Genomic DNA, 57,671 nt, shown 5'->3' on the forward strand with positions numbered 1-57,671 from the left:
GTCGACTGTCTCGACCCCGGGCAGCTCGAACCCGGGACGACCTCGCGTCAGCAGACAGCGGGCCCCGGAGTCGATGCACACGTAACGATTGCGCTCATCGGGATGCCCGGGATCGATCGAGACGAAGGCCGCACCGGTCTTGGCAACCGCCCACACCGCCGACACCCAGTCCGCCGAGCGTGGCAGCCCGATCGCCACCACCGACTCGGGACCGACCCCATATCCGATCAGCAAGCGTGCCAACCGATTCGACTGTGCGTCCAGCTCCCGATAGTTGATCCGCCGGTCCCCGTCGATGATGGCGTCCGAGTCCGGATCGATGGCTGCCGCGGCGGCCAGCAGCTCGGGCAGCAGCATCGTGCGAGGCATCGCCGCGTCCGCACTTCCCAGCAGACCCGTGGTCCGTGGCTCCCGGCCGATCTCCCGCACGGGCAGCGACGGATCAGAGGCGATCGTGCGCAGCAGGTTTCGCAGTCGCTCGCCGAGGCGCGCGATGGTGGCGGCATCGAACAGTTCGGCCCGGTACTGCAACCGGATGCCGAGCGTCTCGCGCAGCATCGCGGTGCACGACAGCGGGTAGTGCGTGCCGTCGGCGGCGTCCACCCCGGTGAGGGCGAGCTTCCCGTCGCCGACGGTGTGCTCGATATCGCGCAGGTCGACGGGATAGGACTCCAGCACCATCAGGGTGTCGAAGAGCGTGTCGATGCCGGTGTGCGCGTGGATGTCCCGCAATCCGAGGTGATGGTGGTCGAGCAGTGCCGCCTGCTCGTGGTGCAGGCGGGTCCACAGCCCGGACACCGATTCGGCCGGGTACAGCCTGACCCGGGTGGGGATCGTATTGATGAACAGGCCGATGGTGCGCTCGGCGGCGGGGAGTTCAGCGGGCCGCCCGGAGACGGTCGCGCCGAAGACCACATCGGTGTGACCGGTGAGCTGTGCCATCAGCATCGCCCACGCGGATTGCAGGACGGTGTTGACCGTGACCCCGGCCGTGGCGGCCGCAGACGTCAGTGCCCGGGTGTCGGCTTCGTCCAGAGCGGTGGACAGCTCCGCCACAACGCCGGTGGGTGCGGCGTCACCGGCGATCAGTGTCGGTTCGACGCCGTCGAGGGCGGTGGCCCAGGCGGTCAGGGCCGCCGCACGATCTCGGGTTGCCAACCACGCCAGGTAGTCCCGGTAGGACCCGGCCGCCTGTCCCGGCTGCCGGCCGGCATAGTCGGCGAACAGTTCGGCGACCAGCAACGGGTACGACCAGCCGTCGAGGATGACGTGGTGGTTGGTCAGGATCAGCGCCCATCGATCGGCCGCGAGCCGGGCGACGGTGCAGCGCAGCAGGGGTGCCGCGGCGAGGTCGAACGGCCGTGCCTTCTCCGTGGCGGCGAGCTCGTCGAGTCCGCGCTGCGGATCAGGGTGACCGGTCAGATCGACGACCTGCCAAGGCAGTTCGAGATCGTCACCGACAACGGCTACACCGACGCCGCTGCCGGTCGTGACGAACGCGGTCCGCAATCCGTCGTGCCGCTCGATCAGGGTGGTCGCGGCGCTCCGCAGCCTGGCCGGGTCCAGCTCTCCGGACAGACGCAGAATCAGTTGGGCGACATAGGTATCCGTCTCGGCTTCGGCGTCGGCCAGCTGGGCGTGGAACAGCAGTCCGGCCTGCAGCGGGGTCACCGGCCACACCTCGGTCAGGGCCGGGTAGGCGCGGTCGAGTTCGGCGACGTCGGCTCGAGTCAGTGACACCAGGTCGAAGTCCGACGGGGAATGCCCACCCGCACCGGCGATTTCGGTGTGCTCGGCGATGGCAGTCAGCGCCTGGGACCACAGGTCGGCCAGCTCCCGGACCTCGGCCGCGTCGAGCAGGGTGCGCGGGAAACGGAATCCGGCTCGCAGCCGGTCCTCGATCACGATCGCGCTGATGTCGACCGCGACCGTCACCGGCATATCCGGGTCGGGTACGGCGGTCAGTTCGCCCAGGCCGCCGTGTGGCCCGTCGGCACCGACGTCGGTGCCGGTCACCCGGCCCAGGTAGTTGAACCCGATCCGGCCCGGCATCCGATCCGGCAGCGCCGCAGCGGTTTCGGCATTCAGATACCGCAGCAGACCGTAACCGATGCCCTTGTCCGGGATCGACCGCAGCGTCTCCTTCACCGCGAATACCGCCGCCGACACCGAATCGCCCGTCAACGCACCGGTGGGATCAATACCGGTCAGGTCGAACCGCACCGGGAACATCGAGGTGAACCAGCCGACCGTCCGCGACAGATCCGCGCCGGGAACCACCTGCTCCTCGCGCCCGTGCCCTTCCAGCCGCACCAGCACCGAGGGTTCGTCGATGCCGCGGCGGGCCCGCCAGATCCGCACCGCCACGGCCAATCCCGCCAGCAGTCCGTCGTTCACGCTGCCGTGGAAGGCCGTCGGCACCCGGGTGAGCAGCGCCCGAGTCACCGGTTCCGGCAGCGACAGCTCGATCTGGTCGAGGGTGGCCGCGGTATCGATCGCGGGATCCAGCTCACGCCCACCGAGCACCGGATCCGCACCGGCGACCATCGCCTGCCACAAACCCAACTCGCGCAACCGGATCGGGTCGGCCGCGGCCTCCGCCAGGCCGTGCGCCCACCGCCGCATCGAGGTTCCCACCGGTTCCAGCACCGGCTCCTCCCCGGCAGCCGCCTGCGCGAACGCGGACATGAGATCCGGGACCAGCACCCGCCACGACACCCCGTCCACCACCAGGTGGTGTGCCACGACCAACAGCCACCCCGGCGTCTCGTCCGCGGGGTCGAGCCACACGAACTGCACCATCGCCCCGCCGTGCGGGTCGAGCCACTCCAGCGCCGAATCCAGTTCCGCGGCAGCGATATCGGCCACCGCCCGGCGTCCGGCTTCGGTGTCGACGGCGATACCCGGTTCGAGGGCACGGCGGTGCAGGGTCCACGCCCCCTCGGTGCCGCCCGCCGGTGGGACCTCCATTCCCCAGGCGCCGGTCTCGGTGCGCCGCAGCCGGGCACGCAGCATGTCGTGGCGATCCAGCAGCGCGGTCACGGCCGCGACCATGCCGGTCTCGTCCACCCCGCCGGGCACCCGCAACACCACGTGCTGGTCGAAGCGGTCGAATCCCTTGCCCCACTCCACCATCCACTGCGCCACCGGCAGCAACGGCACCTCACCGACTCCGCCGCCGGGCAGTTCCGCCAGCCCGGTGCCGACGGTGACGGTCTGCGCGCAGGCCGCCAATCGGGCCGGGGTGCGCTGCTCGAACACGTCACGCGGCCCGAAGGCCACACCGCGGGCGCGAGCCTTGGACACCACCTGGATGGAGACGATCGAATCGCCGCCCAGTGCGAAGAAGTCGTCGTCCGCGCCGACGCGTTCCAGCCCGAGCACCTCGGCGAACACCGCCGCCACCAGTGCCTCGACGGCGTCGGTGGGTGCACGGAATTCCGTTGTCGCGAAGACGGGTTCGGGCAGTGCCCGGCGATCCACCTTCCCGGTGGCCGTCAACGGCAGGTCGGCGAGCACCAGCACCGCATCCGGCACCATGTAGCCCGGCAGGCGTTCGCCGACCGTCGCCCGGATCGCGGCCGGGTCGAGCGCACGCCCGTCCCGCGCGACGACATAGCCGACCAGCCTCGCCCGCTCCGCCTCGTTGCGCACGACCACGACGGCCTGCGCGATGTCGTCCAGCTCGCACAGCGCGGCCTCGACCTCGCCGAATTCCAGCCGCTGGCCGCGCACCTTCACCTGGAAGTCGGCGCGGCCGACGAATGTCAGCGTGCCGGTCCCGGAATCGGTTCGGTGTGTCCAGCGGACGAGGTCCCCGGTCCGGTACAACCGCTCCCCCGGAGCACCGGACGGATGCGCGAGGAACCGGGCGGCCGTCAGGTCCGGACGGCCCCGGTAGCCCCGGGCCAGTCCGGCACCGGACAGATACAGTTCGCCGACCGCGCCCACCGGCACCGGCCGCAACCCTGGATCCAGGACCAGGACACCGATGCCCGGGATACCCGCGCCCAGTTCGAGCCGATCCCCGGCCCGAAGTTCGCGGCTGATCGCCGTGATGATCGAAGTCTCGGCCGGGCCGTAGGTATTGAAGAATCGGCGCGCGTGCGCCACGTCGGTGCGTGACCAGCGTTCCACCAGCCGCGCGGAATAGCCCTCGCCGCCGACGGTCAGCACCCGCAGATCGTCGAGGCCCTCGGGATCGAGCGAGGCCAGCACCGACGGGGTCAGGAAGGCGTGTGTGATGCGGCGTTCGCGCAGCAGCGCGGTCAGTGCGGGCCCGGCGTAGGCGTCGTGCGCGGCCACGATGAGGGTCGCTCCGGTCGGGACGGCGAGCAGCAGTTCCAGCAGGGCGGCGTCGAAGGTGCGTGCGGCGACGGCCAATACCCGGGAGTCAGCGGTGATCTCGTAGTCGCGGCGTTGTGCGGCGGCGACCGCGGCCAACCCGGCGTGGGTGACCTCGACGCCCTTGGGTTGCCCGGTCGACCCGGAGGTGTAGATGACGTAGGCGGTGTTGTCGGGTCGCAGCGGGCGCCGCCGGTCCTGCTCGGCGATTCCGGTCGGCGGGCACTGCCGGATGCGTGTCGCCACGGCCGGGTCGTCGATCACGAGCCAGGTCATGTCATCGGCCGGCAGTCCGGTGGCGTGCGCGCCGACTGTGATGCCCAGGCGCACAGTGGAATCCGTGCACATGAACCGGTTGCGGTCGAGCGGATGCGTGGGATCCAGGGACAGGAAGCCGGCCCCGGTCTTGGTGATCGCCCAGACCACGACGAACCAGTGCAGCGAGCGCGGCAGCGCGATGGCGATCACCGATTCCGGGCCGATGCCCTGGCCGATCAGCAAGTGCGCCAGCCGATTCGAGTGTTCGTCGAGCTGCCGGTAGGAGAGCATGCGGTTGCCTGCGACGAGAGCTTTGCGGTCGGGCTGCGCTGCCACCGCGGCGGCGAGCAGTACCGGCAGCGTCACTTCTCCCGCTACATCGGCGAGGCCCTCGAGGTCGGGAGTTCCCGTGCGGCCCCACGTTTCGAGTTGCCGTGCCTCGGCGGGCGACAGCAGGTCGATGTCGCGCACCGCGCGCCCGGGATCGGCGACGACCGTGCGCAGCACCCGGTCCAGCCGCTCGAGGAACGCGAGTGCGGTGGCGGGATCGAAAAGGTCGGTGGCGTAGCTCAGATCGACGGGCATCGCACCGCGCGCATCGGGGGTGTCCGCCAGGGTCAGGGTCAGATCGAAGCGTTCGATGCCGGTGTCGGCGGGCGACGGGGTGACGGCGACGCCGGGCAGCCGCACGGCGGCCGGGTCGAGGTTGTGGAACGCCAGCATGACCTGGAACAGCGGGTGCTGGGCCTGACTGCGCGGCGGCTGCACCGCCTCGACCACCTGCTCGAACGGGATCTCCGCCTGCGCGAACGCATCCAGATCCACGCCCCGCACCCGATCCAGCAATGCGGTGAAGGATTCGGCCGCGTCGACCCAGGTGCGCAGCACGACGGTATTGACGAACATGCCGACCAGGTCGTCCAGCAGTGCCGAGCCACGCCCGGAAACCGGTGTGCCGATGGCGATATCGGTGCTGCCCGACAGCTTCGACGCGACCACGGTGACCGCCGCGTGGAACATCATGAACAGGGTGACGCCGGCGGAGGCGGCCAGCTCGCGCAGACCGGCGACGACGTCGGGTTCGATGATGAAGCGGTGGGTCGCGCCCCGGTGCGAGGCGACCGCCGGGCGCGGCCGATCCGACGGGAGTTCCAGCACCTCGGGCAGGTCACGCAACTGTCCGGTCCAGTACCGGATCTGTTGCGCGAGTATCGAATCGGGGTCGTCGGCCGACCCCAGCAGTTCCCGCTGCCACAGCGCGTAGTCCGCGTATTGCAGCGGGAGTGGCTTCCAATCCGGTTGCCGGGCAGCGCACCTGGCGGCGTAGGCGGTCGCCAGGTCACGTGCCAGCGGGGCCATCGAGAAGCCGTCGGCATTGATGTGATGGATCGCCATGACCAGTACGAACTGTTCCGGCCCCGGGGTCAGCAGCCGGGCGCGCAGCGGAATATGTTCGGCCACATCGAAGCCCGTGGCGATGACGGCCGAGACCGCGCTCGCCAGGTCGGTGCCGGTCACCGGCTGCGGGGTCAGGTCGAGGTCGACGGCGTCCGCCAGTGCGGTCACCGGCACCACCGCCTGGTAGGGTACGCCGTCCGCGTCGGGGTAGCGGGTCCGCAGTACCTCGTGCCTGGCCAGCATATCCAGGATCGCCGCGGAGAGGGCGGCGACATCCAGTGCGCCCGACAGGCGCAACACCAGCGGAATGCTGTAGGACGCCGATTCGGGGGCGAACCGGTTGACGAACCACATGCGCTGCTGCGCGAACGACAGCGGCACCCGCTGTGGGCGGGTCCACGGCCGCAGGCGGGGTGCCCGTGCCGGATCGGCCTCGGCCACCCGTCGTGACACCAGCGCGGCCAGTTCCGAGGCCACCGGATGCCCGAAGACGTGCCGCACTCCCACCGGCACCCGGGCGCTGTCGGTCAGCCGCGCCGACACCTGGGTCGCGGAGAGGGAATTGCCGCCGAGTGCGAAGAAGTCGTCCTCGGCACCGACCCGGGCCACCCCGAGCACCTCGGCGAAGACGGCCGTCACGAGTTCCTCGGCCGGTGTCGCGGGTGCCCGGTAGCGGGCGTGGGCCGAAATGGGTTCGGGCAGCGCGGCCTTGTCCAGCTTGCCGTTGACCGTCACCGGCAGGGCGTCCACGGCCATGACCACTTCCGGGACCATGAAGCCGGGCAGTCGCCGTCCCAGCGCGCGCCGGACCCGCGCCGCGTCCAGCATGAGGCCGGGCGCGGTGACCACGTAGGCGACCAGCCGGTCACCCTGCGCCGAACCGTGCAGCAGGACCACGGCGTGCGTGACACCCTCCTGCTCGCACAGGGCGGATTCGATCTCGCCGAGTTCCAGGCGCTGCCCGCGCAGCTTCACCTGCAGGTCGGCCCGGCCCACGAACTCCAGAACGCCACTGCCCGTGTCGGATTCGTCCCGCGTCCAGCGCACCAGGTCACCGGTGCGATAGAGCCGCTCGCCCGGCGCGCCGAACGGATCGGCCACGAACCGGCTCGCCGTCAGTCCCGACCGGCCCCGATATCCCCGTGCCACACCGGCACCCGACACATACAACTCGCCCACGACGCCCACCGGCACCGGGCGCAACCAGGCGTCCAGCACCAGCGCGGACATACCGCCGATGACCGAACCCATGGTGACCGGATCGCCCGCCCGCAACTCGTCGGTGCCCGTCACCCAGATGGTCGCCTCGGCGGGACCGTAGAGGTTGTGCACGCGGCGACGCGCACCGAGATCGGTAGCGGCCCAACGGGACAGGAGGGCGGGCGGGCAGGCTTCGCCCGCCACGGTCAGCAGCTCGAGATCGTCGAGTCCGGCCGGATCCGTCGCAGCGGCCACCGTCGGGGTGAGCACGGCATGGGTGACCCGCTGTGCGCGCATGAAGTCCGAGAGCTGTTGCCCGCCATAGACCTCCGGCGGCGACATCACCAGGGTCGCGCCACCGCAGACCGCCATCAGCAGTTCGAAGATGGCGGCGTCGAAGGTGCGCGCCGCCACACTGAGCACCCGCGAATCCGCGGTGATGCCGAAACGTCCACGCTGCGCGGCGCATACGCCCGCCAGTCCGGCGTGCGTGACCTCGACACCCTTGGGGCGTCCCGTCGAGCCGGAGGTGTAGACGACGTAGGCCGTGCTGTCCGGTACCGGGTTGCCCAGGCGTTCGGCTGAGGTGAGCGGGGTGCGTGGCAGTCGCGTCACCGCCGCCGTGGTGTCGGGGGCGTCGAGGATCAGCCACGACAGGTCCGCTCCCGGCAGTGCGGCCGCGTGACGGGCGGTCGTCATGCCCACGCGCACAGCGGAATCGGTGCACAGGAAGGTGTTGCGGTCCAACGGGTGCCCGGGATCCAGGGACAGGAATCCAGCCCCGGTCTTGGCGACCGCCCAGACCGCCGTCACCCATTCCAGCGAGCGCGGCACACCCACGGCCACCACGGATTCGGGGCCGACCGCACGCTGGATCAGGAACCGCGCCAGCTGATTCGAGCGTTCGTCGAGTTCTCGGTACGAGACGGATCGTTCGCCGTCGACCACCGCGCATCCGTCCGGTCGGGCGGCTACGGCGGCGGCCAGTAGTTCCGGCAGCGTCACCACATCGGTTGGCGCGGTGCGGCTATCGCCCAGGCCGAGGCGCAGCAGTCGCTGACGCTCCGGGTCCGGCAGCGCCTCGATCGCGCGGACGGGTACGGCCGGGTCGCGGGTGACCGCCCGCAACACCCGGTGCAGCCGCCGGGTCAGCGCGGCGACGGTCGCCGCGTCGAAGGTGTCGGGCCGGTATTGCAGTCGCACGCGCAGCCCGTCGTGCACGGTGACGCTGCAGGTCAGCGGGTAGTGCGTGGCATCGCTCGCGTTGATCCCGGTGATGTCCAGGTCACTGCGGCCGGTGAGCTGCCGAATGCGTTGCGCGTCGAGCGGATACGACTCGAGCACCATCACGGTGTCGAAGAGGCGGTCGGTGCCGGTGAGTGCGTGGATCTCGGCCAGACCGAGGTGGTGATGGTCGAGCAGTGCCGCCTGCTCGCGCTGAATGCGCGCCCACAGGCGGGCGACCGTCTCGGCGGGATCCAGCCGCACCCGGGTCGGCACGGTATTGATGAACAGTCCGAGCGTGCGGTCGGCGTCGGGCAGCTCGCCGGGACGGCCGGAGATCGTGCCGCCGAACACCACATCGGTGCGACCGCTCAACTGCGCCACCAGGATCGCCCACACCGATTGCAGCACGGTGTGCAGGGTCACCCCGGCAGTGGCCGCCACCGCCGCCAGGTCGCGGGCGGCGGATTCGTCGAGGGTCAGCCATTCCTCGGCCACCTCGCCACCGGCGGGGCGCGCGTCGGGTCCGGCGATCACGGTGGGTTCGGCACCGTCGAGGGCCGACGCCCAGGCCGCCACGGCCGCGTCCCGGTCGCGAATCGCCGACCAGGCCAGGAAGTCCCGATACGAGTCGGCGGCGATGCCCGCGCCGGTGGCGTAACGGGTGAACAGGTCGGTGATCAGCAGCGGGTAGGACCAGCCGTCGAGAATCAGGTGGTGGTTGGTGAGGATCAGCGCCCACTGATCGCCGCCCAGCTCGGCCACCGTGAACCGCAGCAGCGGCGCTTGTGCCGGATCGAATCGGCGGGTCTTGGCCGCTGCGGCCAGTTCGGCCAACCCGGCCTGCGGGTCGGGATGAGCGGTGAGATCGACGACCTGCCAGGGCAGTTCGACTTCCTCGCAGACCACCGCGACGCGAGCGCCGCCTCGGGTGGCGGTGAACGCGGTGCGCAGACTCTGATTCGCGTCCAGTTGTGCCTGCGCGGCGGCGCGCAGCCGGGTCACGTCCAGACGGCCGGTCAGGCGCAGCATCAGCTGTGCCACATACGCATCCACGTCCGTGGCGAGATCGGCGTGGAACAGCAGACCGGTCTGCAGGCCGGTCAGCGGCCACGCGTCGCTCAGCGACGGGTAGGCCCGATCGAGTGCGGCGACCTCCGCGCGGGTCAGCGTCACCAGGTCGAAGTCGGACGGGGAATGCGCGACCGCAGCGGCGGTTTCGGCATGCTCGACGATTCCGGTTAGTGCCTCGGTCCACAGGGTGGCGAGTTCCTCGACGTCGGTGGCGTCGAGCAAGGTGCGGGGGAAGCGGAAGCTCGCCCGCAGGCGGTCCTGGACCACGATGGCGTTCACGTCGATCGCCAAGGTGACCGGCATATCGGGATCGGGGGCGATACGCACCTCGCCGTCGCCGATGCCGCCGGTACCCGCTTCGGCGCCCGTCACGCGGCCCAGATAGTTGAACCCGATCCGTCCGGGCATCCGATCCGGCAGTGCCGCAGCGGTTTCGGTGTTCAGGTAGCGCAGCAATCCGTAGCCGACGCCCTTGTCCGGGATCGACCGCAGGGTCTCCTTCACCGCGAACACCGCGTCCGCCACCGCATTCCCACCGGCGGTGACGTCCGCGAGATCGACCTGGGTCAGGTCGAATCGCACCGGGAACATGGAGGTGAACCAGCCGACCGTCCGCGACAGGTCCGCACCGGGAACGATCTGCTGTTCGCGACCGTGTCCCTCCAGCCGCAGCAGTACCGACGATTCCTCGATACCCTTGCGCGCCCGCCACATTCGCACCGCGACCGCGAATCCGGCCAGCAGACCGTCCTCGACGCCGCCGTGGAAGGCCGCGGGGACCTCGGCCAGTAGTCCGCGCGTGAGTTGCTCCGGCAGTTCGACGGACACCTCGTCGAGGGTGGCGGCGGTGTCGCGTGCCGGATCCAGCTCACGCCCGCCCGGCACCGGGTCCGGACCGGCCACCATCGCCTGCCACAGACCCAACTCCCGCACGCGAATCGGATCGCTAGCGGCCTCGACCAGACCGTGCGCCCAGCGGCGCATCGACGTCCCCACCGGCTCGAGCACCGGCACCTCACCGGCGGCCACCTGAGCGAACGCCGACATCAGATCCGGGACCAGCACCCGCCACGACACCCCGTCGACGGCCAGGTGATGCACGATCACCAGCATGCGGCCCGGTTCGGCGGCAGCCGGCTGCCATACGCAACGGATCATCACGCCGTCGAGCGGATTCAACTGCGCGGCGGCACCGTCCGCCTCGGCGGCCAGATCGGCGCCGGGTGCGCACCGCACGACCACGGCCTGCGCGTCGACCGCGCCCGGCGGGTCGACAACCAGCGTCCACTCCCCGGATTCGTCGCGCCGCACTCGCGATCGCAGCATGTCGTGCCGATCCAGCAGCGCGGCCATTGCGGCGACCATGCCGGCCTCGGTCACGCCCTCCGGTACCAGCACTACCAAATGCTGTTCGAAACGCTGGGACCCCTTGCCCCACTCCAACATCCAGCGAGCCACCGGCGACAACGGCAGCTCTCCCACGCCACCGCCCGGCAGCTCCGCGAGTTCCGCCCCGGTCGTCTCCCCCACCCGTGCCCGGCTCGCCAGCCGCGCCGGGGTCCGCTGCTCGAAGACGTCGCGGGGACCGAACACCACGCCCCGCGCCCGTGCCTTCGACACCACCCGGATCGAGACGATCGAATCGCCACCCAGCGTGAAGAAGTCGTCATCGGCACCGACCTGCGCGAGCCCGAGCACCTCGGCGAACACACCGGCCACGATCTCCTCGACTGGTGTCGAGGGCGCGCGGAACTCGCGAACCGCGAAGACGGGATCGGGCAGGGCGCGACGGTCGATCTTGCCGGTCGCGGTCAACGGCAGTTCATCGAGCGCCATCACCACGTCCGGCACCATGTACGCGGGCAGCCGGTTCGCCACGAACAGCCGGATCTGCTCCGCGTCGAGCGCCAGGCCGGGGGCGGCCGCCACGTAGCCGACCAGGCGCGCGGTGCCGGTGGAGGTGTGGATGGCCGCCACGGCCTGTTCGACACCCGGCACGGCCGCGAGCGCGGATTCGATCTCCCCCAGCTCGAGGCGCTGCCCGCGCACCTTGACCTGGAAGTCGCTGCGGCCCACGAACTCCAGCAGCCCGGTGCCGGGCTCGGATCCGGCCGTCCACCGCACCAGGTCGCCGGTGCGGTACAGCCGCTGCCCCGGCGCACCGAACGGATCGGCGACGAAACGCTCCGCGGTCAAGCCCGGCCGACCCCGATACCCGCGCGCCACCCCGGCACCCGATACATACAGCTCACCCACGACACCCACCGGCACCGGACGCAACCAGGCGTCCAGCACGACCACGTGCGTCCCCGGGATCGGGGTGCCGATGCCGATCACGTGCTCCGGCAACAGTTCCGAACCGGTCACCCAGATGGTCGCCTCGGCCGGACCGTACAGGTTGTGCATCCGGCGGGTACCCGCCGTATCGGTGCCCGCCCACCGTGCCACCAGCTGCTCCGAGCAGCGGTCACCGCCGGTCAGCAGCACCTGCAGCTCGTCGAGCCCAGCCGGGTCCAGCGACATCGCCACCGCCGGGGTCACAAACGCGTGGCTGACCCGCTTGTCGCACAACAGTTCCCGCAGCGGCTCGCCGCCGTACACCTCCGACGGCGCGACCACCAGCGCCGCGCTCCCGGCCACCGCGAGCAGCAGTTCCAGGATCGCCGCGTCGAAGGTGCGGGCCGCGACCGCGAGCACCCGCGATTCGGCGTCGACCTCGCAGCGCCGGACATGGTCGGCCACCGCGGCCGCGAGCCCGGCGTGGGTGACCTCGACACCCTTCGGGATGCCCGTCGAACCGGAGGTGTAGACGACATAGGCGGTGTTGTTCACGTGCACAGCCGGATTCGGGTGGACCGTCGTGCCGGTAGCGGACCGGTCGAGTTCGTCGAGGTCGATCACCGGCGGCCCGAACTCCACGAGGCCGCCCCGCGCAATCACTCCGCAGGCCCGGGAATCCATGCACACGAAGCGATTCCGCTCGTCCGGATGCGCCGGATCCAGCGACAGGAAGGCCGCGCCGGTCTTGGCGATGGCCCAGACCGCCGTCACCCAGTCCCGTGACCGGGGCAGTGCCAGCGCGACCACCGATTCCGGGCCGATGCCCCGCCCGATCAGGCTGTGCGCCAGTCGATTCGACCGCTCGTCGAGCTCGCGATAGGAGATCCGTGCGTCCCCGTCCATGACCGCGTCACCGTCGGGATTGCCCGCCACCGCGGCAGCCAGCAATGCGGGCAGCGTCACCGGCTCCGGACCGTCCGCATCGTCGTAACCACCCCAGGCACCGACCAGCAGGTCACGCTCGGGCGCGGTCAGGACCTCGAGCTCACGCACCCGGACGGTCGGCTCGGCGGTCACGGCCCGTAGCACCCGCACCAGGCGGGTGGCCAGCGCCGCCACCGTGGACGGGTCGAAAAGGTCGGTGGCGTAACCGAGTTCGACCGGGATGACACCGTCGCGATCCGGGCTGTCGGTCAGGGTGAAAGTCAGGTCGAAGCGCTCGATACCGGTGTCCGCGCCCGCGGCGCTCACCACCACGTCGGGCAGTTCGAGGCGGGCCTGATCGAGGTTGTGGAAGGCCAGCATCACCTGGAACAGCGGGTGATGCGCCTGACTGCGTGGGGGATCCAGGGCCTCGACGACCTGTTCGAACGGCACGTCCGCGTGCGCGAAGGCATCCAGGTCCACCGCCCGGATGTGGCCGAGCAGGTCGGTGAACGGCGCGGACTCGTCGACCCGGGCGCGCAGCACCACGGTATTGACGAACATGCCGATGAGCCCGTCCAATTCGGCCGCACCGCGCCCGGCCACCGGCGAGCCGACCGCGATATCGCCGCCACCGGACAGCCGCGCCAGCACCACCGCCAGCGCGGCGTGGAAGACCATGAACAGTGTCGCGCCGCGAGTGTGCGCGAGCGCCTGCATGCCCGCCACCACGGCGGGTTCGAGGGCGAAGGCGTGGGTCGCGCCGCGCTGCGAGGCCACCGGCGGGCGCGGCCGATCGGTCGGCAACGCCACCACTTCCGGCAGGTCGTTCAACTGCGCCGACCAGTACCGAAGCTGTTGCGCGAGCGGTGATTGCGGATCGTCGCCGGTTCCCGACCACTCCCGCTGCCACAGCGCGTAGTCGGCGTACTGCACCGGCAGCGGCTGCCAGTCCGGCTGCCGCCCATCGTGGCGGGCCGTGTACGCCGCCGCGAGGTCACGCGCCAGTGGGGCCATCGAGAAGCCATCGGCATTGATGTGGTGGACCACCAGCACCAGCACGAATTCGGTATCGCCGGTGGACAACAGGCTCGCTCGCAGCGGAACCTGCTCGGCTACATCGAATCCCGTCGAGACGGCCTCGGAGATGGCGGACGCCAGTCCGGACTCGCTCACCGCGACCGGTGTCAGATCCAGCTGTGCCGCATCGAGTTCCACGACGGGCACCACGACCTGGTACGGCACCCCGTCGACATCCGGATACCGGGTGCGGAGCACCTCGTGTCGTGCCAGCACATCCCACACCGCCGCGCCCAGGGCCGCCACGTCCAGCGCACCGGACAGGCGGATCACCATCGGAATGTTGTAGGCGAGCGATTCCGGGTCGAAACGGTTCACGAACCACATCCGCTGCTGCGCGAACGACAGCGGTACCCGCTCCGGGCGCGGGCGCGCACCCAGACGCGGTCCCTCCGGCACCACCGGGGCCTGCGCGACCCGGGCGGCCAGCAGACCGGCCAGGGACGCCACCGCCGAGGCCTCGAAGACATCGCGGACCGCGACGGGCACACCCACGCCATCGGACAGTCGCGCCGAAAGCCTTGTCGCCGACAGCGAATTGCCGCCGAGTACGAAGAAGTCGTCGTCCACCCCGACCCGCTCGAGGCCGAGCACCTCGGCGAACACGGTGGCCACGATCTCCTCCACCGGGGTGGCGGGGGCCCGATAGGTCGCGCGCGCCACCACCGGCGTGGGCAGTGCGGCCTTGTCCACCTTGCCGTTCACGGTCAACGGCAGGGCATCGAGCACCATCACCACATCGGGCACCATGTAGCCGGGCAGCCGCGCGCTCAACTGTTCGCGCACCAGTGCGCCCAAGGCTGCAGGGGCGCTCCAGGTCTCGTGCGGGCGCAGCAGTGCCGCGCGCCGATCGTCGACGACGGCGGGGGTGGCGGCCAGGGTGGCGCGCAGCGCGTAGACGATGTGCAGGTCGGTGCCGATCACATTCGGGGAGATTCGGGCCTCGACCTCGAATCCCCGTTGCGCCAGCAGTTTCTCGATGTGGGCCAGCCGGTCCTCGACATCGTGGACCTCGATCACCATGCGATCCACCAGCGGCCAGTGCCGTTCCTCGATGCCGTGCAGCGCATCGAGTTCGCTGCCCTCCACATCGAGCTTGAGCAGGTCGATGTGCTCGATCCCGTACTCGTCCATGATGTGCGAGAGCGTGCGGATGGGGACCTCGACCTGCACGCAGTCCAGGCGGTCGGCGATCAGCTGATCGAGCAGGCTGTCACCGAGTTCCTGTGTCTCCGCCCGATATTCGTTGTGAATGAACGATTCCAGAATGTCGTGCTGGACCGTGCTGTCGGCGCCGCGACCCGACAGCACCGACATCTCCGGGTAGTAGGTGAAGGTGTCGGTGGTGGCCTCCGCGCCGATGGCGTACGGGATCAGGGTGGCGTTCAGGTCGTGCAGGGCGGCGTTGGCCTGGTACATGCGCCGCAGTTCGGGCATCGGTTCGACCGCGAAGATCTTGACGCCGGGCGACTTCCGCTTGGCGAAGACGGAGAACAGGCCGACGTGCGCGCCGATGTCGACGACGGTGCCGCGCTCGGGAATCGTGACGCCGCCGTGGCAGTATTCCTCGGTCTCGAAGATCTCGTCGTAGAGAAATTCGATATTCGAGCGGTTGCGGCCCACCACCGGCATGCCGTTGGGCAGCTCGTGCAGTTCCTCGGGGGCGATCACGCCGTCGCGTTGCAGCCGCAGGCAGGCGGCCGCCGCGGTGGCGAAGCGGGGATCGGGGACCAGGTAGGCGACCAACTGGGTGTCACCCGGCGCCTCGGCGCCGACGCTATGCGTGGCGACCACCGCCTGCGCGACGCAATCCTGTGCGGCGAGCAGGGATTCGATCTCGCCGAGTTCGATGCGGTAGCCGCGGATCTTCACCTGCTCGTCGGCGCGGCCGAGGTATTCCAGCACCCCGGGCTCGGTCCAGCGGACCACATCACCACTGCGGTAGAGACGACCACCGGCGGGATCGAACGGGTCTGCCACGAACCTGGACGCGGTCAGCCCCGGGCGGGCGAGATATCCGCGCGCCACCTGCGCACCCGCGACATACAGTTCACCGGCGACGCCCACCGGCACCGGGCGCAGCCACGAATCCAGCACGTAGGTACGCAGATTCGCCAGCGGCACACCGATCGGGCTCACACCCGAAGCTCCGCGCCAATGCTGTTGTCCCAGTGGCTGTTCGGTGACGTGCACCGTGGTCTCGGTGATGCCGTACATATTGACCAGCCGGGGCGCGTCCGGACGATCGAGGACCGGCCAGCGCTGTAACCGGGTGGGGTCCAACGCCTCACCACCGAAGATCACCAGCCGCAGCGCCGAGTGGTCATCCACCGCGCCACGCCGCGATTCGATCAGGGCGTAGAACGCCGACGGGGTCTGGTTGAGCACGGTCACGCCCTGCTCGACGATCAGCTCCCACAGCTCGAGCGGCGAGTACGCCACCTCGCGCGGCACCACCACGACGCGTCCGCCATACAGCAGCGCGCCCCAGATCTCCCACACCGAGAAATCGAAAGCCTGTGAGTGGCACCAGGTCCAGACATCGTCGGCGCCGAATCCGCACCACGACTCCGTACTACGGAACAGCGAGACGGCATTCGCGTGGGTTACCGCCACGCCCTTGGGTTTTCCGGTGGTGCCGGAGGTGTAGATGACGTACGCGACATTGCCGGGCCGGGCCACCGCACCGAACACGGCGGGGCCGTCGGCGTCCACGGCATCGATGTGCAGTCGGGGAGTTTCCCCGGTAGCGACCAGATCCGCAGTGCTGTCGTCGAACAGGACCAGCGCGGGGGCCGCGTCACCCAGGATGTAGGCGATCCGCTCCGGCGGGGAGGTCGGATCCAACGGCACATACGCGGCACCGGTCTCGAGAATCGCCAGCAGGGCGGTGATCAGCGCACTGCCCTTGGGAAGCGCCACGGCCACCAGGGTTTCCGGCCCCGCTCCACGCGCCGCCAGGACCGCCGCCAACCGCCGTGCCCGCTGTTCGAGCTGCGCGTAGGTAATCTGCCGCCGACCATCGACCACGGCCACAGCGGCTGGTGTCGCGGCCGCCCGCTCCCGGAAGATCTCGACGAGAGTAGCGGCGGAGTCGATCGGTACCGAGGTAGCGATCCACTCCCGCAGCACCCGGTCGCGCTCATGCGGGGCGAGCAACTCGACATCGCGAACCAGCGTCGCGGGCTCGGCGATCGCCCGCAGGAACACCGGCAGGAAACGCAGGAACCGATCGTGGTGGCGCGCAATCTCTTCGGGCGTGTACAGCGCGTGATTGGCCACGAAATCCAGCCGGGTGGCGGTCGAGTCGGGAGTCTCGCCCGCACCCGCGTAAACGCTCACCGACAGGTCCGACACCAGTCCCGGTGTCAGCACCCGCAGCCGTCCGGTGATCGGTCCCAGCACCACCTTGGTGTCGAACATCATCAGATCCACGTACGGCCCGAACACCTGGGTCTGCGGGGTGAGCCGCCCGATATCGCGGAACATGTCCTCCTGGCGGTACCGCTGCCGGCGCATCACCTCGATCAGCTGGCGCTGGGTCGCCTCGAGCAGTTCGCCGACGGTGCCGCGCGGACCCGTCGTGATCCGGAAGGGCACGGTATTGGCCAGCATGCCGCCCGAGCGCAGGGCCGCGGTGGTGACGCGCGCGGACACCGGCAGGCTGAGCACGATGTCGTCGCTGTCGGTCATGCGGCCCAGGAACAGCCCGAACGCGGCCAGGATCGGTACGGCCGGATTGACCGAGGTCGCCTTGACCACGGCGGCAAGGAGTTCGGCGGTCTCGGCGGTGAGCACCCCGCTCACCGAGATCGGGTGCGCGTCGGCCTGCGCACTGCGCCCGGCCAGGCTGACCGGCGCGGGCAGCCCGGCCAGCTGCCGCTGCCAGAACTCGCGGTCGGTCGTGAAACGGTCGGAGGCCCGGTACTTTTCGTCGGCGGCCACCAGATCGGCGAGACCCTGCACGCGCGCCGCCGGGGGCTGCGTGCCCTGCACGGCGGCGGTGTAGAGCTCGCCGACCCGGGCCAGCAAGGTCATGGCGGCCAAACCGTCCATCGCGATGTGGTGAGCGCGCAGGTACCACAGCCAGTGCCGCTCGCCGACCCGCAGCACGGCGGTCGCGATCAGCCGATCTCGGTGCAGGTCCACCGGCGCGCTGTACTCGGCGCGCATCCAATCCTCGGCCGCCGCAATCGGATCCGGTTCGGCACGCAGATCCAGCAGCCGGGTCGGCTCGTCGAGCGGGCGGTCGGTCGTCTGCATCGGCCCGTGGTCGGTCTCGACCACCCGCAGCCGCGCGGCTCCGAACTCACCGGCCACCTGCCACAGCGAGGCCATCAGCAGTTCGACGTCGAGGTCGCCGTGCAGATCGATACACAGGGCATTGGTGATCGGGGTCGGCCCCGTCAGCTGTTGCGCGTACCAGATGCCCTGTTGCGCAGCCGACAACGGGAAAACGACAGAACTGTGCCCGGTCAAATACGGCTCCTGCGTCTCGAAACGGGTGAACGATTCCCTACACGGACTGTGCCGCTCCCCAGACGGACAGACCGCTTTCCTACACGGACAGCGCCGCGGACTTCAGTCGTGCGAGCGCCTCGAGACCGGACAGCACCTCGGCATCCGGGATGCCGAAATCGATGAGGCAGGCGATCTCGTCGACGCCGATCTCGTGCAGCCGGGTGACCATCGCGGCCGTGGATTCCGGCGTGCCGAACAGGCCGTTATTGCGGTAGTAGCGTTCGAAGGCGAAATCCAGCACCTTGGAACGGGTCTTGGCGTCGAGGCTGTCGAGCGCCTCCGAGCCGCGCCGCCACAGGTCCACGGAATCCTCGAGATAGCGCTTGAACGGTCCCTCCACGGTGGCGCGCACCTTCGCCTCGTCGGAACCCACGAAGGTGTGCAGCATGACGGTGACGGTGCCCGCGTCGGGATCGTGGCCGTGGCTCGCCCGCGCGGCACGGTAGGCGGCCAGCTTCGCCGCCAGCTCGTCGACCTCCTGGAACAGCAACGCGGTCAGCACATTCGCGCCCAGCGCCCCGGCCATCTCGAAACGTTCGATGCCGCCGCTACAGGTCAGCCAGGTCGGCAGGGACGGCTGCACCGCCGCCGGGAAGATCCGCACCTCGCGCGGCTCCCCGGTCCCGGTGGGCCGGGTAACCGATTCGCCGCGCCACAGCCGCTGCACGGTATCCATTCCGGCGCGGGTGATCTCGACCCGATCGGCGTAGTTGTCCGGTGCGAGCAGGAAGTCGTCGGCGTTCCATCCGGTGGCGAAGGCCACGTCGACGCGGCCGCCCGAGAGGTTGTCCACGACCGACCAGTCCTCGGCGACGCGGATCGGATTGTGCAGCGGCAGCACCACACTGCCCGCGCGAATGCGCACCCGCTCGGTCGCGGTCGCCAGCGCCGCACCCAGCACCGCCGGGTTCGGATACAGGCCGCCGAAGCTGTGGAAGTGCCGCTCCGGGATCCAGATCGCCCGGAATCCGTGCGCGTCGGCGAAGCGGGCGCTGTCGAGCAGCAGGCGGTAGCGCCCGGCCGTGTGCTGTTGCGCATCGCTGGCGAAGAACAGCAGGCTGAAGTCCATTTCGCGGCGTCGCGGTTGCTGCCCGGGCCGAGACCCGTTGTGCGGCTCCCCCGGTCCGTGCCCGTTGCCACGGCCGTCGACCATGGCCGCGACATCGGCCAGACTCAGGCCGTCGAAGATGTCCTCGGCGGTGATCTCGGTGTCGTAGCGGTCCTCGAGAATCGTCATCAGTTCGGCGGCCTTGACCGAATCCAATCCCAGCGAGGTGAGCGGCGAATGTGGGTCCACCTGCTCGCGTTCGAGCCGATCGGCCGCCCAGCCCACGAAGAACTCCAGCACGGTCGCGCTGTCGGACGGTGTTGTGGTCATCGCACGCTCCCCTGGAATTCCGTGGCCGTGGAGAAGGTTTCGCTCAGCCGCTGCCGTTGGATCTTGCCGCTGGTGGTCTTGGGCACCTCGCCCTTGCCGACGAACACCACCCGGTGCACGCTCACCGCGTACTCGCGGCTGACCGCGTCGCGAATCGAATCCTCCAGTGCCGCGATCTGATCGGCGGGGAGGCCGTCGGCGAGCTCGCCGACCACCAGCACCCGGTCCTGGTTGTCGACCTGGGCGGCGAAGACCGCGCAGCCGCCCGGCCGGATGTGCGGATGGCCGGACAGGATGGTGCGCTCGACATCCTGCGGGAAGATATTGCGGCCGTGCACGATCATCAGTTCCTTGCTGCGGCCGGAGATGTAGAGCTCGCCGTCGCAGACGAATCCGAGATCACCGGTGCGCAGGTACCGGGTGTCGTCCTCGCCCGCGATGGTGGCCGCGAAGGTCTCGGCGGTCTGCTCGGGCTTGTCCCAGTAGCCGGCGGTAATGCTCGGGCCGCGTAACCAGATCTCACCGATCCGGTCGGCCGCGCAGCGCGCACCGGTCTCCCGATCGACCACGGCGATCTGCGGGCCCACCGGCCCGACGCTGATCAGCTCCCGCCCATCGGGTTTCGCGATCGCGTGCCCGCCCTCCAGATCGGCCGCCGAGAAGCCGCGCGAACGCGCACCCGCGCCACGGTCCCCGCCATTGACGTACAGGGTGGACTCGGCCAGCCCGTACATGGGCGCGAAACTGCTCGCCCGGAAACCGCTGACGGCGAACGCATCGACGAACGCCCGCAAGGTATTCGGATCCACCGGCTCCGCGCCGACGAAGGCGATATCCCAGCCGGTCAGATCCAGCTCCGCCGCCGTCTCCGGGGTGACCCGCTTCGCGCACAGCCCGTAGGCGAGATTGGGGCCGCCCGCGACCACCCGCTCCCCCGCGGCGATCTCCCGCAACCAGCTCAGCGGATCACGCAGGAAGGTCATGGGCGACATGAGCGTGGCGGGGAAGCCGGCGAACATCGGCAGCAACGCGCCCTGGATCAACCCCATATCGTGATAGGGCGGCAGCCAGGAGACGATCGAATGATCCGGCGTGAGTTGATATTTCGTGCGCAGCAGACCGAGATTGGCCATCAGGTTCGCATGCCGGACCATGACGCCCTTGGGCGTCCCGGTCGATCCGGAGGTGTACTGCAGGAAGGCGATATCGTCGGGCCCCGGCGCATCGGCCGGCTCGTAGCCCAGGCCACGGCCCGCCTGCTCGCTGTCGATGACCCGGATGCCGCCGAGCCGCTCGCTGTCGACGGGCACCACCGACAGCGGTGCGATCGCCGCCGCCGCGCCACTGTCGCGCAGGATCGCGGCCAGCGTCGCGAGTTGCTGCGCCGACATCGGAAGGTGAACCGGCACTGCGATTCTGCGCGTCGTCAGACAGGCGAAGAAGCCGCACACGAAATCGGGTCCGGGCGGGCACAACAACGCGACCCGGTCGCCGGTCGCGGTTTCGGCGATGATGCGTTCGGCCAGCCCGGCGATCCGCTCCCAGAGGTCGCGATGGTCGAGGACCTCCCGATCCTCGCGACGGTTGGCGAAAACATAGGCCGATCGATGCGGGGTATCGAGCACTCGCGCGGACAGAATGTCCACCAGGGTGCCGGGGTCGGTAGCCGGGCGGCCCTGCGAGTTCCTTCTCGATCTCTGCATACGCCTGGCTCCTCCTGGATCCTCGACCGTCACACCACAACCGGCAATCAAAAGAAGTGAAACGGCTACTAGCGGAAAGAGCAGCTGACAGAACAGTCCAGGCCCCATCTTGGCCGCCGGAAGGGGACACGGCAACGATAGGGCCAACCGTCGCGTGTCGGCGACCTGGAGTGTTGCATTCGGATGGATTTAATTGGCTGAGTGGCCGCGATAAAGGACCGACCGGTCGTTGAATTTCTTAAATGGAATTCCACTACTTTTAAATCCTTGACCGATCCAGCTGCGAAAATCTATCGTCTAGGTAACACTTGAAGGTAGAAGTAATCACCTTTTCATTACAAATACATCTCGGGGCTTCCCCGATGCGCTCTCCCGATGGATAACCGACACCGCCTAAGGAGACTCTCCATGCCCAAGCGCTATTCAGCAGAAATCCGCCGCAAAGTACTCGAGTTGATCTCCACTGGCCGCACCGTCTCGCGCGTCGCCTCGGACCTGGGAATCGCCGAGCAGACGATCTACAACTGGCGACGCCAGGAGTTGATCGCGACCGGACAGGCTCCCCTGACCCGGGGCGGATTACTGGAACTCGCTGCCGCACAACGCCGTATCGAGGACCTCGAACGAGAGGTCATCCAGCTGCGGCAAGGTCGGGCGGAACTCGAGGACGCTGTCGCGGCACTACCCTAGTCCCGGAGCCACCGGTACCGGCTCCGGGACTTGCCGCGCCCGCCGTCACGGCGGGCGCTTTCGGCTTTCCGGGCACCTTGATCAGCGTCCGGGCACCCTGATCGCGCGGCGGTGTCAGCCCGCCAGCACCGACCAGTCACCGGCATACAGCGCATTGCGTGCGGTCACGGAAATCGGTGCGCGCGTGCGGATCGCGTGCTGGGCGGCGGCGACATCGGCCGGATGATGCCCCAGGACAGTCGCTCCCACCACCGTCCCCCGCTCCAGCACCACTCGGCGATACGAGCCCGGCCGATCGACCACGATCACCTCGCCACCCGGCTGCGGATGCACCACGCCCAGCGCGAACAGCTCCAGTCCGACATCCTTCAGGATCGCGGCCGGCGCCACCTCGGCCAGCGAACGGTTCCCGCCGAGCGCGTTGACCGCCGCGACCTGCCCCTGCTCGGCCGCGATCGGCCACAGCCCGACCACCTGCCCGCGATGTTCGGCGACATCGCCGGCGGCGTACACATCCGGCACACCCGTGCACATCCGATCGTCGACCAGGATCCCCCGCCCGACCGGAATGCCTGCGGCACAGGCCAGATCGGTGTTCGGCCGAATCCCGGTGGCGGTCAGGAACAGGTCGCACGGCAGCCGCCCCGCACCGGCCAGCTCGACACCGTGTACCGCCGGATCACCGGTCACCCGCTCGCATTCGGCGCGGCACAACACCCGGATGCCCAGGCTCGACAGGTGATTCAGCAGCAGATCCGCGCACCGGGCGTCGATGTGGCGCGACAGCAGATGGTCGCCGCGTTCGAGGACGGTGACCGCGAGCCCGAGCCGATTCAGCGCGGCGGCGATCTCCACACCGAGCAGACCCGCACCCGCGATGACGGCGTCGGCGCAGCCGAACTGCTGCACATAGGAGCGGATGCGCATGGCGTCGTCGGCCTCGTGCAGCGCGAAACAGCCCGGGCGCCAGAGCCCGTCGATGGGCGGCGTCGAGCTGCGCGCGCCCGTCGCGAGGATCAGCCGGTCGTAGGGCAGGGACTGTCCGGTGGCCAGCCGTACCTGCCGGGTTCGCACATCCACGTCCGTGACCAGTGTGTTGAGCCAGGCTGTCACGCGATTGCGCTCGTACCAGCCCTCCGGCAGCAGGGCCAATCCCCGCATGGCGGAACGGCCGTACACCAGCCGCGAGATGCCCATCCGGTTGTAGGGGCCGTGCGATTCCTGGCCGACGAGGTGGATTTCGCAGTCGGGATGGCCGCGGCGGATGAAGTCGGCGGCCGTCACGCCCGCGATGCCGCTGCCGATCACCACCACGCTGACGATCGACCGGTCGAAACGTGCCGGGGCACTGGGCGGTACGTGACCCGGCTGCGGCGTCAGCGCGACCCGCACGGTGCCGCGGTCGAGGCGCGCGCAGCACGCCATTCTCGTGTTATCGGCGAAACCCAGGCGGCGCAGGGTGTTCAGCTCGTCGGGGCCCGGCACCGACAGTGCGTCGGCTCCCTCGAGCACGGCCACCGGATCGGCCCCGCAGACGCCCATGCGGCAGCCGGATTCGATGCGCCGACCCGCGCGCTCGGCGATCTCGAGTAGGCTCGCGCCCGGCTCGATACCGCCCTCGACCGGCGTCGAATCGAAAAACACCGACAGCGCGGGTGTTTCGGCCGTCCGTGTGCCGCGCGGGCGCGGGAGCGGCAACAGCACGGGTTCGGCGCGAACCCCGGTGTGCACCGCGTACTGCAGCTCGACGACGCGGGTGCGCGCGACCCAGCAGAGGGTGACCAGCAGCATCGTGCCCCGAATCTGCCAGCGCAGCCAGGACAGATCGACGCCGAACAGCATCGATGCCGAATGCGCCAGCGACGCGCCCGTGAACCAGTAGAAGACGTTCAGGGCGATCGCGGCCGCGCCCACGCTGAGCATGGCCGGGCTCAGCCGGGTCAAGGTATCGATGGTGAAGTAGGCGGCGACGGCGACGGTCATGAACAGCGCCAGCAGCACAAGCCGTTGCACCACAGCGAGTCCGTCGTAGCGCGACAGCACGAAGAAGCCGAGGACGAACCCCGGCAGCGCGGCCGCGAACAGGCGACGCGGGCCGTTCCACAGCGCGGCCGGATCGGCCAGGTCGGCCTGGTACGCGCTGCGCGGCCGCAGATCGAAACAGTTCTTGGCGCAACCCACACAGGGCCGGCAATGCGCGTTGCGCACGGTCACGAACGGCGTCTGCCCGTAGGCGCGCTGCAGGGCGAACAGTGGGCAGATGGTGCTGCACCAACCGCTCTTGCCCTGATACAGCAGCCCACCGGCGAAGGCGGCCGCCAGCACCGCGGCCAGCACGATCCCGGCGGCGACCCCGCTGCGGTCCAGGCCCGCCAGGCGCGCACCCGCGATCGCGAAGAAGGACGTCACCGACACCAGGTAGCCACGTGAGCGCAGCCAGGCCGGCGGTGGCTTGCCACGACCGAAACCGCGAACGCGCGCAAGCTGATTCACCGCCGCCAGCGGGCAGGCATTGCGCCACGCTCCCGGGGCGAGCAGGAACAGCGCGGGCAGCACGGGGACAACGATGCCGAAGAAGACGAAGAGTCCGAGCGCGGGCGCGAGGAACATGGCGACGATATCGCCGATATAGATTGCGACACTGGCGATTCGGACGTACCGCCAGAGCCGGTCGGGGATTCGGGCAGGAAGCTCGGTGACGGTCGGGAACGGCGGTCGCCGCCCGGCCGGGTCGATGCCCAGCAGGCGATTCGCCATCGTGAGCCAGGCGCCCGGTGGGCGTGCGGAGACATGTTGTGTCCGGGCCGGTTTCGTGTTCGACGCAGTGTCGGTCGGCCCATCGGGATCGGCCGATGGCGCGTACAGCACCGCGATCAGCGTGCCGCCGATTTCGATCACGTCACCGGCGTCGAGCGTCACCCGCCCGGTCAGCCGCGCACCGTTGACGCAGGTGCCGTTGCGACTGCCCAGATCGACCAGCGACAGTCCCGTCGGGCTGGGCACCAGGCGCAGATGTTCGCGCGAGACACCGGGATCCGTCACTCGGATGCCGTGATGTGACCGGCCGATCGTGGTCGGGCCACCGAGGCGTTGCAGGCGGGGCGGCCGCCCGGGCTCCCGAATCTCGAGCAACGGCGGCCCGCCCGCGACCCCGAGCCGACGGCTGAACCGCCGTAATTCCTTGTGCCCGGCGGATACTCGCGGTGAAGGCAGCGTCGGCATGCCGTCGCCGTCGTAGGAATCGGGGAGCTCGATCACGGGTTCTCATTTCGGAATCGAATCGGCGGATATCGAAGACCAGGGTTCGGCGGACAGCGAAATGCGTTCGAGGGCGACATTTTTCGGCGCGATGTGGAGGCCGCCCCCGACGCTCGTGGCGAGTCTGTGTCGATCACCTCCCCAGGAACGGTTGCGTGATGGTCGAGAAATACTGCACGGCCGCGAGCACGGCCACCGGCGCGGTCACCAGCAATTGGCCCGCGAGCGTGCCCAGCGCGCCGAAGCCCGCGATGCCGCCCAGGCAGCCCAGCAGCGCGGCGGGCAGGATCGGCCCGAACAGTCCGATGATCGTCGCGCCCGCCACGGTCGCGCCCGCGATGCCGCCGAGCAGGCAGCCCACGGCCGCGCCACCCATACCGCCAGCCAGGGTGCCGCCGCTGGCACCGAGCATGATGGTGTCCTTCATGCGGTTGAAGGCGGCCTGCTCCCGATCGAACGGCGTCTTGAACTGGTTGCTGTCCTCGAAGGGCAGTGCCACCGGGCGATAGACGGCACGGTCGATGTCCAATTGCGGCGTGAGGGTCGCGGTGTGATCGGCGACATCGGCCGCGATGGGGAATTCGAAATCGTCGACGCGGAATTTCAGGTCGACGCCCGCGACGGTGTCCCCATTCGGTGCCTTGATTTTGAACACCCCGTCTTCGACGCCCATCGAGCCCGCATCGGTCGAAATTATGGCGCCTTCGGGAGCGTTTCTGGCGGTGAAATGCACGGCCTGATCGACAATCGGCCCGGCGTGGGCCCCGCCGCCGCAGACACCGAGCGCAACGATGGTCAAGGCCGTGGTCACAAGGGTTTTCCAGATATGCACAGTGGTTTCCTCATCTCCAGATCTCGGTGGAGTGTCGTGCGATGGTGACCATGATCGTGCGATGCAGAGGAGATGTAAACATGCGTCCAGTAACGGAATCTCCAATAACTCCATAGTGGAATTCCAGTATGAGACGACCCTTGCCGGGCACACTCCGACATCCCTATCGTATGGGCCACGCACACGCGTATCCGAAGATCTCGGCCGCTCCCGAATCACGGTCCGTGATAGTACCGAGATTGCCGATTCTCGATCTCCCGAGGTGAATCTCGTGCTTGGAAGGAAATTCGCGACCACCGTCTCGGCCGCAACCCTGCTGGTCGGCGCGGTATTGGTCGTCGACGGCGGACGTGAGGCAGGGGCTGCGCCCGCCGCGCCGAATCAGAACTGCGCACTGATCGTGCCCGCCGACCCGTTATCCGCAGCGGGACTGGCTACGCCCTACCAACTGGTCGCCACCGATCCGGCGGCCGGCCCTTGCAACGAGGCCAACCCGAATCAGTCGGCCTTCGTGGAGGCCGCGATCCTGGCCGAGGACGGCACGCTCACCACCTATGACCCACTGGTCGTCGACCAGGGCACGCAACCGGCCGTCACGCCGGTGCCCGCGCAGGTGAATCGCGGTGCGACCGTGGGCATCTGGTTCGGTTTCAACGGGGCCAACCTGACGTTGAAGGCGGCAGACGGCACCGACGGTCTTACGCGCGGCCACTGTGTCAACGGCCTGCGGCACGGCTCGATCTTCGGGCAGTTCGCGTATTGCAATGCGCGCGAGTTCTTTCGGGCCGCCAATCGCAGGATCGGCGACCACCGGCTCGTCGTCCCCGCTACCGGCACGGCAAAGGACGGCTTGCCCTGCCCGACCGTCCGCGACTTCGTGGTGGTGGATCAGGACCAGAGCGACAATGTGGTCACGCATTATCTGGCCACCGCGAACGGGCAGACGGCCCAGCTCGATGCCGCCAACACCGCGCAGCTCGCCAATGCGGCGGATCTGGCCAACGGCAGTGACAATCTACTGCTGAGCCGATTCATCGACCCGGCACTGGGCTGCTCGCCCTGGATGGTGCCCAACCAGTCCGCCGACCGGCAACCGACCCCTGCCCTTGCGACGGACGAACTCTCGGCCGCCGCCAACCAGCAGGCTCCGATCGCGCTCGTACCGCTGACCGACCCGATGACTCTGAACAATGGCGCGACCAGCGTCCTCAAAACCGATCTCTACCGGCAGGGCGTGAACCAGGGGTTGGTCCGGGGTCGCGACCGCGACGAGGACGGCGACGGCGCCGATGCCGTCGAAACCGACGACGCCGCAACCGTTCCCGGCACCGGCGGCGGGAGCCGGATCACCGCGGACGGGCGCACCCACACCGGCGACGACGGTGACGGCGCGACCTATTGCACCAACCTGTTCACCACCGCCAACGGCGTCCAGCGCGTATTCAACGATCAGCAGATCTTCGCCGCCGCACCCTCGGTGGATCCCGCCGCCGCGACGAACCTGTTCACCTTCCTGGCCATGCGCGCACAGCAGACCTTCGGAAACCTCAACTGCCAGGCCCTGATCGGCAAGCCCAACCCCGTCACCCTCACCACCGACGCCAACGGCGCCGTCACCGCCGCGACCTTCACACCGGACGGCGCAGCGACCACCACACCGACCACGTCCGAGACGACCCCGCCCGAAACGACCCAACCCGCCACCACACCGGACACCACCGTCCCTGCCGACAGCGGCACCGAAATACCCACGCCCACAACGTCTTCGACGCCCACACTGCCGACGACTGTGCTACCGACCACAGCGCCGCCATCTTCGGCTACCGCGGTACCGTCACCGACGACGGTAGCGCCGACCGTGACAACGGCACCGCCTACCCGGACTCGTTTCCCGAAGCCAGGACGTCACGGCCGCGGCGACGTGCCGACGACCAGCTTCGGCCGGCACTGGTAGCGCGGACCGTCCCCTAGCCGCACTGCGGGAGGGGCTTGGGGGTCGTGGTCGGCGCGACCACCGGAGGCTTTGCGGTCGTCGTCACCGCGGGCGGACGTGGAGCGGGCGTGACCGGATGCGGGGTCGTCGCCACGGGCATGGCCGGACGCGGCGCGGGCGGGTGCGGCGTCGTGGTTACCGGCGGGGCGACGTGGGTCGGTTTGGCCGATGACGTGCCCGGCTTCGTGGTCGGTGTGGGAGGCGGCGGCACACACCGGGTGGTCGTGACCGGCGGTGCCGGCGTGCCGGGAGTCGTTGTCTTTCCCGGTGTTCCGGGCACCGTTGTCACGACCGGTGCGGAGGTCACCACTGGCGTGGTCGTCACGACGGGGGTCGTCGTGGTCACGACAGGCGTGGTCGTCGCCACCGGCGTCGTGGTCACCACCGGCGTGGTCGTCGCCACCGGCGTCGTGGTGACCGGAGTGGTGGTCACGGGCGACGTCGTCGGCGTGACGCCCGGCCCGCTGATCACGATGACGGGGGTCGTGGTGGACGGGTCCGAGGTGGGAGCCGGGCTGGTGGTGACGACCGGATCCGTGGTCGTCACCACCGTTGTCACTACGGACGAGTTCACATCGGTGGGCAGGAGCGGCGGCAGGGACAGGTTGGCGCCCGCGCTCAGCGTCACCGAAAGGCTGGCTCCCGTCGAAGGATCCGTCGTCGTCACCGGCGTATCAGTGGTCGTCACCGGTGTGTCCGTCGTCGTGACCGGGTTGTCCGTGGTCGTATCCGTCGTCAATGGTGTGCTGGTGTCGACCATCGTGATAGGCCCGGTGCCCGGATCATCCGACGAGGCCGCCGGATCCCCCGAGTCACCGGGGACGGGCACATCGCTCGGGGTCTCGGAGGTGTCGCCGATATCCCCGGCCGTCGTCGAATCCAGTTGCGTACTCAGCTTTTCGGTAGTCGAGGAGGCCTTGCGATCCCCCAACCGATCCGCGCCCTTCGGTTCCGCGGCGGCCACCGCCGCCACCGTGAGCGTCAGCAGTGCGGTGACCGCGACGGCCCGCGGCAGGTGCTTGATCAGGTTGCTGCGGGGTTTGACGATGAACGGGGCCGCGGCCGAATCGTCCCGGCCGAGCTCGTTGCTGTCGGTTGGTTCCACGAGTGCCTTCTGTTCCGCTGTGAGTCGCCCTGGGGATCCGGCCTCAGCCGCTGACGCTGGCCGTGCCGATCTCGAGATGCCCGGTGAATCGTTGTGACCAGCTCGAATCCGAGCTGACCGTGACGGTGAAGTCGTACCAACCGTTGTTGTAGGCAATGGCGTTGAAGTAGTCGCTGGTGGACTTGCCCGCCGCCACCGTGTACGTCCACGGCCCATCGGTGCGGTACTGATTGGCCTTGATGGTGAAGGTGACCGAGGAGGTGCCGGAGTTCGTCATGGCGAACCAGATCGCCAGCTTGCCGGTATTGGGCGCATTGGAATACGAGGTCGCGACCGCGACCGTCTTACCCGGCTTGGTCACATTGCCCTGGAAGCGGCGCAGGAATCGGTTCGGGCCGGTGACCGTCAGATCGTAAGCGCCATTGCCGTATCCGGTGCCGACCTCGTAGAAGTCATTGGTGCTGCCGCCCGCGCCGACCGTGTACTGCCACGGCCCGCCACTGCGAAATGCGTTGGCGTAGGTGGCGAAATGCACCGCGCGGGTCGCCGGAGTACCCGCATTGGCGAAGTTGATCCAGGCGCGGGCTTCACCATTGGTGCCGAAGGTGAAGTGGTCGAGCCAGGCGTTGGGCTGATACGGCAGCGCGCGGGCCGGACGAGTGCCCGACTCCTGGGCCGGGAGCGCGTTCGTGGTGGGCGACGGATTGGCCTGGGCGGAGCAGGTGGCCGTCGTGATCACCGCGGAAGTGTCCGGCAGCGTCGGCAATCCGGTGACCGGGGACGCGAAGTTGAACATGCCCGTCAGGTCGCCACACACCTCCCGCCGCCAGGCGCTGATATTGGGGCAGGTGGCCTTCTTGCCCAGCGCCGCGGTCCAGGTCTCCAGGAAACGCAGCACCGAAGTGTGGTCGAACACTTCGGAACTGACCCAGCCGCCGCGCGTCCACGGCGAGACCACGATCAGCGGCACCCGGAAGCCGAGGCCGATGGGAACACCGTTGAGGAACTCGTCCGCGGTGCCCGCGGGCGCGACGGGCGGCGGCACATGATCGAACAGGCCGTCGTTCTCGTCGTAGTTGACGATCAGCACCGTCGAGTTGAAGACATTCGGATCGGCGTTGAGCGCGTTGATCACGTTGTGCACGAAGTGCGCACCATTGTTCGGCGGGGCGTCGGGATGCTCGGACGACCACTGGTCGGACACGATCCACGACACCTGCGGCAGCTTGCCGCCGACCACATCGGCCTTGATCGCGGCCACGATGTCGTCCGGAGTCTTGCCGGTGGTCGCGGGCACCGAACCCATGCCGTTGACCGCCAGCGGGCTGCCGGGTGCGGCATTGGCGAACTGCTTGAAGTACGCGAGTGCGTTGTCGCCGTAGTTGTCCGCCGCGTTCTGGTACAGCTTCCAGCTGACACCCGCGTTCTGCAGCGCCTCGGCGTAGGTCTGCCAGCTCAGCCCGGATTCGTCGCCGCCGTCATTGGCGGGCCCGCCCGCGGTGCCGGCCGGATCGATCCAGCCGCTCCAGTGGTAGGTGCGGTTCGGTCCGGTCGCGCTGAGCACCGAGCAGTGGTAGGCGTCGCCGATGGTCCAGTTGTCGGCCAGCGCGTAATGGAACGGAATGTCCTTGCGCCCAAGGTATCCCATGGTGCGCGCGCTGCCCTTGGCCGCGACCCACGCGTCGAGATGCCCGTTGTTCCACGCGGCGTGCTGATCCGCCCAGGCGTGCGGCAGATCCCCGTCGCACTGCGCCGCGTTCTCCGACCCGGCCGCGCTCAACGCCCAAGGATATTGCCGCCCACCACCATTGGGCTGATTGAACACACTGTTCCCCCCGGACAGCTGGATCGTCGCCTTGTCCCCGAACCCCCGCACACCCTTGAGCGTCCCGAAATAATGATCAAACGACCGGTTCTCCTGCATCAGGATCACCACATGCTTGACATCCGCAATGGTCCCGCTCGCCGCCCCCGCGGCCCCCGCCCCAAAATTTCCACCAGCAACAACACCGGCCGCCGCCGCAGCCGACACACCGAGAAAACCCCGGCGATTCAAAGGTGACAAGACGCCTACTCCCGCTCTGACAAAGATCGCCAAAACGGTTACACCGCCCCGTAACCGACGCACGCCCCCACCCTGGCCACGAGGTTAACCTTGTATCGCTACAGATGAATGGCCAGTGACCAGCCGGACTACTTCAGTCCGGAAACATCGAAACCGCCCACTACATGGGCGGTTTCGGGTTCCCGAGGACTGTCAGGCCAGCTTGAGGCTGCGGCCGATGATTTCCTTCATGATTTCGGTGGTGCCGCCGTAGATGGTCTGGACTCGGGCGTCCATGTAGGCCTTGGCGATCGGGTATTCGCGCATGTAGCCGTAGCCGCCGTGCAGCTGCAGGCACTTGGTGATGAGTTCGAGCTGTTCCTCCGTCGACCACCACTTGGCCATGGCGGCCTCTTCGACGGTCAGCTTCTCGGCGTTCAGCAGCTCGATGCAGCGGTCGGTGAAGACGCGGACGGCCGTGGTCTTGGTGGCCAGTTCGGCCAGCACGAAGCGGGTGTTCTGCTGTGCGCCAATGGGTTTGCCGAAGGCCTTGCGGTCGCGGACGTACTGGCAGGTGAGGTCCAGGCAGGCCTCCATGGCGGCGGCGGCCATCACGGCGATGGACAGGCGCTCCTGCGGGAGGTTCTGCATCAGGTGGATGAAGCCCTGGCCCTCGGTGCCCAGCAGGTTCTTGGCGGGGACGCGGACGTCGGTGAAGGACAGTTCGGCGGTGTCCTGGGCCTTGAGGCCGATCTTGTCGAGATTGCGGCCGCGCTCGAAACCGGGCATGCCGCGCTCGACCACCAGCAGCGAGAAACCCATGGGGCCCTTGGACGCATCGGTCTGGGCGACCACGATCACGATGTCGGCATTGATGCCGTTGGTGATGAAAGTCTTGGCGCCGTTGAGAACCCAGTCGTCGCCGTCGCGGACCGCGCGGGTCTTGATGCCCTGCAGGTCCGAGCCGGTGCCGGGCTCGGTCATGGCGATGGCGGTGATGATCTCGCCGGAACAGAAGCCGGGCAGCCAGCGCTGCTTCTGCTCCTCGTTGGCCAGCTCCAGCAGGTAGGGCGCGATCACGTCATTGTGCAGACCGAAACCCAGGCCGGAGTAGAAGCCCTTGGTGACCTCCTCGGTCACGATGGCGTTGTAGCGGAAGTCCTTGACGCCCCCGCCGCCGTACTGCTCCGGCACGGCCATGCCGAGGAATCCCTGCTTGCCGGCTTCGAGCCAGACCGAGCGATCGACGATGCCGTCGTGCTCCCACTGCTCGTGATGGGCAGCCACATGCTGATCGAGAAACTTACGGAACGACTCCCGGAACAGCGCGTGTTCGGGTTCGAAAAGGGTGCGTTCCACGCCAACCTCCTACGGTGACCACATCGGCATCATCGCCTCTGCCCTTACCGTACTCGAAAGTCGAACGGAGGTTAACTTCACAGGGCGGGAAAGTGGTCCGAACTGCGACAGTCGCCATTGACGTCGCGGAACGGAGGGGCTGAACCTCGGTAAACCTACCGGGTGAAGCTCAGAGGCCGAAGCGGCCCAGGGTGCGACCCAGCAGGCTGCGGCCGCGATCCTTGTCGCGCTCGGACAACAGGAACTCCAGTTCCTCCTCGAGGGCCTTCTTCACCACGACCTGCAGATCGCTCGCGGCGGCCTCGAGATCCTCGGCGTCACGCCAGGGACTGGTGTCGATCGGGGTGCCGAGCGCGTAGTAGAAGCGCTCCGGCTTGGGCACCAGGGTCGGGCCGAGGCCGCGGATCAGCGGCGGGGTCAGGTTCGAGCGCAAGCCCAGCCCCTCGACCGCCTTGCGCAGCGGCAGCATGACCGGGTGATCGCCGTCGAAGACGATGTCGTAGATATCGTCGCCGCCGACCATGGCCATGGGGACGATGGGCGCGCCCGCCTGGATCGCCATCTTCGCGAAACCGGTGCGACCCTCCCACAGCAGCTTGTACTTCTGCCCCTTGGCGCGCATGGCCTCACGACCGCCGCCGGGGAACACCGCGACAGCCTCATCGTTCTCCAGCAAGGTCGTGCAGTTGCGGCGATTGCCGCGCACAATTCCCCAGCGGTGGAACACATCTCGCAGTCCGGGCACATCGATCAGCACATTCTCGGCCAGTCCCCGCACCAGCCGATCGTGCCGCACCAGGATCTCGTGCGCGAGCAGCGGGGCATCGGTCCCGCCCGCCAGCGAATGGTTGCCGACCAGCAGCACCGGACCCTCGAGCGGGAAGTTCTCCATGCCGTAGAAGCGCGGGCTGAACCAGGCCCGGGACGGGGCGATCAGCAGATCGATGATGCGGCGATCGGTATCGGTCAGATGGACGTGCAGCGGCGCACCGTCGGTCAACCCCCTCGGAGCTTCGGACAAATGATCATCATTACGAGACACAACAAACCCTCCCTGCAGAGCCTTCGATAGCAGCATGCTAACGAAAGCTTCCGCAGGTCACCGACCGAGGGTTAGAACAGGTTGGAGCGCTCGAAAGTGCCGAACTCCGCCCTCAGTTCGGATTTGCCGGACTCGGTGAGTCGGTCGTACTCGGGTTTTCCACGGCCGATCCAGCGGTAGATCGGTTCGATGGTGTGCCAACGCTGTTCCTGCAGTTCGCGTTTGAGCACCTTGTTCGAGCCGGTGACGGGGAGGTTCCCGGAGACGCGCAGCAGGCGGGGTGCACCCTTGGTGCCGAGATCGTCTTGGGCGCTGAGGAATTCGGCGAACTCGACGATGTCGAAGACGGCCGGGTCGGCTACCTCGATGGCCGCCATCACCTGATCCCCGGAACGCGGATCGGGCACGCCGTAGACGGCGGCGGCGATCACGGCGGGATGTCGTCTGATCACCTGCTCGATCAGAAGGGTCGAGGTGTTCTCGCCGTCCACTCGCAGCCAATCGCCTTTGCGTCCGGCGAAATAGAGAAAGCCCGCCTGGTCGATATATCCCAGGTCGCCGGTCCAATACCAGCCATTGCGCAGACGTTCGGCATCGGCGACATCGTTCTTGTAGTAGCCCTCGAATACGAGCGCACCAGCACGGTCGACCATCTCGCCGACGGCCTCGTCCGCATTCAGCACGCGGCCGTACTCGTCGAGCACCGCCCGCGCACACTCGGTGAGGGTGTCCGGATTCACCACGGCCACACCGGGATGCGCCGGGCGGCCGAGGGCGGACGGCGGTGCCTGCGGGTCGAGGGCGGCCAGGGCCGGGCCTTCGCTGGAGCCGTAACCCTCGAACAGTGGAGCACCGAAGCGGCGGCGGAACTCGGTCTGATCGGCCACCGACGCCTCGGTGCCGAAACCGCGCACCAAAGTGTTGTCGGCGTCGTCGGGCTGCTCGGGAGTGGCGAGGAGGTAGCCGAGCGCCTTGCCGACATAGGTGAAGAAGGTCGCGCCGAAATACCTTACGTCCGAGAGGAATCCGGATGCGGAGAACTTCGGCGTCAGGCACACCGTCGCGCCGTTGGCGAGCGCAGGAGCCCACAGCGCCATGATGGCATTGCCGTGGAACAGCGGCATGCAGCAGTAGTCGACGTCCTCGCGCACGTGGCCGAACTTGGCGGAGGCCGCATACGCGATCACCGCCAGGCGGCGCTGAGAACACTTGACCGCCTTGGAGGTTCCGGTCGTGCCGGAGGTGAACAGCAACAGCAGCAACGCCTCCGGGCCCGCCTCCGCCACCGGGTCCGTGCGATACCCGCTCACCCGCTGCGCGTAGCCCGGATCGTCCACGAGCAGAAAACGTTCCGGCTCCAACCCCAGATCCAGCCCGCGCAGCCTTGCCATGCCGGCCGCGTCGGTGACGATCAGCTGACAGTCCACATACCGAATATCGGCTTCCAGCTGAGTGTTTCCGCGCGTCGGGTTGATTCCGACCAGCGTCGCGCCGGCCAGCGCAGCCGCACCCAGCCAGAAGACGAAGTCGGGGACATTGTCCAGCAGCACCCCGATATGGAAGGGACCGTCCCGCCGCAACTCCCGCGCCAGCGCGGCCCGAGCGGCCGACTCCCGCACCACCACGTCCCAGGTCCAGTCCTGCTCCCGGGTGCGCAGGCCGGGACGCTCGTCGCCGAGCCGGTCGAGCAGCATGCTCGCGATATCCGCCCGCTGCGGTACCGATAGGTCCGTCATGTCCGAATCGCCTTCCATATGCCGAGTCTCGCCGCTCTCACACGGCCGGGTGCACGAGTTCGACGTATTCGCTGGGCAGTTCGTCGAACGAGAGCTTGCGGACCTCGACCGGACCCGAGTGATAGGAGTCCTCACCGACAATCAGGCCGTTCGCATCCACCGGCCACAACAGCAGCTGCCGGAAGGTGATGAGATAGTCGGCATCCGGGTCATCCACCGGGATGCCGATCTGCGCGGCATACGCGCCCGGATAGATCTGCTTGAGATAACCCTCGGTCACCACACAGTCGTCATCCACCAGCAGCCGATCCAGCGCGAACTCCAGAATGTTGGACTTACTGGCCACGAACGCCGCGTAGTAGTCATGCACTCCGGCCCACCCCTTCGGCCCGACATCCTGCCCGGCGTTCCAGAAGTGATAGTCCGGCTCCGCCACCAGCGTCCGCATCAGGCCGTCCAGATCGGGCTCCGCTTCCGCCTTCATATGCTCGATGACAATGCTCAGCACCTGACGATGCCGCTCATTGGTGGTAACGGCCAGCCGCTGCTCGAGCGGCTCCCAGGTCTTGGCCGGATCGACGATCGCCATGACGTGAATCTCCTTCTCCCGCACCGATTCGTGCCCACCGATACTCACCAATCCGGACCACCGGATGCACCCGACGCACGTCGCGGTTCCCGGCCGATGACCCGACACCCGTCGGATGTCCCCCGACCCCGCATTCGCGGCGAGGCCAACTCCGCCGAGGACAGGGCGATCCGCCGCACGGTCAGCACCAGCGTCGCCATGAACCGGTCCAACGCCTCCCCCATATCCCACCCCATCACCGCCTCGACCTGCGCGATCCGAGCCGCCACCGTGCTGTGGTGCAGATGCAATTCCTGCGCGGTCCCCCGCAACGTCCCGAACATGCAGAACGCCTCCAACGTGTCGACCGCCAACGCCCCCGCCTCATTGCTCGCGAACTCATTGATCCGCACCACATCCGCATTCCCCAGCAACCGCTGCACCGGCATATCCGCCAACAACTCCAACGACCCCAACCGCTCGAACGCCACCACCCGCCGCCCATGCCACGTCGACGACGCAAACCGCAACGCCCGCCGCGCCTGCTCCCACGAGGTAGCCGCCGCCACCGCGGGCAACCGCTCCCCCATCCCGATCCACGGCCCACCGGCCCCGGTGCGCGATGCCGGAAATGCCTCCACCACAGCATGATTCAGAGCATCCGACAGTCCATGATCAGCGCACCCGTCACGCAGCGCAGGATCTTGAACCAGCACAGCGACCGTCGCGCCGATCACCGCCTGCCGCAGCACTGGCACTTGCTCGCCGATGATCCGCACCGCCTCGGCAGCACCCGGTCCCGCCACCGCCAGCACCCGGGTGGCGCGCGCCGGATCCAGCCCGAGTAGCCGCATGGCCCGAACCCGATCCTCGCGCCGTTCCTTCTCCGACAGCACCACTTCCAGCAGCGCCGGATCATCCATCCGCAATGGATTCGCTGCCTGCCGCGCCGACACCATCCGCAAGCAGTGCCGCAGTCGATCCATCACCACCTGGTCCAGCGGGTGCGCGGGACAGTCGGGATGCGCAACGTGGTCGGGATCCACGTCGCGCCTTCGATCAGTGCCATCGCCTCCATCGCGCGGCTCCCGCCCGCCGGGCGAGGCTCGCCGCTCCAACCACACCGCGGGATCTGTGCCGAGCGAATCTCCCGGGTTGGCGGCGATCGCGGGCAGCAGGCGACCGGCGGCGTCGTAGCGGATCACGGTGCCGTCGGACCACATCGCGCCGACCGGGCATTCCGCCAATAGCGCGGCGGCGCGGATCACGGTGTCCGCGTTGGCGGCGGACTCGTCGAAGGCGTCGAAGTGGGCGAGCACCCGCAGCACCGCGGCCGGGTCGCTGCCCAGCGTCGACAACCGCGGCGGATCGGGATCCGACACGGGCTCGTTCACTTCGTTCCCTCCACGCTGACGGAATATCCGACGAGCGTGGCAAGTCCCGCGCCGGCTCGACGCATTTCCGGCGATCAGTCCGACTGGGTGGGACTCGGCCTCGCTTCAGGTCCCCTTCACGAATCGCAGATAGCAGGCCGCGAAGATCAGCACGATGCCGATGTTGGCCAGCAGCCGCGCCCAGAAGTGGTGCCGGAACACCAGAATGTCCACGCCGACGATGAGGGCGACCATCACGGCGACGAGGAGCACGACAACCGTCTGTCTTGCCATGACCTCTGTCTACTCCATGCGACGACCGGGGAGCGGCGCGAGTCTCCTCGGCGGGAGCGCCCCGGGCTGTGGTCAGGGCTGCGGTGCGGCCGGTGGCGGAAGAACGTTGGTTCGGAGGTGGCGAACCAGGGCGATCAGCCGGTCGGTGGTGGCGGCGGCCGGTTCGGTGAGCCGCAGCCGGAGGAGTTCACGGCCGGAGGCATGCAGGATTCGGGCGGTGTAGTCGGGGTCGGGAAGCTTCGGGAAGGCTTGCAGCAACTCCTGTTCCAGGAAGCGGTGGACGACCTGCGAGGACTCGGCGAGACGCTGATGCAGTTCGGGCGGCGCGCCCTCGGGCGGGAAGAGGAACAGGCGCCAGGTGGCCGGGTGCGCGTCGATGGCATGGATGGACCCGGCGAAGGCGTTGATGAACGGGTCGGGGTCGCGTACCTGGGTGAGCGCTTCGGCGAATTGGGTTGCGGCGCGGGCGGCTTCGCGGTCGATGAGGGCGATGAAGACGCCGGCCAGGTCACCGAACTGCTGGTAGAGGACCGGGCGGGTGATGCCTGCGGCCTCGGCGATGCGGTTGGGGGTGGCGGCGTGGAAGCCTTCGGTGTCGACGATGGCGTGGGTGAGGTCGAGAATCTGCTCGCGGCGGTTCTCCGCGGTCATCCGCCTGCGTACACCGGGGGCGCTCGTCACCCTTGACAGCCTAACTTACAACCCGTCAGTATCTAACTAACAGGTTGAAAGTTGAGGTGTGCCGATGACGATCCACTACCCAGAGCTCGCCGAAAGAGTACGCAGCCAGCAGGATTCGCAACCCGGCCTCTACGGCGACATCGACTTCCACACCTCCCCTTACCGATTCACCACCGACCCGGCCGACAAATCGTCACTGCCGAAGTGGGTCGCCGCCCGGGAGCCGCTGCTCGCCGATGAGCGCATGGTCGAATTGATGCGCACGGCAACGATGCTCGGCGATGTCGTCGCCGATCCCTATGCCACGCTCGTCGCACGCTACGGCGTCCAGGGGCTGATCGGCATGCTGCGGCAGGCCTGCCGCGACGGCGTCGACTCGGTCCCCGACGCACCCGCCGAACTGCGCACCTTCCTCGCCTCGATGGAAGCCACTCCCGCCTGGGTGGATAGGGAACTCGTCGAGCAGGGCGCGCGCCATATGCGCATCGGCGCGGCGTACCTGTCGCCCTTCCTGATTCGCGGCGCGTTCCTCGCGACCTTCCTCAATACGTATGCCGCCCTGCCGATGGCCATCATCGGCGCGCTGTCGGGACGCCGTGCCGCGCACCGAGTCAACGAAACCGCGACCTTCTTCACCGTGACCACCCTGCCGGGCGCGCTGACCCGCCACGGCGCAGGCTTCGAAGCCGCGGCCATGGTGCGGTTGATGCATTCGATGGTGCGCTACAACGCCCTCGAACGCTCCGCGCACTGGGACGCCGAGGTCTACGGCATCCCGGTACCGCAGGTCGACCAGATGCCCGCCGGACTCATCAACATGTACCTGCTCGCCACCCTCGCCCGGCGGCGCGGCCGCACCGAATTCAGTCCTCGCGAACGCGCCATGCTCGAATTCAGCCGCTACCGCTGCTTCCTGCTCGGCCTACCCGAAGAACTGCTGCCCACCACCGCCGAGGGCATCATCGAGGTGTTCCACGCCCGCGCCGCCCTGCTGCGCGACGGCTTCGACGACGCCACCTGCGGCGAACTCGTCCGCTCCACCATGGACGCCTACCTGCGCCCGGACCGCACCCCCTTCGACCGTGCCGCCGAGGCGGTCGAAAACAGTTGGAGCAGAGCCTTCTTCCTGGGATTCAGCGGCGGCAATCGCAAAGCGGCAGCCGCCATGAGCGTGCACCTACGCCCCGCCGACGCCGCCCGTGTTGCCGCCACCGCCCCGTTCATCCTCGCCCGCTTCGTCTCGATGACGGTCGCCGGGCAACTCCCGGCCCTCCGCAACACCGTCGACACCCGCACCATTCGCGTCATCGGGAAGCGCCTCGCCACCTACGGCAGCGCCGAATACACCACCGACGCAGCCACTTACACGCCGAAACACCCTTCGACCGCCTCCGGCTCCTGACCCGACCGCGCCCGCCGAGTGCCGGACCACAAGGCGTTCAGCCCGAATCGGACTCCGGTGTGCGCCGCTCGACGGTGCATATGATGGGCGTGGTGGGGTCTGTGTCGTTCCGAGGGACAGCGATCGCCCGGTGTCTACCGGCGGTGCTGGCCGCTGTCGCCGCAGTGCTGGCCACGCTTTTCGTAGTCGGGCCAAGGATTCTCGCCGGGCCGGTGCCGGGTGGCTCGGACGACGACGGCATCGGCGACGCCTTCCGCACCGCATTCCTCACCTATTGGCAATCCGACGTCCGCACCTTCCCGCCGAGTCTGCAGGCAGCAGTCGACTACTGGTTCCGCTACCACGTGGCCAAGGCCGTATTCGCCGCGCTCGCGCTGATCGTGCTCGCGGCCCTCGCCACCCTGCTGTGGAAGTCGTTCCTGAATTCCGCGAGCCTCGAAGCCGGCAGGCGGATCGCAGGCGCTACCGCCGCAGTCTTCGTCACCGCCTGCACGCTGGCCTCAATGCTGTTGGTGCTGGCCAACATTCAAGGCGCGCTCGCACCGTTCTCCTCACTGCTGCCCATGCTGATGGACGACGAGAGCAACCCCGACCTGGCCACCGCGATCGACCAGGCCAGAACCCAGGCGGACGCCTACCCCAGTACCCGAACCCAGCCCGCGACGCAGGTCATGATCGACGACTTCGCCTGGTATCACCTGATCATGGCGGTGCTGACAGGACTGGTCGCCGTCGCGGCCCTCGCCGCGATCATGCTGTCGTGGAGGCGTTTCCGGCGAACAGACCCCACCGACCGGAGTACCCGCCGAACCCTACTCTCCTTCACCATCGCCACCCTCCTCCTCACCCTGACCATGCTGGTAGTAGCCACCGCCAACGCCCTCACCACAGCAACCCCCGCCCCCGCCCTAGCCGCCCTCCTGAACGGCGGCTGGTAACCACCGAGTGGCACATTCTGGTGGAGTTTTGCCCGAATTCAGCTCCAGAATGTGCCACTCGACGAATCAATCGGCGTCGTTGGCCCAGCCGCAGGTGACGGAGCCGTCGTTGTCTTGGCAGACGGTGCCTGACGCGCAGGCGCGGACGACCCATTGGCCGTTGACGCAGGTGGCGTAGTTGGATTCGTCCCAGCAGATGTCGACTGCGCCGTCCGAGGTGTCGCAGCTGCCGCCGTCGGTGATACCCGAGGCGTCGGCGGTGGTTGTCTCGTCGGTTGCGCCGGTGGATGATTCGGACATTCGGAAATCCTTTCAGTGGGGGATCTCGCAGGGATATTGAAGCAATCCGCAGTTCGGGTGGACGCCAATTCCGCTGTATTCGTTACGAATCCGTCGAAGTATGTGACTCTTGAGGAATGTGGTGGGCGGTGGCGGCGTGGGCGGTCCGAGCCATATTCGCGGCGATGTTCGCGGTAGCTGCGTACGGGAAAGTGGTGGCGCAGTCCGCTACTCGGGATGCTGTGACGGCATTCGGCGTACCGGTCGGTCGCGCAAGGGCGGTGGCGCGGGCGCTGCCGATCGTGGAGGGGTTGATCGCGGTCGGGGTGGTCCTGCCCCGCGTGTGCGCGCCCGCCGCCGCAGCCGGGGTGATCCTGCTCGGCGTGTTCACCGGCGCGGTGGGATGGCGCCTGCGGCAAGGGGAACGGCCTGCCTGTGCCTGTTTCGGTGAGCCCAGCGCGGCACCGATCGGGGTGAGCACGCTGATCCGCAATGTCGCACTGCTGGCGGTCGGCATCGCCGCGACGATCGGCAGCCTCCGCTACCCCGGCCTCCCGCTCGCCGGCATCAGCGGCGACCGGCTGCTGATCGTCACCGCCTGCGTAGCGCTGGCGGCGGTACAGGTACGCCAGGGCATGACGCTGCGCGCCCAACGCGCCCGCATCGAGGAAACGGCGGGAACCGTTGCGACACAACTCCCGATCGGTTCCCGCGCACCGGCTTTCGAACTCCCCTCCACCACCGGCCACACCTCCCTACACCAACTCCTCACCTCCGGCCGCCCCCAACTCCTCGTCTTCCTGCAACCGACCTGCGGCCCCTGCAAATCGATCGCGGGCAGCCTCCCCGACCTGGCCGCCACCATCAGCGAATGGGTCGACGTAGTGGTGATCGGCTCCGGCACCATCGACGACAACGCCCTCTGGCGCACCGACTACGGCATCACTCACTACCTGGTCCAACGCTCCAGCGAAATCGCCCGCCGCTACGCCATCACCGGCACCCCCGCCGCCATCCAAATCGACGCCACCGGCCGAATCCAATCCGAGCCGGCCTCCGGCTCCGGCGGCATCCGCCACCTCCTGCGAGAGAACCCAGCCGTCCCCCACCCCAGCCCGGCAACGACCTGAGGCGAACCGAATCACCCTGTGGCAGAGCCGGAAAGCCGGGTTTCACCGAGAACGTCCAACCGCTTTACCGCCCCCTCGGCCGCACGGCGCACGCGGGAGTCAACATCGTCCCGCAAGCCCTCGAGCACCTCTCTGTGGGAACCGAGGCCGAGGGTCGCCACCAGGTGCGCGGCAGCAGCACGCACCCGCGGATCACCGTCACGAAGCGACAGCTCGACATACCGCGAGCTGGTGTCGTGCCGTCGGCCGAGCAGTTGGAGGTAGGCGCGGCGCAGACCGGGATCGGAGCGCCACGCGTCGGATAGAAGCGAGCGGCGCGGTCCCGCGACCTCCACCAGAGCGCGCCCGGCCGCCGCGCGCACCCGTGGCGCACCGGTACAAAACAGCGCCCACAATGTCGGTTCGGCCCGCGGATCGCCGATACGCCCGAGCGCTCGGACCGCCGCGACCACCGCGGATGGCTTGTCGCAGAGCCGGATCAGCGCCGGCACGGCACCCTGGTCGCCGTGGCGGCAGAGAACTCGCCCCGCCCGCTCACGTACCGTCGGCTCGATATCGTCCAGCGCGATCAGCGCCGCAGCCACGGCCGCGGACGGACCGATCCGGGCCAGGGCCCGCAAGCTGTGGTCGCGGGCCTCCGCATTGCCCGTTCGCGCTGTTTCGGCGAGCGTATCGATCGCATCGGTGGAGCCGATCCTCCCCAGCGCGGAAATCCATGGCACCCAGTTCGGATCGTCGCGCAGGCTTCGGCAGAGCGCGGGCACGGCCTCGATCGCCCGGAGTTCTCCCAAGGCGTACGGAGCGTCGTACCACCAGGCAGGCTCACCGAGGTGAGCGATGAGCTCCGGGATATGCGCCCGTCCGCGATCAGCCAGCCAGCCGGGATCCTCCCGCCATGGCGGATCGATGGGTGACAGGATTCGCCCACGCAGTGCCGCCAAGGCCTCGGGTCCGCCGATCGCGCGCAAACGGCGCGCAGCAGCGACCCGTGCCCAGCGCCAACCGATTTCGGACCGTCGGACGATCCGCCCGAGCGCCGCGATCTCGGCGTCGTCCGTATCCGCGTCCATGATTCCCTCGATGGCGGTCTGCACGACATTCGGCCGCTCGTCGGCGAGCCGGGTTCGGAGCCGATCGATATCGCAGGATGCCAGGGTCGCGGTAGCGGCCTCCCAGGCATCGCCCGAATCCCACCACCGATCGGCGATCTCGGCCGCGTACGGGCTATCGGCGGCAACGTAGAGGGCATGGTAGATCCAGTTCCGGCAACAGTCACGATGTTCGGAGTCGTAGGCGGTAAGCAGATTCGCCGCCATCTGCGAATCCGGATTCTCTGCAACCCAATTCGCATAGTCGCGCCAATGTTCGCCCGGCTCCGTCGGGGGCGGCACCGGCGCTTCTGCCGGCGGAATGTACGGCGGCACAGCCAATTTCTCGGCAAGCACCCGGAACGCGCCGCCCCAGAAGTAGAAGGTCCCGGGTGCGGTCTCGAGGAACTCCCGCCGTTCGACGAACTTGATCGCCACGGCGGCCGGATGCACACCGATCCGCTCGACGTAGTCCATCGGCATCTCACCGGGCCGCTGCGGCAACAGCGCCACCAGCGCCGCCACGGCCCGGGGCACGCCCCAGCTCAGCAACTCCGCCTCCCCGACCCCCACCATGGGTGCCTCCGACAGCCACGCCGTCCAACGCATCGTGCGACTCTCGGATCCGCTTATCGCACAGGCTTCGTCAGCGAGTCGCTCGACATACTGCAGCAGCGACTTGCCGTCCCGCCACAACCAGCCCCGATAGATTCGCGCCGCAATCCGACGCGCCCCCTCATCATTCACAAATCCCCATCCAACACCGATCCCCCGACCTTCACCACGGCATTTCTGCCGTGCCGGAAGCGAACGGTCAGGGCGGCCGCCACGAGGGTGGCGGTGGCGGCGAGCAGAGCGGTGGTCGGCCAGCCGAACCCGCCGACGGCGACTGCGCCGAACGCCGTGCCCAGGCTGCCGCCGATGAAGTAGACGACCATGTAGGCGCTGTTGAAGCGGGCTGGGGCGGTGGGGTCCAGGGCGAGAACGGTGCTCTGGTTGGCCACTTGGGCGGCGAAGAGACCCGCGTCGAAGAGGCCGAGGCACAACAGGGTCAGGGCGGTGTTCGAGAGGGAGACCGCGAGAGTCAATGTGCTCACGATGGTCAGGGTCAGGCCGATGAGGATTACGCGGCGGGCACCGATGCGGTCGGTCCAAACGCCGGAGATTCGGGTGGCGACGACGCCCAACAAGCCCGCGAGGGCGTACAGGCCGATGCGTTCGGACGAATAGGAGAACGGCGGTTGCGACAGCGCCACCGCGAGACCCGACCAGATCGTGCAGAAGGCGAAGAACCAGAGTGCACCGCGACCCGCTGCCGAACGCAGCGCCGGATGGCGGGCGAACAGGATGGGCATATTGCGCAGTGTCGCAAGGTAACTCGTGGTCGCGGAGGCCGACGCCGCCGGTAATGCGATCCGGGCGGCGCAGGCGATCGCGACGCACGCTGCCGCGAAGACGAGCAGCATGCCCCGCCAACCCAGCGCCTCCGCCAGCCAGCCACCGGCGATCCGGCCCGCCAGCACTCCGGCCGAGATGCCGGCGGTCACGATCCCGAGCACGGTGGCCCGCCGCGTCGGCGCAGCGAAACGCCCTGCGACCGAGCTCAATTGCGCCCCCACCGACGAGGCCGCACCGATCAGGCCGACACCCGCGCCGAGCAGCCATACCGACCCGACCGCCGCGCTCGCCGCCAAAGCCACTGCCAGTAAACAGAATTGAGCGGACACGACCGCGCGGGGCGCACTGCGATCGACCAGCGGCACCAACAGTGCCAGGCCCAGCAGATACCCGATCGGCCCGCACGCCAGTGCCGTCCCCACCGCCGCGACCGAGATATGCAGCGACCCTGCCACTTCCGAGATCGCGGGCTGTAGCGGGTAGACACTCGCGGTGCCGATCCCCGCCGCCAAAGCCATGAACCACACCGTGGGCGTCCGTAAGACCACGCTGCGGGTTTCCGGACCGAGATCGAGTTCCATGTCCCTGACCGTAGATACGCGCAGCTCGAGCTTCCGGCGGGAATCGGTCGGCGTAGTCACGGCCCCTATGCGGCGATCGCTTACGATCGAGAAGTCGGGATATGACGGTCGTTATAGGAGAATCAGCGTTGGAATCGACCACCACCTTCGAGCACCCGTTCGACAATGCCACCGAACTGACGCCCGTCGGTGCAGGTGCGTACCTCGGCCGCACCGCTCCCGAGTACTCGAACATGGTCGGCCCGTTCGGTGGGATCACCGCGGCCACCATGCTGCGCGCGGTGCTCGACGACCCGCGCCTCGTCGGCAGCCCGCTGTCGATCACGGTCAACTTCGCGGGTCCTGTCGCCACCGGCGCGTTCACCATCGACGCCGACCCCGTGCGCACCAACCGCAGCACCCAGCACTGGACTGTCACCATGAGCCAGGACGATGCCGTGGTCACCACCGCGACCGTCGTCACCGCCGTGCGCCGCGAAACCTGGTCCGACACCGAGATCACCCCGCCCGCCGCACCCGCCCCCGACACCGTCGAGGCGGCAGTGATGCCCGAATTCCCCGCGTGGCTGGGCAATTACGAGATGCGCTTCGTCGAGGGCGGCATCGCCTTCGACGCCGACAGCACCGCCGCCCCCACCTCCACCACCACGCTCTGGGTCCGCGACACCCCCACCCGACCCCTGGACCACCTGTCCCTCACCGCGATGAGCGACATCTTCTTCCCCCGAATCATGCTCCGCCTCGGCCACATGGTCCCCGCCGGCACCGTCTCCTTCACGGTCTACTTCCACACCGACACCACCCAATTCCCCACCAACCCAGCCGATTTCGTCCTCGCCACCGCCCGCGCCCAACACTTCGGCAACGGCTTCTTCGACCAGTCCGCCCACCTCTGGACCGCCGGCGGCACCCCCTTGGCCACCAGCCACCAGGTCGTCTACTTCAAGGCTTGATCACCGCGCCCAGATGCCGCTGGCGATGAAGACCCGCCAATCCTCCTCGGAGAACCAGAGTTCCGGGCCGCGACCGGCGGCTTTCGAATCGCGCACGCCGACTCTTCCACCGCCCAGGTAGATCTCGACGCACTGCTGGGCGGAGTCGGACCTGCTCGACTTGTACCAACGGCCGATTGGCGGGAGCCTCTTCATTCGGCGTACTCCTTTGCGACGGCGAGCACCAGGTCACGGGTGTCCGCTTCCGTCAACGCTACCTCCCGCATCGCGGCGACGGCCTCCCAATACTGATCGATCTCCTCCTCGCGATCGTGATAGAGGCTGCCGACCACACCTTCGACGAGAACGATTGTCGGCAAGGCGATTCCGCTCGTGCCCTTCGGAAACTCGAGCAGGGTGAAAGGCTGAATGGTGAGCCCACGATGCGGGCGGGAGGTGAACGGCATGACACGGATGCTGATGTTGTCGCGTTGCCCGATCTCGGCCATCCAGGAAAGCTGTGCCGCCATCACCGTCGTGGTCGCCGGTCGGTGCCGGAGAACCGCTTCCGACAACAACACTTCGAGGCGAAAGCCTTTCTCATTCAAGCGATTCTGCCGGCGCGCGGTGAGTTCGAGACGGCGCTCGATATTGACTGCCGACAGGTCCGGCTTGTCGATCCGGATGATCGCGCGGCGATATTCCGGACTCTGCAATAGGCCGGGCACGATCACCGGCTGATGCACGACGACATGATTGGCGGCACCTTCGAGCCGGAGAAATCGCGGGAAGGTCGGCGCGACCTGATCGGTGTACGCCTTCCAGAAACCTTTCGAATTCCCTTGGGCCTTAGCGATCTTTTCTTGCTCGGAGATCTCGGACCACAGCCGCAGCGCCTCGTCGCACACCTCCGGTGTGGCACCGTACTGGTCCAGTAGCAGCCCGATCAACGGCTTGGTGAGTTTGGTGGGACTGCCCTCCTCCATGCGCATGATCACCTGGCGAGACACCTCCAGCGCGGACGCCGCGGTCAGCAGTGTCTGATGTGCACCTTCTCGTACTCCACGCATGAAGTTCCCGAAATCCATGCGAGAGACTGTCGATCCAGCCATTTTCTTAGCCTCGCTATTTGGGTGCTATCCGCCGCGGACATAGCTACGGCGGACTTCCATCGTATTTGACGGAAGTCCGCGAGATGGCCTGTTCGAGAACGAATTCAGGTGTCTACTGATCGAAGAGCGCTCTGCGAAAACAATCTTCGGCCCGGGTGTCACATCTGGGCCATTCCCTCCGATAGGACATCGGGAGTCGCAATGCCCTGGGATGCGTGGATTTTGTCGGTTATGACTGTTATGGGCGGGACGCTGATGGCGTTCTGCGTTCTTGAAGCGGTCGGGAGTTGAGCTGTGGCGCAAGCGATCAGCCATGACGTGCCCGACTATCCGGTGCAGAATCTCGAAGTCGCTCGGCGTGGACTGGAGACCCACCGAGCATGCGCGAAAGGATGTGAAGCCAAGCGCTATTTCATCGCCCTCGTACCCCACCTGGAGATGATCGCGCGCCGCCGCGCGGCCTCCGCCGGATGGAACCTCTGGCCACCAGGCGGGTGACACAACAAGATCAGGGAGTACTCACTGCGGAAATTTGTCCGATTTCCCGCAGTGAGTACTCCCTGATCTTGAGCCGGGGGTTAGTCGGCGGCGGGCTCGGTGCCCGCGTGGGCGTACTCGGTGAGTTGGCCCGCGAGCGCGGCGGGGACTCGGGCGCGGACTCGGGTGCCGGTCTCCTCGTGGTCCGAGGTGAGGATCTTGCCGTCCGCGTGGATGCGGGCCAGCAGGTCGCCTCGGGTGTAGGGCAGCAGGACGCTGACCTCCACGTCGAGGCCGCCGAGGATCTGAGCCAGGCGGTCGCGGAGTTGGTCGACGCCCTGGCCGGTTTTGGCCGAGACGAAGGCGGCGTCCGGGAGCCAACCGCGCAGCTGGGTCACTTCCAGCGGATCCAGTGCGTCGATCTTGTTGACCACCAGGAACTCCGGCGGGGCCGGGGTCTTGGATTCCTTGAGGACATCGGTGATGACCTCGCGGACCGCCTTGATCTGCTGGTCGGGCAGCGGGTCGGAACCATCCACCACATGCAGCAGCAGATCGGCCCCGGTCACCTCCTCCAGCGTCGAACGGAACGCCTCGACCAACTGGGTCGGCAGGTGGCGAACGAAACCGACCGTGTCGGTGAACACGACCTCGCGGCCGTCCTCGAGGGCGGCGCGGCGAGTCGTCGGATCCAAGGTGGCGAACAGGGCGTCCTGCACCAGGATTCCGGCGTCGGTGAGCGCATTCATCAGCGAGGACTTGCCCGCATTCGTGTAGCCGACGATCGCGACCTGCGGGATGCCGCTGGCCGTACGCTTGGCGCGCTTGGTGTCACGAGCGGTCTTCATCTCGCGGATCTCGCGGCGCAGCTTCGCCATTCGCTCACGAATGCGGCGACGATCGGTCTCGATCTTCGTCTCACCCGGACCACGCAGACCCACACCGCCATTGCTGCCGGCACGACCACCTGCCTGCCGGGACATGGACTCACCCCAGCCTCGCAGCCGCGGCATCATGTATTCCATCTGCGCCAGCGACACCTGCGCCTTGCCCTCACGCGACGTGGCGTGCTGGGCGAAGATGTCCAGGATCAGGGCGGTGCGGTCGATGACCTTCACCTTGACGACCTTCTCCAGCGCGGTCAGCTGCGCGGGGGAAAGCTCACCATCACAGACGACGGTGTCGGCGCCGGTCTCGAGGACCATGCCGCGCAACTCCTCCGCCTTGCCCGAACCCAGATAGGTGGACTTGTCGGGCTTGTCACGACGCTGCACCAGTGTGTCGAGCACCTCCGAACCCGCGGTCTCGGCGAGTGCGGCCAACTCGGCCATGCTCGCGTCGGCCTGCTCGGCGGTCCCCTCGGTCCACACCCCGCACAACACCACGCGCTCGAGGCGCAGCTGCCGGTACTCGACCTCGGTGACATCCTCGAGCTCCGTGGACAGACCCGCGGTGCGACGCAGTGCCGCGCGCTCATCGAGCTGCAGCTCACCGACGGTCGGCGCGGCCTGCCAGCCGTCACGGCCGGTCTCGGGGGCGTCGTTGATCTCCTCGTCGATCTCTTCGGCGGGAGTGAACTCATACGTCTCTGGCTTACTCATACACCTCCATAGTCCCACGTCCCAACGAACGACCGCATTCGGTTATTTCACCGCGACCTTTCGGATGCGAAGTCGGCCCCGGCCCGGGTGATCACGTCGTCGAGAACTTCGCGTGAGCGCAGCAGGTCGGCGATGGTGCGGTCGATGCGATCGCGCTCGGAGACCAACTCATGGACCAGCTCGGGCGTGGCGCGCTCGTTCGCACCGCCGTCGGTGTCACGCATGCACGGGAGGATCCCGTAGATCTTCTTACTGTTCAGACCGGCCGCGAACAGCTCCTGGATGTGAATGACACGGTCCACGGCGAGCTCGGGATAGTCGCGCTGGCCGCCGGGGGTCCGCGACGCCACCAGCAGACCCTGCTCCTCGTAGTAACGCAGCGAGCGTTCGCTCACGCCGGTGCGTTTGGCCAGCTCACCGATTCGCATGCGGCACTCCAGATTCCGGGGCTTGCACCTCACATCAATGTCAGGTTTTACCTTACCGGCATGACGAACACAGACCTCTTCAGCACCGGCCGCATCGGCGCACTGGAACTCCCGAACCGGCTGGTCATGGCACCGCTGACCCGCAATCGCGCCGACGCCGACGGGACTCCGTCGGCGCTCATGCGGACCCACTACACCCAGAGGGCCGGGGCGGGCCTGATCATCGCCGAGGGCACCACACCCAACCCGGTCGGGCAGACATACCCGAACATCCCCGGCATCCACAGCGATTCGCAGATCGCGGGCTGGCGGCGCGTCACCGATTCGGTGCGGGACGCGGGCGGGCGGATGTTCCTGCAACTGCAGCACGGCGGGCGCGTCGGCCACCCCGACAACAGCGGGCTGGTGCCGGTCGCACCGTCGGCGATCGCGTTGCCGGAAGGCATTCACACCCCGTCGGGGCATCAGGAAGCGGTGACCCCGCGCGCGCTGAGCCAGAACGAAATCGACTCCACCATCGCCGATTTCGCGCAGGCCGCCCGCAATGCAGTGGCCGCGGGCTTCGAGGGCGTGGAGATCCACAGCGCCAACGGCCATCTGCTGCACCAGTTCCTGGCGGGAAACACCAACCACCGCACCGACGCCTACGGCGGCTCCATCGCGAACCGCATCCGATTCACCCTGGAGGTGGTGGACGCGGTCATCGCAGCGATCGGAGCGGACCGCGTCGGGATCCGCATCGCGCCCGGCGTCACCACCAACGGAATCGCCGAAGACGACACCGACGAGCTGTACCCAGCCCTGGTCACCGCCCTCGCACCCAGCCACCCGGCCTACCTGCACGTGGTCTTCGCCGACCCGGAAACCGCCCTCTTCCAGCAGATTCGACAGCTCTGGCCACACACCCTGATCGCCAACCCGAACCTCGGCTGGGGCGTCCCCCTCCCCGCCGACGGCGGCAAGGCCGCGGCCGAAACCCTGCTCGCGGCAGGCGCGGATCTCGTCTCCCTGGGCCGCGCGTTCCTGGCCAACCCGGATCTGGTGGACCGCCTGCGGATCGGCGCACCCCTCAACCCCGTCCGCGACACACCACTGATGTACGTCGGCGGCCCGCAGGGCTACAACGACTACCCGACCCTCGACACAGATCCCGCACGCAGCGCCGCGGTCGCTTGATCAGCGGGTCAGGCGTCCTGCCACCACTTGGCGGCGATGCGGCCGGTGGCGACGAGTTCTGAGGGGCCGCGGAGGGTCGCCGTGCCGTGGTCGATGCCGACGGTGACTACGCCGCCGGGGATGCGGACCTTGATGTGGCCGGTGTCGGAGGTGAGGTCGAAGCCGTCACGGGACAGGGCGGCTGCGGCGGCTGCCACGGTTCCGGTTCCGCAGGAGCGGGTTTCGCCTACACCGCGTTCGTAGACGCGCATGTCGACGCCGCGTTCGCCGTCGGAGCCGACGCTCAGCGGGGTGAGGATTTCGAGGTTCACGCCGTGCGGGAACAGGGTGTGGTCGAAGCCGGGGGCATGTTCGAGGTTCAGGGCGGACAGTGCCTGCGGGGTCAGGTCGGGGGTGACGCAGGCCAGGTGCGGGTTGCCGACATCGATTCCGAGGCCGGTGAATTCGCGGCCGTCGAGGGTCGCCGTCGACATGCCGAGCGTCTTGACCCGGCCCATGGCCACAGTCACCTCGCCGTGCACGGGGTCGGCGTGATGCACGATCACCGGACGTGCCCCGGCACGGGACCCGACGACGAATTCGGTGCGCTGCTCGAGCCCGGTCGCGACCAGGTAGTGGGCGAAGACCCGCACGCCGTTGCCGCACATCTCGGCGATCGAGCCGTCCGCATTGCGGTAGTCCATGAACCAGTCCGCGGCGCTGACAGCCTCGGGCAGCTCGCTCAGCACACCGGTCTCGATGAGCGCGCCCGCGCGCGCCACCCGCAGCACGCCGTCCGCGCCGAGCCCGCGCTGCCGGTCACACAGCGCCGCGACCCGCGACTCGGTCAGCTCGAGCCAGGCGTCCGGGTCGGGCAGCACCACGAAATCGTTCTGGGTGCCGTGTCCCTTGCTGAACTCGATGTCGGCCGCGTCGTTCTCGCTCATAGTCCTCACCGTAGCGCCCGGCGCTGCCGGGATATTTCGTAGAGGGCCACCGCCGCCGCGGCGGGCGCGCCCAGGGTGCCGTCGGTCGGAATGCACACCAGTTCGTCGCACACCTGCTGCCATGCGGGAGCGAGGGATTCGCTCTCGTCGCCGAGGACCAGCACGGTGCCGCCGTCGAATTCCGCCTCGTCCAGGGCGATGCCACCGTGATCGTCACTGCCGACGATGCGGGTCGCGATACCGCGCGCCCGCTGCCGATCCCGGAACGCGGCCACCTGCGCCGGGCCGGAAACCCGCAGCACCGGCACCGAGAACAAGGCCCCGTCGGAGGCGCGCACGCTCTGCGGGTCGTAATGGTCGACGCCGGAACCGGTCACGACCACCCCGCCCGCGCCGAATGCCACCGCCGAACGGATCAGCGAGCCCAACCGGATCGCCGAAGCGGGCCGATCGATGACCACCACGGTGGCCGGATCCTCGGGCGTACCCGGCGCGAACTGCTCGATCTCCGGCCGCCGCGTCACCGCCACGGCCACCAGTTCCGGCACCGCTTCGAGGGGTTCGGCCAGCCCGGCCATCACCTCCGGCACCAGCCCCACGCTCGGCACCCCGCTGGAATCGAGCACCTGCCGCGCCCACGGCGACGGTTCCGGCCCACCCAGCCGGTAGACGAGAGTCTCCAGCGGCCAACGGCTTTCGAGGGCGCGGCTGATCGGCCGCATGCCCTGCACCAGGAATCGGCTGTCCCGGAGGCGGGCGGCACGGGTGGTCAGATACGCCTGCCACTCCGCGACCGCGGCGGTGCGAGTGTTCTCGCGACGCGTCACTGTTATTCCTGTTCGTCCCTCATCGTGGAGGAGTTGACGAGCGCCAGCGCGGTGTCCACCAGGGTGGGATCCGCGCCGTCCACCCATCGCACCCGTCGGTCTCGGCGGAACCACGAACGCTGTCTCCTGACATAGCGTCGGGTGCCGATGAAGGTGCGCTCCTGAGCTTCGTTCAGGTCGTATTCGTTGTCCAGGAAATCGAGGACTTGCGCGTAACCGATGGCGCGCCGGGCAGTTTGGCCGTGCCTCAGACCCTGGGCGATGAGCCGCTCGGTCTCCTCGACCAGACCCGATTCGAACATCTTCGCGGTGCGCAACTCGATGCGGGCATCCAATTCGGCAGTGTCACGATCGACACCGATAATGACCGTGCCCCAACGGGGTTCACCGATCTGGGGCGCGGAGGCGGCGAACGGTTTACCGGTCAGCTCCACCACCTCCAGCGCGCGCACCATGCGACGGCCGTCGGTGGGCAGAATCGTCGCCGCGGCCACCGGATCCGCCAGCTTCAGCGCCTCGTGCACGGCGACCGTGCCGCGATCGGCCAGCACCGTCTCCCATTTCGCGCGGATCTCCGGATCGGTGGCCGGGAAATCCCAATCGTCCAGCAGCGCTTGCACGTACATCATGGAGCCGCCGACGATGACCGGGGTGTGACCGCGCGCCATGATCGCCTCCACATCGGCGCGCGCGGCCGACTGGTAGGAGGCGACGGTGGCGGTCTCGGTGATATCCAGCACGTCGAGCTGATGATGTGAGATGCCGCGCCGTTCGGAGACCGGCAGTTTGGCGGTGCCGATATCCATGCCGCGGTAGAGCTGCATGGCATCGATATTGACGATCTCGCCGTGCAGCCGCTGTGCCAGCTCCAGGGCCAGATCGGATTTTCCGGTGGCGGTCGGGCCGACAACTGCGATCGGCCTAGGGCCGTCCGAGGGGCTGAGCCGGGTCACCGGGCGACTCCCGGATGCCACACGCTGACGTGGTAGGCGACACCGAACGGGGCTGCGGCGTAGAGGGTTTCGACCGCCGGATCGACCGGATCGGCGGCGAAGAGACCGGCCAGCACCTGATAGGCGGGACGGCCCTCGACCTCGATCTCGCCGCACAGCCCGGTGTCCAGGGCGGCGATAGCCGCACGGTCGCCGGCACTCAGCGCACGGTCGATATCGGCCTGCACCGCCTCGGCGCGCTCGTCGAGGTAGCGAGGGGCCTTGAGCGACAGGGTTGCTGCACCGTCGCCGACCACCAGTACGGCGACCGGTTCGGGCTCGGCATCCAGTTCGGCGCGCAGGTGGCGGCCGAAGGTCAGGCAGTCCGCGGCGGAGGCGTCGGCCGAGATCAAGCGGGCTTGCGCGACCGCTTCCGGCGCGACCTGCTCGCGCAGCCAGCCCGCGATCAGCGCCGGGAGGGGCAGCAGCGGATCCGCGAGGGCGGTTTCGGTGACCGATCCGGTCAAACCGACGCGCACATCCACGCCGTATCCCCGGAATGTGCCCACCGCTTCCGAACCGATCACCCGGTTCGCTTCTGTGGTGCCGGAGCTTTCCTCCGGCTCCGCCACGCCGACCACGATCCACCGTGACGCGCGGGCCGCCAACTCCCCCGCCGCACGTATCACCGCAGCTCGCAAGGCCGCAACGTCGGTATCGGCCGCCGCACCGGCCGCGCCCTCGAGTTCGGGCACCAGCACGGGCGGTGAGGGAACCAGCGACGCAACACAGAACACGCCGTCAACCGTAGCGCTAACGCACCTCACCAGCCCCACCCCGGCCGGGTCGCCGCGCCGCCGAAGCGGGCTCAAAGACAGCATTTCCCATCTCAGCCTGGTTGAATGGGATGCAGTTAGACGAATGAGCTAGGGCGTAACCAGGCAGCCGTGACGCGCGGCAGGGACGAGGAGCAATGACCGAGAACAACGGAACCGAGAAGGCTACCCACCCGGAGTCGACCCCGACGCCCAAGCCCGGCGCCGCCGCACCCTCCCCGAGTTCAGCCCCGGTCCCCACCCCCAGCGAGAGCCCCAAGCCGTCTCCGGCGGCCGCCGCCGCGCCACGGCCCGGCGCCCCTCGCAATAAACCCGAATCCCCCAAACCTCATGCCGTCAAGCCCACGCCCGGCTCGGCACATCCGCATCCCCATCCGGTGGTCGTGCCGTCCGTGAGCGACCCCAGCCAGTGGGGCCGGGTCGACGAGGACGGCACCGCCTGGGTCAAGACCGCCGACGGCGAACGCGTCATCGGGTCCTGGCAGGCCGGTGACACCGCCGAAGGACTGGCCCACTTCGGCCGTCGCTTCGACGATCTGGCCACCGAGGTCGCGCTGCTCGAGGCCAGGCTCGCCGCCGGCACCGACGCCCGCAAGACCAAGACCGCCGCCACCGCGCTTGCCGAGACCTTGCCCACGGCCTCGGTCATCGGCGATCTCGACGGGTTGACCACCCGGCTGCGGGCCATCATCGAACACTCCGACGAGGCGGCCGCGCACGCCAAGGAGGAGAAGGACCGCAGTCGGCACGAGCAAACCGAGCGCAAAGAAACCCTGGCCGCCGAGGCCGAGCAGATCGCCAACGAATCCACGCAGTGGAAGGCCGCCGGGGATCGGCTGCGCGAAATCCTGGACGAGTGGAAGACCATTCGCGGCGTGGACCGCAAGGTCGACGACGCGCTGTGGCGGCGTTTCTCCAAGGCCCGCGAGGCGTTCAACCGCCGGCGCGGGGCCCACTTCGCCGAACTCGATCGCGAACGCGCCACCGCGAAGACCCGCAAGGAAGAACTCTGCGTCCGCGCCGAGGAACTCTCCGGGTCGAACGACTGGCCCGGCACCGCCGCCGTCTTCCGCGACCTGCTCACCGAATGGAAGGCCGCCGGCCGCGCGCCCCGCGAGGCCGACGAACAGCTGTGGCGTCGCTTCAAGGCCGCCCAGGACATCTTCTTCGCCGCCCGCAACTCCGCGGCCACCGAACGCGATCACGAGTTCGAGGAGAACGCCTCCGCCAAGGAACAACTCCTGGCGGCCTACGCACACATCAACCCCGACGCCGACCTCGACGCCGCCCGCAACGGCCTGCGCGAACTGCAGGAGAAGTGGGACGCCCTGGGCAAGGTCCCGCGCGAACGCATGCACGACCTCGAATCGCGCCTGCGCGCCATCGAGAAGAAGGTCCGCGAGGCCGTCGACGCTCAATGGCGTCGCAGCGACCCCGAGGCCATGGCCCGCGCCGCCCAATTCCGCGAGCGCGTCGCCCAATTCGAGGAACAGGCCGCCAAGGCCCAGGCCGCAGGCAAGACCAAGGACGCCGAAAAGGCTCTGGAACAGGCCAAGCAGTGGCGCGAATGGGCCGAAGCCGCCGAAGGCGCGGTCAGCCAGCGCTGAGACTCAGCCCCGGAGAAACGAATCCGGCCCGGCCTGCTCGCAGGCCGGGCCGGTGTTCACGTAACCGCTGAACTTCGACCGCCTCCAGCACCTGAAATTCGGGCCGATAGGTGACGGATTTCGAGGCCTCACAGGCCGATCCGCAGGGTTGGGCGTTCGCGGTTAGGCTCGCGGCATGGCACCGAGTCGGGAAGATCTGATTGCGCATCTGCTCGCCACGGGGATGGCGGGGCGCGTCGCTACCCCTCGGGAGAACAATCTGGCGCATTATTGGCGGCTGGCACAGCAGGATCCGGGGTATACATTCGGGCTGGAGATCGGGCCCGAGTGGGATGCCGACGCGATTTTCGAGTTGATGGTGCGGCGGGTCGGGGTGGATGCGCGGCGGAATCATCGGCGCGGGGTGGACACCATCGATCCGGAACGCACTGTGGCAGCGCTGGATCGGTACGCGGCACGGTTCGACAAGGCGGTGCGGGAGCGCCAGCGGGTGTTGTTCGCGACCGGGCACCCGCAGCGGCTCGGGCCGATGTATCAGCGGTTGGCAGCGGCACTGGCCAAGGCCGGGGGCACGGTGGTAGAGGCGGGCGCGGGAGCCGGGTACGACGATGAAACCCGTTATGGGGCAAAGCGGCTCGTGATCGATTACTTCCTGGGCGTGGGCACGCTCATGGATGCGGGTGGGTCGATCCACACCCATTCGGCGATGCCGATCCGGCTGGCCCTCGATGCCCTACGAAGATCCGGGCGGCCCCTACCGGATCTCGTTGTCGCCGACCACGGTTGGTGCGGGGGTGCGGCGCAGGCGGGGATCGACGCCATCGGCTTCGCGGATTGCAACGATCCTGCTCTGTTCGTCGGTGAGGAGATCGGCGTCGTCGCCGTGGCGGTCCCGCTCGACGACGGCCTCGCACCCGAACGGTACGGGCTGCTCGCGGAATACATTCTCAGCGTGGCATCGTCGAACTGAGATCGCTTCGCGCTCAATACAGTTGAGCAGATTCGGTGATGACCTCGTGGCGGGTCGGGCGGTGCGAGCGGCGGTATTCGCTCGGTGAGACGCCTACTTCGCGGTTGAAGTGGGTGCGGAGGTTGGCGGGGCTGCCCAGGCCACAGCGGTCGGCTACCGCGTCGACGGGGAGGTCGGTGAGTTCCAGGAGTTCCCGGGCGCGGATCAGGCGTTGGGTGAGCAGCCAGCGCAGCGGGGTGGCACCGAGTTCGGCGTGGAAGCGGCGGGCCAAGGTGCGGTCGGACAGGTTGGCGTGGGTGGCCAGGTCCGAAACCGTCAGGGGGCGTTGGAGATTGGTGAGCGCCCAATCGAGGGTGAGCGACAGGCCGGAATCCGAGGGCTGGGCGGGGACCGGGGACTGCAGGTATTGGGCCTGGCCGCCCGCACGATGCGGGGAGACGACCAGGTAGCGGGCGGCGGCGTTGGCGGCCTGCGCGCCGAGGTCCTTGCGGATCAGGTGGATACACAGGTCCAGACCGGCGGTGGTGCCCGCGCTGGTGAGGATGCGGCCGTCGTCGATGTAGAGGACGCCGGGGTCGATCTCGAGGTGGGGATGCCGGGTGCGGAGGGCGTCGATGTGTCGCCAATGAGTGGTCGAGCGGCGGCCGTCGAGCAGGCCCGCGGCGGCCAGCA

General features: G+C 68.4%; 36 protein-coding genes (2 of these 36 cut by a window edge). 10 read left to right on the forward strand and 26 right to left on the reverse strand.

Features of this window, described 5'->3' with window-relative positions; translation table 11 throughout:
* From ACFXHA_RS11870 to ACFXHA_RS11880, 3 genes are all read right to left on the reverse strand, one after another.
* Positions 1-18,261 carry the 5' portion of a non-ribosomal peptide synthase/polyketide synthase gene (locus ACFXHA_RS11870; RefSeq protein ID WP_379355654.1) on the reverse strand. Its footprint begins 10,077 nt before the window's first position, so only the first 18,261 of its 28,338 coding nucleotides appear in the window; it begins with the start codon at positions 18,259-18,261; its stop codon lies beyond the left edge, outside the window.
* A gap of 79 nt (positions 18,262-18,340) precedes the next feature.
* Positions 18,341-19,681 (reverse strand): MupA/Atu3671 family FMN-dependent luciferase-like monooxygenase, encoded by a 1,341-nt coding sequence (locus ACFXHA_RS11875; protein ID WP_379355656.1) that lies wholly within the window; start codon positions 19,679-19,681, stop codon positions 18,341-18,343.
* Positions 19,678-21,384: a fatty acyl-AMP ligase gene (locus tag ACFXHA_RS11880; RefSeq protein WP_379355658.1), complete on the reverse strand. Its 1,707-nt coding sequence runs from the start codon at positions 21,382-21,384 to the stop codon at positions 19,678-19,680. The genes ACFXHA_RS11875 and ACFXHA_RS11880 overlap by 4 nt, the downstream gene beginning before the upstream one ends.
* 408 nt (positions 21,385-21,792) lie before the next feature.
* On the opposite strand from ACFXHA_RS11880, the gene ACFXHA_RS11885 reads away from it, so the two are divergent.
* Positions 21,793-22,074, forward strand: coding sequence for a transposase (locus ACFXHA_RS11885; protein WP_379355660.1), 282 nt, complete (start codon positions 21,793-21,795; stop codon positions 22,072-22,074).
* Between the two features lie 114 nt (positions 22,075-22,188).
* On the opposite strand, the gene ACFXHA_RS11890 is transcribed toward ACFXHA_RS11885, so the two are convergent.
* Positions 22,189-25,332: an FAD-dependent oxidoreductase gene (locus ACFXHA_RS11890; RefSeq protein WP_379355662.1), complete on the reverse strand. Its 3,144-nt coding sequence runs from the start codon at positions 25,330-25,332 to the stop codon at positions 22,189-22,191.
* 133 nt (positions 25,333-25,465) lie between these two features.
* Complete coding sequence (locus tag ACFXHA_RS11895; protein WP_379355664.1) at positions 25,466-26,164, reverse strand: hypothetical protein; 699 nt, start codon at positions 26,162-26,164, stop codon at positions 25,466-25,468.
* Positions 26,165-26,435: 271 nt separating this feature from the next.
* Between ACFXHA_RS11895 and ACFXHA_RS11900 the strand changes: the two genes are divergently transcribed.
* Positions 26,436-28,118, forward strand: coding sequence for a hypothetical protein (locus tag ACFXHA_RS11900; RefSeq protein WP_379355666.1), 1,683 nt, complete (start codon positions 26,436-26,438; stop codon positions 28,116-28,118).
* A gap of 13 nt (positions 28,119-28,131) precedes the next feature.
* On the opposite strand, the gene ACFXHA_RS11905 is transcribed toward ACFXHA_RS11900, so the two are convergent.
* The 9 genes from ACFXHA_RS11905 to ACFXHA_RS11945 all read right to left on the reverse strand — a co-directional run bounded on the left by ACFXHA_RS11905 (position 28,132) and on the right by ACFXHA_RS11945 (position 38,329).
* Positions 28,132-29,262, reverse strand: a complete 1,131-nt coding sequence (locus ACFXHA_RS11905; protein WP_379355668.1) for a hypothetical protein — start codon at positions 29,260-29,262, stop codon at positions 28,132-28,134.
* 43 nt (positions 29,263-29,305) lie between these two features.
* Entirely contained in the window at positions 29,306-31,390 is a 2,085-nt protein-coding gene (locus ACFXHA_RS11910) for a phosphocholine-specific phospholipase C (protein WP_379355670.1), read from the reverse strand.
* Positions 31,391-31,519: 129 nt separating this feature from the next.
* Positions 31,520-32,665 (reverse strand): acyl-CoA dehydrogenase family protein, encoded by a 1,146-nt coding sequence (locus tag ACFXHA_RS11915; protein ID WP_379355672.1) that lies wholly within the window; start codon positions 32,663-32,665, stop codon positions 31,520-31,522.
* Positions 32,666-32,834: 169 nt separating this feature from the next.
* On the reverse strand, positions 32,835-33,686 hold the full coding sequence (locus ACFXHA_RS11920; protein WP_379355674.1) for a lysophospholipid acyltransferase family protein: 852 nt from the start codon (positions 33,684-33,686) through the stop codon (positions 32,835-32,837).
* A gap of 92 nt (positions 33,687-33,778) precedes the next feature.
* Positions 33,779-35,443: an AMP-binding protein gene (locus ACFXHA_RS11925; protein ID WP_379355676.1), complete on the reverse strand. Its 1,665-nt coding sequence runs from the start codon at positions 35,441-35,443 to the stop codon at positions 33,779-33,781.
* Between the two features lie 37 nt (positions 35,444-35,480).
* Entirely contained in the window at positions 35,481-36,032 is a 552-nt protein-coding gene (locus tag ACFXHA_RS11930; RefSeq protein ID WP_379356639.1) for a nuclear transport factor 2 family protein, read from the reverse strand.
* A gap of 44 nt (positions 36,033-36,076) precedes the next feature.
* Positions 36,077-37,369, reverse strand: a complete 1,293-nt coding sequence (locus ACFXHA_RS11935; protein WP_379356641.1) for a PucR family transcriptional regulator — start codon at positions 37,367-37,369, stop codon at positions 36,077-36,079.
* Positions 37,370-37,510: 141 nt separating this feature from the next.
* Positions 37,511-37,678, reverse strand: a complete 168-nt coding sequence (locus ACFXHA_RS11940; RefSeq protein ID WP_379355678.1) for a hypothetical protein — start codon at positions 37,676-37,678, stop codon at positions 37,511-37,513.
* Between the two features lie 72 nt (positions 37,679-37,750).
* On the reverse strand, positions 37,751-38,329 hold the full coding sequence (locus tag ACFXHA_RS11945; RefSeq protein WP_379356643.1) for a TetR/AcrR family transcriptional regulator: 579 nt from the start codon (positions 38,327-38,329) through the stop codon (positions 37,751-37,753).
* 94 nt (positions 38,330-38,423) lie between these two features.
* Between ACFXHA_RS11945 and ACFXHA_RS11950 the strand changes: the two genes are divergently transcribed.
* Complete coding sequence (locus ACFXHA_RS11950; protein WP_379355680.1) at positions 38,424-39,761, forward strand: DUF2236 domain-containing protein; 1,338 nt, start codon at positions 38,424-38,426, stop codon at positions 39,759-39,761.
* A gap of 92 nt (positions 39,762-39,853) precedes the next feature.
* On the forward strand, positions 39,854-40,699 hold the full coding sequence (locus ACFXHA_RS11955) for a hypothetical protein (protein ID WP_379355682.1): 846 nt from the start codon (positions 39,854-39,856) through the stop codon (positions 40,697-40,699).
* 66 nt (positions 40,700-40,765) lie between these two features.
* On the opposite strand, the gene ACFXHA_RS11960 is transcribed toward ACFXHA_RS11955, so the two are convergent.
* Complete coding sequence (locus ACFXHA_RS11960; RefSeq protein WP_379355684.1) at positions 40,766-40,999, reverse strand: hypothetical protein; 234 nt, start codon at positions 40,997-40,999, stop codon at positions 40,766-40,768.
* Between the two features lie 116 nt (positions 41,000-41,115).
* On the opposite strand from ACFXHA_RS11960, the gene ACFXHA_RS11965 reads away from it, so the two are divergent.
* Positions 41,116-42,108: a MauE/DoxX family redox-associated membrane protein gene (locus ACFXHA_RS11965; RefSeq protein ID WP_379355686.1), complete on the forward strand. Its 993-nt coding sequence runs from the start codon at positions 41,116-41,118 to the stop codon at positions 42,106-42,108.
* Positions 42,109-42,119: 11 nt separating this feature from the next.
* On the opposite strand, the gene ACFXHA_RS11970 is transcribed toward ACFXHA_RS11965, so the two are convergent.
* Entirely contained in the window at positions 42,120-43,805 is a 1,686-nt protein-coding gene (locus ACFXHA_RS11970; protein ID WP_379355688.1) for a HEAT repeat domain-containing protein, read from the reverse strand.
* 134 nt (positions 43,806-43,939) lie between these two features.
* A complete protein-coding gene (locus ACFXHA_RS11975; RefSeq protein WP_379355690.1) occupies positions 43,940-45,175 on the reverse strand; it encodes an MFS transporter in 1,236 nt (411 codons plus the stop codon).
* Between the two features lie 128 nt (positions 45,176-45,303).
* Here ACFXHA_RS11975 and ACFXHA_RS11980 point away from each other — a divergent pair, with 128 nt between their 5' ends.
* Entirely contained in the window at positions 45,304-46,128 is an 825-nt protein-coding gene (locus ACFXHA_RS11980; protein ID WP_379355692.1) for an acyl-CoA thioesterase, read from the forward strand.
* Here ACFXHA_RS11980 and ACFXHA_RS11985 read toward each other — a convergent pair whose 3' ends face one another.
* Positions 46,129-46,323, reverse strand: a complete 195-nt coding sequence (locus ACFXHA_RS11985) for a DUF397 domain-containing protein (RefSeq protein ID WP_379355694.1) — start codon at positions 46,321-46,323, stop codon at positions 46,129-46,131.
* A complete protein-coding gene (locus ACFXHA_RS11990) occupies positions 46,320-47,099 on the reverse strand; it encodes a DUF5753 domain-containing protein (protein ID WP_379356645.1) in 780 nt (259 codons plus the stop codon). The genes ACFXHA_RS11985 and ACFXHA_RS11990 overlap by 4 nt, the downstream gene beginning before the upstream one ends.
* Positions 47,100-47,513: 414 nt before the next feature.
* Between ACFXHA_RS11990 and ACFXHA_RS11995 the strand changes: the two genes are divergently transcribed.
* Complete coding sequence (locus tag ACFXHA_RS11995; protein ID WP_379355696.1) at positions 47,514-47,717, forward strand: hypothetical protein; 204 nt, start codon at positions 47,514-47,516, stop codon at positions 47,715-47,717.
* 80 nt (positions 47,718-47,797) lie between these two features.
* Here the strand turns inward: ACFXHA_RS11995 and hflX are convergent, their stop codons facing one another.
* Together hflX and ACFXHA_RS12005 are read right to left on the reverse strand one after the other, a co-directional pair.
* A complete protein-coding gene (gene hflX, locus ACFXHA_RS12000; RefSeq protein WP_379355698.1) occupies positions 47,798-49,297 on the reverse strand; it encodes a GTPase HflX in 1,500 nt (499 codons plus the stop codon).
* A 47-nt stretch (positions 49,298-49,344) separates the two neighbouring features.
* On the reverse strand, positions 49,345-49,725 hold the full coding sequence (locus ACFXHA_RS12005; RefSeq protein WP_379355700.1) for a MerR family transcriptional regulator: 381 nt from the start codon (positions 49,723-49,725) through the stop codon (positions 49,345-49,347).
* Between the two features lie 60 nt (positions 49,726-49,785).
* Between ACFXHA_RS12005 and ACFXHA_RS12010 the strand changes: the two genes are divergently transcribed.
* A complete protein-coding gene (locus ACFXHA_RS12010; RefSeq protein ID WP_379355702.1) occupies positions 49,786-50,901 on the forward strand; it encodes an alkene reductase in 1,116 nt (371 codons plus the stop codon).
* A gap of 8 nt (positions 50,902-50,909) precedes the next feature.
* Here the strand turns inward: ACFXHA_RS12010 and dapF are convergent, their stop codons facing one another.
* Genes dapF through ACFXHA_RS12030 form a run of 4 tightly spaced genes read right to left on the reverse strand, consistent with a single transcriptional unit; the run spans position 50,910 to position 54,383 of the window.
* Positions 50,910-51,803 (reverse strand): diaminopimelate epimerase, encoded by an 894-nt coding sequence (dapF, locus tag ACFXHA_RS12015; protein WP_379356647.1) that lies wholly within the window; start codon positions 51,801-51,803, stop codon positions 50,910-50,912.
* Between the two features lie 29 nt (positions 51,804-51,832).
* On the reverse strand, positions 51,833-52,654 hold the full coding sequence (locus ACFXHA_RS12020) for a TrmH family RNA methyltransferase (protein ID WP_379355704.1): 822 nt from the start codon (positions 52,652-52,654) through the stop codon (positions 51,833-51,835).
* A 2-nt stretch (positions 52,655-52,656) separates the two neighbouring features.
* Positions 52,657-53,607, reverse strand: coding sequence for a tRNA (adenosine(37)-N6)-dimethylallyltransferase MiaA (gene miaA, locus ACFXHA_RS12025; protein WP_379355706.1), 951 nt, complete (start codon positions 53,605-53,607; stop codon positions 52,657-52,659).
* Positions 53,604-54,383, reverse strand: coding sequence for a hypothetical protein (locus ACFXHA_RS12030; protein WP_379355708.1), 780 nt, complete (start codon positions 54,381-54,383; stop codon positions 53,604-53,606). Before ACFXHA_RS12030 ends, miaA begins: the two co-directional genes overlap by 4 nt.
* A 176-nt stretch (positions 54,384-54,559) precedes the next feature.
* Between ACFXHA_RS12030 and ACFXHA_RS12035 the strand changes: the two genes are divergently transcribed.
* Positions 54,560-56,029 (forward strand): DUF349 domain-containing protein, encoded by a 1,470-nt coding sequence (locus tag ACFXHA_RS12035; protein ID WP_379355710.1) that lies wholly within the window; start codon positions 54,560-54,562, stop codon positions 56,027-56,029.
* 175 nt (positions 56,030-56,204) lie between these two features.
* Positions 56,205-56,999 carry a phosphatase gene (locus ACFXHA_RS12040; protein ID WP_379355712.1) on the forward strand — a complete coding sequence of 265 codons (795 nt, stop codon included), beginning with the start codon at positions 56,205-56,207 and terminating at the stop codon, positions 56,997-56,999.
* Positions 57,000-57,012: 13 nt separating this feature from the next.
* On the opposite strand, the gene ACFXHA_RS12045 is transcribed toward ACFXHA_RS12040, so the two are convergent.
* Positions 57,013-57,671: the 3' portion of a GlxA family transcriptional regulator gene (locus ACFXHA_RS12045; protein WP_379355714.1), read on the reverse strand. 349 nt of this gene lie beyond the right edge of the window; 659 of the gene's 1,008 nt are visible here — the last part of the coding sequence; the start codon falls outside the window, past its right edge; the stop codon is at positions 57,013-57,015.

The organism is Nocardia sp. NPDC059240 (genome assembly GCF_042753865.1).
In the GTDB taxonomy this organism is placed as follows: domain Bacteria; phylum Actinomycetota; class Actinomycetes; order Mycobacteriales; family Mycobacteriaceae; genus Nocardia.

Bases quoted from the DNA above. Each gene is read 5' to 3' on its own strand.
- ACFXHA_RS11875 (WP_379355656.1), bottom strand. From the start codon at position 19,681: ATGACCACAACACCGTCCGACAGCGCGACCGTGCTGGAGTTCTTCGTG.
- ACFXHA_RS11880 (WP_379355658.1), bottom strand. From the start codon at position 21,384: ATGCAGAGATCGAGAAGGAACTCGCAGGGCCGCCCGGCTACCGACCCC.
- ACFXHA_RS11885 (WP_379355660.1), top strand. From the start codon at position 21,793: ATGCCCAAGCGCTATTCAGCAGAAATCCGCCGCAAAGTACTCGAGTTG.
- ACFXHA_RS11925 (WP_379355676.1), bottom strand. From the start codon at position 35,443: ATGACGGACCTATCGGTACCGCAGCGGGCGGATATCGCGAGCATGCTG.
- ACFXHA_RS11930 (WP_379356639.1), bottom strand. From the start codon at position 36,032: ATGGCGATCGTCGATCCGGCCAAGACCTGGGAGCCGCTCGAGCAGCGG.
- ACFXHA_RS11940 (WP_379355678.1), bottom strand. From the start codon at position 37,678: ATGGCAAGACAGACGGTTGTCGTGCTCCTCGTCGCCGTGATGGTCGCC.
- ACFXHA_RS11945 (WP_379356643.1), bottom strand. From the start codon at position 38,329: ATGACCGCGGAGAACCGCCGCGAGCAGATTCTCGACCTCACCCACGCC.
- ACFXHA_RS11950 (WP_379355680.1), top strand. From the start codon at position 38,424: ATGACGATCCACTACCCAGAGCTCGCCGAAAGAGTACGCAGCCAGCAG.
- ACFXHA_RS11960 (WP_379355684.1), bottom strand. From the start codon at position 40,999: ATGTCCGAATCATCCACCGGCGCAACCGACGAGACAACCACCGCCGAC.
- ACFXHA_RS11965 (WP_379355686.1), top strand. From the start codon at position 41,116: ATGTGGTGGGCGGTGGCGGCGTGGGCGGTCCGAGCCATATTCGCGGCG.
- ACFXHA_RS11970 (WP_379355688.1), bottom strand. From the start codon at position 43,805: ATGCGTTGGACGGCGTGGCTGTCGGAGGCACCCATGGTGGGGGTCGGG.
- ACFXHA_RS11975 (WP_379355690.1), bottom strand. From the start codon at position 45,175: ATGGAACTCGATCTCGGTCCGGAAACCCGCAGCGTGGTCTTACGGACG.
- ACFXHA_RS11985 (WP_379355694.1), bottom strand. From the start codon at position 46,323: ATGAAGAGGCTCCCGCCAATCGGCCGTTGGTACAAGTCGAGCAGGTCC.
- ACFXHA_RS11990 (WP_379356645.1), bottom strand. From the start codon at position 47,099: ATGCGCATGGAGGAGGGCAGTCCCACCAAACTCACCAAGCCGTTGATC.
- hflX (WP_379355698.1), bottom strand. From the start codon at position 49,297: ATGAGTAAGCCAGAGACGTATGAGTTCACTCCCGCCGAAGAGATCGAC.
- ACFXHA_RS12005 (WP_379355700.1), bottom strand. From the start codon at position 49,725: ATGCGAATCGGTGAGCTGGCCAAACGCACCGGCGTGAGCGAACGCTCG.
- ACFXHA_RS12010 (WP_379355702.1), top strand. From the start codon at position 49,786: ATGACGAACACAGACCTCTTCAGCACCGGCCGCATCGGCGCACTGGAA.
- ACFXHA_RS12035 (WP_379355710.1), top strand. From the start codon at position 54,560: ATGACCGAGAACAACGGAACCGAGAAGGCTACCCACCCGGAGTCGACC.
- ACFXHA_RS12040 (WP_379355712.1), top strand. From the start codon at position 56,205: ATGGCACCGAGTCGGGAAGATCTGATTGCGCATCTGCTCGCCACGGGG.